Annotated in this window: 42 protein-coding genes and 1 riboswitch (2 of these 43 only partly in view); of the genes, 25 read left to right on the top strand and 17 right to left on the bottom strand. The window is 62.2% G+C overall.

What is annotated here, in order from left to right:
• Together M5C56_RS09455 and putA are read right to left on the bottom strand one after the other, a co-directional pair.
• A protein-coding gene (locus M5C56_RS09455; protein ID WP_103498019.1) for an acyl-CoA dehydrogenase crosses the window boundary here: on the bottom strand, positions 1 to 179 show its start. The gene continues 1,624 nt to the left of window position 1, outside the view; the window shows 179 of its 1,803 coding nt (coding positions 1-179); it begins with the start codon at positions 177 to 179; the stop codon falls past the left edge of the window.
• A gap of 276 nt (positions 180 to 455) precedes the next feature.
• Positions 456 to 4,409 carry a trifunctional transcriptional regulator/proline dehydrogenase/L-glutamate gamma-semialdehyde dehydrogenase gene (gene putA / locus M5C56_RS09450; protein ID WP_103498020.1) on the bottom strand — a complete coding sequence of 1,318 codons (3,954 nt, stop codon included), beginning with the start codon at positions 4,407 to 4,409 and terminating at the stop codon, positions 456 to 458.
• Between the two features lie 455 nt (positions 4,410 to 4,864).
• On the opposite strand from putA, the gene putP reads away from it, so the two are divergent.
• A complete protein-coding gene (gene putP, locus M5C56_RS09445; protein ID WP_103498021.1) occupies positions 4,865 to 6,349 on the top strand; it encodes a sodium/proline symporter PutP in 1,485 nt (494 codons plus the stop codon).
• Between the two features lie 64 nt (positions 6,350 to 6,413).
• On the opposite strand, the gene M5C56_RS09440 is transcribed toward putP, so the two are convergent.
• Positions 6,414 to 7,682 (bottom strand): O-acetylhomoserine aminocarboxypropyltransferase/cysteine synthase family protein, encoded by a 1,269-nt coding sequence (locus tag M5C56_RS09440; RefSeq protein WP_103498022.1) that lies wholly within the window; start codon positions 7,680 to 7,682, stop codon positions 6,414 to 6,416.
• A gap of 169 nt (positions 7,683 to 7,851) precedes the next feature.
• Positions 7,852 to 8,346 carry a DUF2165 domain-containing protein gene (locus M5C56_RS09435; protein ID WP_103498023.1) on the bottom strand — a complete coding sequence of 165 codons (495 nt, stop codon included), beginning with the start codon at positions 8,344 to 8,346 and terminating at the stop codon, positions 7,852 to 7,854.
• Between the two features lie 151 nt (positions 8,347 to 8,497).
• Between M5C56_RS09435 and rlmJ the strand changes: the two genes are divergently transcribed.
• Positions 8,498 to 9,334: a 23S rRNA (adenine(2030)-N(6))-methyltransferase RlmJ gene (gene rlmJ / locus M5C56_RS09430; RefSeq protein WP_103498024.1), complete on the top strand. Its 837-nt coding sequence runs from the start codon at positions 8,498 to 8,500 to the stop codon at positions 9,332 to 9,334.
• A gap of 165 nt (positions 9,335 to 9,499) precedes the next feature.
• On the opposite strand, the gene msrA is transcribed toward rlmJ, so the two are convergent.
• The 4 genes from msrA to aceE form a co-directional block, all read right to left on the bottom strand.
• Entirely contained in the window at positions 9,500 to 10,147 is a 648-nt protein-coding gene (msrA, locus tag M5C56_RS09425; protein WP_103498025.1) for a peptide-methionine (S)-S-oxide reductase MsrA, read from the bottom strand.
• A 78-nt stretch (positions 10,148 to 10,225) separates the two neighbouring features.
• Entirely contained in the window at positions 10,226 to 12,919 is a 2,694-nt protein-coding gene (locus M5C56_RS09420) for a GGDEF and EAL domain-containing protein (protein ID WP_103498026.1), read from the bottom strand.
• Between the two features lie 329 nt (positions 12,920 to 13,248).
• Positions 13,249 to 15,204, bottom strand: coding sequence for a dihydrolipoyllysine-residue acetyltransferase (aceF, locus tag M5C56_RS09415; protein WP_103498027.1), 1,956 nt, complete (start codon positions 15,202 to 15,204; stop codon positions 13,249 to 13,251).
• Positions 15,205 to 15,215: 11 nt separating this feature from the next.
• Positions 15,216 to 17,861: a pyruvate dehydrogenase (acetyl-transferring), homodimeric type gene (gene aceE, locus M5C56_RS09410; RefSeq protein ID WP_103498028.1), complete on the bottom strand. Its 2,646-nt coding sequence runs from the start codon at positions 17,859 to 17,861 to the stop codon at positions 15,216 to 15,218.
• 382 nt (positions 17,862 to 18,243) lie between these two features.
• On the opposite strand from aceE, the gene glnE reads away from it, so the two are divergent.
• The 10 genes from glnE (at position 18,244) to M5C56_RS09360 (ending at position 31,859) form a co-directional block, all read left to right on the top strand.
• Positions 18,244 to 21,183 (top strand): bifunctional [glutamate--ammonia ligase]-adenylyl-L-tyrosine phosphorylase/[glutamate--ammonia-ligase] adenylyltransferase, encoded by a 2,940-nt coding sequence (gene glnE, locus M5C56_RS09405; protein ID WP_103498029.1) that lies wholly within the window; start codon positions 18,244 to 18,246, stop codon positions 21,181 to 21,183.
• A gap of 55 nt (positions 21,184 to 21,238) precedes the next feature.
• Complete coding sequence (gene waaF, locus M5C56_RS09400; protein ID WP_103498030.1) at positions 21,239 to 22,273, top strand: lipopolysaccharide heptosyltransferase II; 1,035 nt, start codon at positions 21,239 to 21,241, stop codon at positions 22,271 to 22,273.
• Positions 22,274 to 23,332 carry a lipopolysaccharide heptosyltransferase I gene (gene waaC, locus M5C56_RS09395; protein WP_103498031.1) on the top strand — a complete coding sequence of 353 codons (1,059 nt, stop codon included), beginning with the start codon at positions 22,274 to 22,276 and terminating at the stop codon, positions 23,330 to 23,332.
• Positions 23,332 to 24,456: a glycosyltransferase family 4 protein gene (locus M5C56_RS09390; RefSeq protein ID WP_103498032.1), complete on the top strand. Its 1,125-nt coding sequence runs from the start codon at positions 23,332 to 23,334 to the stop codon at positions 24,454 to 24,456. The genes waaC and M5C56_RS09390 overlap by 1 nt, the downstream gene beginning before the upstream one ends.
• Complete coding sequence (rfaP, locus tag M5C56_RS09385) at positions 24,453 to 25,259, top strand: lipopolysaccharide core heptose(I) kinase RfaP (protein WP_103498033.1); 807 nt, start codon at positions 24,453 to 24,455, stop codon at positions 25,257 to 25,259. The genes M5C56_RS09390 and rfaP overlap by 4 nt, the downstream gene beginning before the upstream one ends.
• Positions 25,260 to 25,298: 39 nt before the next feature.
• Positions 25,299 to 26,741 carry a lipopolysaccharide kinase InaA family protein gene (locus M5C56_RS09380; RefSeq protein ID WP_103498034.1) on the top strand — a complete coding sequence of 481 codons (1,443 nt, stop codon included), beginning with the start codon at positions 25,299 to 25,301 and terminating at the stop codon, positions 26,739 to 26,741.
• 180 nt (positions 26,742 to 26,921) lie between these two features.
• Positions 26,922 to 28,679: a carbamoyltransferase gene (locus M5C56_RS09375; RefSeq protein WP_103498035.1), complete on the top strand. Its 1,758-nt coding sequence runs from the start codon at positions 26,922 to 26,924 to the stop codon at positions 28,677 to 28,679.
• Positions 28,663 to 29,793, top strand: a complete 1,131-nt coding sequence (locus M5C56_RS09370) for a glycosyltransferase (protein WP_103498036.1) — start codon at positions 28,663 to 28,665, stop codon at positions 29,791 to 29,793. The genes M5C56_RS09375 and M5C56_RS09370 overlap by 17 nt, the downstream gene beginning before the upstream one ends.
• Positions 29,794 to 29,820: 27 nt before the next feature.
• A complete protein-coding gene (locus M5C56_RS09365) occupies positions 29,821 to 30,978 on the top strand; it encodes a glycosyltransferase (protein ID WP_103498037.1) in 1,158 nt (385 codons plus the stop codon).
• The gene (locus M5C56_RS09360; protein WP_103498038.1) at positions 30,975 to 31,859 is read left to right on the top strand and encodes a glycosyltransferase; all 885 of its coding nucleotides are present in this window, start codon (positions 30,975 to 30,977) and stop codon (positions 31,857 to 31,859) included. The genes M5C56_RS09365 and M5C56_RS09360 overlap by 4 nt, the downstream gene beginning before the upstream one ends.
• Before the next feature lie 96 nt (positions 31,860 to 31,955).
• Here M5C56_RS09360 and M5C56_RS09355 read toward each other — a convergent pair whose 3' ends face one another.
• Complete coding sequence (locus M5C56_RS09355; RefSeq protein WP_103498039.1) at positions 31,956 to 33,158, bottom strand: O-antigen ligase family protein; 1,203 nt, start codon at positions 33,156 to 33,158, stop codon at positions 31,956 to 31,958.
• 158 nt (positions 33,159 to 33,316) lie between these two features.
• On the opposite strand from M5C56_RS09355, the gene msbA reads away from it, so the two are divergent.
• Together msbA and hldE are read left to right on the top strand one after the other, a co-directional pair.
• Positions 33,317 to 35,122: a lipid A export permease/ATP-binding protein MsbA gene (gene msbA / locus M5C56_RS09350; RefSeq protein ID WP_103498040.1), complete on the top strand. Its 1,806-nt coding sequence runs from the start codon at positions 33,317 to 33,319 to the stop codon at positions 35,120 to 35,122.
• A 113-nt stretch (positions 35,123 to 35,235) separates the two neighbouring features.
• Positions 35,236 to 36,657, top strand: coding sequence for a bifunctional D-glycero-beta-D-manno-heptose-7-phosphate kinase/D-glycero-beta-D-manno-heptose 1-phosphate adenylyltransferase HldE (hldE, locus tag M5C56_RS09345; RefSeq protein ID WP_103498041.1), 1,422 nt, complete (start codon positions 35,236 to 35,238; stop codon positions 36,655 to 36,657).
• A gap of 123 nt (positions 36,658 to 36,780) precedes the next feature.
• On the opposite strand, the gene M5C56_RS09340 is transcribed toward hldE, so the two are convergent.
• The 4 genes from M5C56_RS09340 to M5C56_RS09325 are packed head-to-tail and all read right to left on the bottom strand — an operon-like array spanning position 36,781 to position 40,158.
• Positions 36,781 to 37,746 carry a metal ABC transporter ATPase gene (locus M5C56_RS09340; protein ID WP_103498042.1) on the bottom strand — a complete coding sequence of 322 codons (966 nt, stop codon included), beginning with the start codon at positions 37,744 to 37,746 and terminating at the stop codon, positions 36,781 to 36,783.
• A gap of 41 nt (positions 37,747 to 37,787) precedes the next feature.
• Positions 37,788 to 38,600, bottom strand: a complete 813-nt coding sequence (locus M5C56_RS09335) for an aldo/keto reductase (RefSeq protein WP_103498043.1) — start codon at positions 38,598 to 38,600, stop codon at positions 37,788 to 37,790.
• The gene (locus M5C56_RS09330) at positions 38,597 to 39,772 is read right to left on the bottom strand and encodes an FAD-dependent oxidoreductase (RefSeq protein WP_103498044.1); all 1,176 of its coding nucleotides are present in this window, start codon (positions 39,770 to 39,772) and stop codon (positions 38,597 to 38,599) included. The genes M5C56_RS09335 and M5C56_RS09330 overlap by 4 nt, the downstream gene beginning before the upstream one ends.
• A 53-nt stretch (positions 39,773 to 39,825) precedes the next feature.
• Positions 39,826 to 40,158, bottom strand: a complete 333-nt coding sequence (locus tag M5C56_RS09325; protein ID WP_103498045.1) for a multidrug efflux SMR transporter — start codon at positions 40,156 to 40,158, stop codon at positions 39,826 to 39,828.
• Between the two features lie 108 nt (positions 40,159 to 40,266).
• Between M5C56_RS09325 and M5C56_RS09320 the strand changes: the two genes are divergently transcribed.
• The gene (locus M5C56_RS09320; RefSeq protein WP_177101507.1) at positions 40,267 to 41,151 is read left to right on the top strand and encodes a LysR family transcriptional regulator; all 885 of its coding nucleotides are present in this window, start codon (positions 40,267 to 40,269) and stop codon (positions 41,149 to 41,151) included.
• A gap of 23 nt (positions 41,152 to 41,174) precedes the next feature.
• Positions 41,175 to 42,452 carry a lipid IV(A) 3-deoxy-D-manno-octulosonic acid transferase gene (gene waaA, locus M5C56_RS09315; RefSeq protein WP_103498047.1) on the top strand — a complete coding sequence of 426 codons (1,278 nt, stop codon included), beginning with the start codon at positions 41,175 to 41,177 and terminating at the stop codon, positions 42,450 to 42,452.
• A 146-nt stretch (positions 42,453 to 42,598) separates the two neighbouring features.
• Here waaA and M5C56_RS09310 read toward each other — a convergent pair whose 3' ends face one another.
• Positions 42,599 to 44,038: a TolC family outer membrane protein gene (locus tag M5C56_RS09310; protein ID WP_103498048.1), complete on the bottom strand. Its 1,440-nt coding sequence runs from the start codon at positions 44,036 to 44,038 to the stop codon at positions 42,599 to 42,601.
• Positions 44,039 to 44,225: 187 nt separating this feature from the next.
• A riboswitch (TPP riboswitch) is annotated at positions 44,226 to 44,331 on the top strand.
• A 146-nt stretch (positions 44,332 to 44,477) separates the two neighbouring features.
• Here M5C56_RS09310 and thiC point away from each other — a divergent pair.
• Both thiC and cytX read left to right on the top strand, forming a co-directional pair.
• Positions 44,478 to 46,367 carry a phosphomethylpyrimidine synthase ThiC gene (thiC, locus tag M5C56_RS09305; protein WP_103498049.1) on the top strand — a complete coding sequence of 630 codons (1,890 nt, stop codon included), beginning with the start codon at positions 44,478 to 44,480 and terminating at the stop codon, positions 46,365 to 46,367.
• 184 nt (positions 46,368 to 46,551) lie between these two features.
• Positions 46,552 to 47,844, top strand: a complete 1,293-nt coding sequence (cytX, locus tag M5C56_RS09300; protein ID WP_103496878.1) for a putative hydroxymethylpyrimidine transporter CytX — start codon at positions 46,552 to 46,554, stop codon at positions 47,842 to 47,844.
• On the opposite strand, the gene M5C56_RS09295 is transcribed toward cytX, so the two are convergent.
• Positions 47,813 to 48,553, bottom strand: coding sequence for an RsiV family protein (locus M5C56_RS09295; RefSeq protein ID WP_103496877.1), 741 nt, complete (start codon positions 48,551 to 48,553; stop codon positions 47,813 to 47,815). The genes cytX and M5C56_RS09295 overlap by 32 nt on opposite strands.
• A 207-nt stretch (positions 48,554 to 48,760) precedes the next feature.
• Here M5C56_RS09295 and M5C56_RS09290 point away from each other — a divergent pair, with 207 nt between their 5' ends.
• The 7 genes from M5C56_RS09290 (at position 48,761) to M5C56_RS09260 (ending at position 56,742) form a co-directional block, all read left to right on the top strand.
• Positions 48,761 to 49,378: an NUDIX domain-containing protein gene (locus tag M5C56_RS09290; protein ID WP_103496879.1), complete on the top strand. Its 618-nt coding sequence runs from the start codon at positions 48,761 to 48,763 to the stop codon at positions 49,376 to 49,378.
• A complete protein-coding gene (locus M5C56_RS09285; protein ID WP_103496876.1) occupies positions 49,369 to 49,821 on the top strand; it encodes a DUF1249 domain-containing protein in 453 nt (150 codons plus the stop codon). The genes M5C56_RS09290 and M5C56_RS09285 overlap by 10 nt, the downstream gene beginning before the upstream one ends.
• A 136-nt stretch (positions 49,822 to 49,957) precedes the next feature.
• Positions 49,958 to 50,776 carry a 3',5'-cyclic-AMP phosphodiesterase gene (cpdA, locus tag M5C56_RS09280; protein WP_103496875.1) on the top strand — a complete coding sequence of 273 codons (819 nt, stop codon included), beginning with the start codon at positions 49,958 to 49,960 and terminating at the stop codon, positions 50,774 to 50,776.
• A gap of 130 nt (positions 50,777 to 50,906) precedes the next feature.
• Positions 50,907 to 51,515 carry a YqiA/YcfP family alpha/beta fold hydrolase gene (locus tag M5C56_RS09275; RefSeq protein ID WP_103496874.1) on the top strand — a complete coding sequence of 203 codons (609 nt, stop codon included), beginning with the start codon at positions 50,907 to 50,909 and terminating at the stop codon, positions 51,513 to 51,515.
• A gap of 61 nt (positions 51,516 to 51,576) precedes the next feature.
• On the top strand, positions 51,577 to 53,481 hold the full coding sequence (gene parE / locus M5C56_RS09270) for a DNA topoisomerase IV subunit B (RefSeq protein WP_103496873.1): 1,905 nt from the start codon (positions 51,577 to 51,579) through the stop codon (positions 53,479 to 53,481).
• A 117-nt stretch (positions 53,482 to 53,598) separates the two neighbouring features.
• Positions 53,599 to 55,857, top strand: a complete 2,259-nt coding sequence (parC, locus tag M5C56_RS09265) for a DNA topoisomerase IV subunit A (protein WP_103496872.1) — start codon at positions 53,599 to 53,601, stop codon at positions 55,855 to 55,857.
• A gap of 177 nt (positions 55,858 to 56,034) precedes the next feature.
• Complete coding sequence (locus M5C56_RS09260; RefSeq protein WP_177101388.1) at positions 56,035 to 56,742, top strand: PqiC family protein; 708 nt, start codon at positions 56,035 to 56,037, stop codon at positions 56,740 to 56,742.
• Positions 56,743 to 56,795: 53 nt separating this feature from the next.
• Here the strand turns inward: M5C56_RS09260 and M5C56_RS09255 are convergent, their stop codons facing one another.
• Both M5C56_RS09255 and M5C56_RS09250 read right to left on the bottom strand, forming a co-directional pair.
• The gene (locus M5C56_RS09255) at positions 56,796 to 57,482 is read right to left on the bottom strand and encodes an NYN domain-containing protein (RefSeq protein ID WP_103496870.1); all 687 of its coding nucleotides are present in this window, start codon (positions 57,480 to 57,482) and stop codon (positions 56,796 to 56,798) included.
• Between the two features lie 166 nt (positions 57,483 to 57,648).
• Positions 57,649 to 57,671: the 3' end of an AhpA/YtjB family protein gene (locus M5C56_RS09250; protein ID WP_103496869.1), read on the bottom strand. It continues 1,531 nt past the right edge of the window; only the last 23 of its 1,554 coding nucleotides appear in the window; the start codon falls outside the window, past its right edge; it ends in the stop codon at positions 57,649 to 57,651.

The following is a 57,671-nucleotide window of genomic DNA, read 5'->3' as shown; positions in this document are numbered from 1 at the left end:
TTCTTGCGGTTGTGCGGAGCGAAGAATTTCTCGGCGATGGTGCGGGCGGTGCCGATGGCGGCGTCGAAGGTTTCCCGGGAGTGTTCGGCGAATCGCTCGCGCTGGGTCAGGCCCTCGGCATCGAGGACTTCGTACAGCTCGAAAGCCAGATTGCGGGAACTGAGCAGCATCTCGGACATGGCGGCCTACCTGTGGGGGAGTGCGCCGAGTCTAGGCGGCTGAATAAGCGGTGCCTAGCAAGATTGATGTGGGTGATGGAGGGGCAGAATTCAGGGAGGTGTGTTGTCTGGGCCGGCCTATTCGCGGGCAAGCCCTGCTCCTACAGTCCTGTGTCGTACACAAAATCAGGGAATGACAAAAAACTGTAGGAGCAGGGCTTGCCCGCGAAGGCGATTTTCCGCTGGGTGAAGTCGTCAGGCCTGGCACCCATTGCGCAGCCAGACCTTCCGCCCGCCTTAACCGATGGTCATCAAGCTGGCGTTACCGCCCGCCGCCGCGGTGTTGACGCTCAACGCCCGCTCGATCACCAGGCGCTCCAGCGCAATGCCGGTCTCGCCCTGAGACAGGCCGTGAACGCCGACAATCGCGCCGCTACGTTGGGCAATCTGCTGGCAGACCCCGCGCAACTGGTCGGAATGGCCGTGATGCAGCACCGCGTCGAACAGCACCTCGTCCTTGGTCCAGTCGGCCACGCGCTGGATGCGCGCCTGCACTTCTTTCGGCAAGCGCCCGTAGAGCGCCTTGGCCGATTCGCCTTCCGGCCAGACCGCCGAGCCGCCCACGGCCAATACCGCCGCCAGTTGCGTCAGCAGGTCGCCTTCGATGTCCGCCAGGCACAGCACATGCTCGCGGGGCAGGATGGCGTAGCTGTTGCGCTCGCCGGTCGGGCCGTTGAGCACTCGGGTAATCCCGCTTTGCGACTGCGCCGCAAAGGCCGCGCACAGCGCATCGAGGTCCGCCAGCTTCTGGCTCTCGGCCCAGGCCTTCAGGGCGTGAAGCGGCTTGAGCAAAGCTTCGCGCAGACGCAGGTCCGGTGCGGCCAGGGCATCGCCCCGAGCAAAGGACTGTTCGATGGCATCCGTCGGCCGAGTCGACAGCAGGCGATACAGGTACAGCGGCCCACCGGCTTTCGGTCCGGTGCCCGACAAGCCTTCGCCACCGAATGGTTGCACACCGACCACGGCGCCGACGATATTGCGGTTCACATAGACGTTACCGGCGTGGACATTGTCGATCACCTTGGCAATGGTCTCGTCGATGCGGGTATGCACGCCGAGGGTCAGGCCGTAGCCGGAGGCATTGATCTGGGCGATCAACTGGTCGATGTCCTTGCGCTTGTAGCGCACCACGTGCAGCACCGGGCCGAAGATCTCCCGCTGCAGTTCGTCGAGGCTTTCCAGTTCGATCAGGGTCGGCATCACGAAGGTACCGCGCTTGCATTCCTCGCCTTCGGCGATGGCCACCTGGTAGACGGTGCGGCCTTTGTCGCGCATGGCCTGGATATGTTTCTCGATACCGGCCTTGGCTTCGGCATCGATCACCGGGCCGATATCCACCGACAGGCGTTCCGGGTTGCCCAGGCGGCATTCCGCCATGGCGCCCTTGAGCATTTCGATCACGCGGTCGGCGGAATCTTCCTGTAGGCACAGTACACGCAGGGCCGAGCAACGTTGGCCGGCGCTGTCGAAGGCCGAGGACACGACGTCGATCACCACCTGTTCGGTCAGCGCCGAGGAGTCGACGATCATCGCGTTCTGCCCGCCGGTTTCGGCGATCAGCGGAATCGGTCGGCCCTGGGTATCCAGGCGACCGGCGACATTGCGTTGCAGCAGGCGCGCCACTTCGGTGGAACCGGTGAACATCACCCCCTTGACCCGCTCATCGCCCACCAGCCGTGCGCCGACGGTTTCACCGCGGCCAGGCAGCAGTTGCACCACGCCTTCGGGAATCCCGGCTTCGAGCAGCAGGCGCACGGCCTGGGCGGCGATCAGCGGGGTCTGTTCGGCGGGCTTGGCGAGTACCGGGTTACCGGCCGCCAATGCTGCAGCCACCTGGCCGCTGAAGATCGCCAGCGGGAAGTTCCACGGGCTGATGCAGACCACCGGGCCCAGCGGGCGGTGGGCGTCGTTGCTGAAATCGTTGCGCGCCTGCACCGCGTAGTAACGCAGGAAGTCCACGGCTTCACGGACTTCGGCGATGGCGTTGGCGAAGGTCTTGCCGGCTTCGCGGACCAGCAGGCCCATCAGCGGCTGGATCTCGCCTTCCATCAGGTCGGCGGCGCGTTCCAGGATGGCCGCCCGTTCGGTGGGCGGGGTGGCCTGCCAGATCGGCGCGGCGTTCAGGGCGCACTGCACTGCGTTGTCGGCGTCTTCGGCGGTGGCTTCCTGGACATAACCGACCAGGTCGCGATGGTCCGACGGGTTGAGCACTGGCACCGGGGTTTCGCTGCTGGCGACACAGCCCAGCAGCGGCACGGCTTTCCAGTCATTGTGGGCGCTGGCCAGCAGGGCACAGGAAAGCGATGCCAGGCGATGCTCGTTGGCCATGTCGATGCCGGCGGAGTTGGCCCGGTCACGACCGTAAAGGTCACGCGGCAGCGGAATACGCGGGTGTGGCAGGCCGAAGCCGCCTTCCAGGGTCGCCATCTGCTCGATGCTGGCCACCGGATCGGCCACCAGTTCCTGGATCGAGATGGACTGGTCGGCGATACGGTTGACGAAGGAGGTGTTGGCGCCGTTTTCCAGCAGGCGACGGACCAGGTAGGCCAGCAGGGTTTCATGGGTGCCGACCGGCGCATACACCCGGCACGGACGGTTCAGCTTGCCTTCGGAAACCTTGCCTACTACCTGTTCGTACAGTGGTTCGCCCATGCCGTGGAGGCACTGGAATTCGTACTGGCCCGGGTAATAGTTCTGCCCGGCGATATGGTAGATGGCCGACAGGGTGTGGGCGTTGTGGGTGGCGAACTGCGGGTAGATGACTTCCGGTACCGACAGCAGCTTGCGTGCGCAGGCGATGTAGGAAACGTCGGTGTAGACCTTGCGGGTGTAGACCGGATAGCCCTCCAGGCCTTCGACCTGGGCGCGCTTGATCTCGCTGTCCCAGTACGCGCCCTTGACCAGGCGGATCATCAGGCGATGGCGGCTGCGACGGGCCAGGTCGATGACGTAGTCGATCACATAGGGGCAGCGTTTCTGGTAGGCCTGGATCACGAAGCCGATGCCGTTCCAGCCGCCCAGCTGCGGTTCGAAGCACAGGCGTTCGAGCAGGTCGAGGGACAGTTCGAGGCGGTCGGCCTCTTCGGCGTCGATATTCAGGCCGATATCGTATTGCTTGGCCAGCAGGGTCAGTGCCAGCAGGCGCGGGTACAGCTCGTCCATCACCCGTTCGTACTGGGCGCGGCTGTAGCGCGGGTGCAGGGCCGACAGCTTGATCGAGATGCCCGGGCCCTCGTAGATGCCGCGACCGTGGGAAGCCTTGCCGATGGAGTGGATGGCCTGCTCGTAGGACGCCAGGTATTTCTGCGCGTCGTGCTCGGTCAGGGCCGCTTCGCCGAGCATGTCGTAGGAATAGCGGAAGCCCTTGGCTTCGAAGCGGCTGGCGTTGGCCAGGGCTTCGGCGATGGTTTCGCCGGTGACGAACTGTTCGCCCATCAGGCGCATGGCCATGTCGACGCCCTTGCGGATCATCGGTTCGCCGCTCTTGCCGATGATGCGGCTCAGGGACGAGGTCAGGCCGGTTTCGTTATGGGTGGCGACCAGCTTGCCGGTCAGCAGCAGGCCCCAGGTGGCGGCATTGACGAACAGCGACGGGCTGTTGCCCAGGTGCGGTTGCCAGTTGCCGGTGCTGATCTTGTCGCGGATCAGCGCGTCGCGGGTACCTTTGTCCGGGATACGCAGCAGGGCTTCGGCCAGGCACATCAGCGCCACGCCTTCCTGGGACGACAGGGAGAACTCCTGCAACAGGCCCTGAACAATCCCGGCACGGCCGCCGGCGCTCTTCTGGTTGCGCAGTTTTTCGGCAATCGAGGCGGCGAGCTTGTGGGTGGCCTCGGCCATGGCTGCCGGCAGGCGTGCCTGCTCCAGCAGCATCGGCACCACTTCCGGTTCCGGGCGACGGTAGGCGGCGGTGATGGCGGCGCGCAGTACCGATTGCGGGAGGATGCTTTCGGCGAATTCGAGGAAGCACTGATGGGCGTGGTCGCTCGGAACGTCACCGCTGTCATCGGCGTCGCCACGGGACGAACCGTTGATTTCACCCGGGGTTGCACCGCTCTCGAGCTTTTCCAGGTAATTGAAAATGGCTTGCTTGATCAGCCAATGGGGGGTGCGGTCAATCGAGTGGGCCGCGGCCTTCAGGCGCTCACGGGTCGGGTCGTCGAGTTTGACCCCAAGGGTGGTCGTAGCCATTTTCTTATCCTCATGGTTACCACGATGGCGTGGCATCAGCTGGCAGAAAGAGTAGCGCTGGCTCGATCGAGGTGCAACCGGGTGCAACCCTTTTTTTGCAGGAAAAAACGGCGGCAGATCAGGAATTATTTTCCCACTTGTACTTGGCGCCTTCAGTCCGGGGTTTTCCGGGCGACAGGGGCATTTCTCGCACTGAAAAAGGGCGGGAAATCGTCGGAAAATACGCAAAATTCAATAGGTGCAACTTATTCGGGCGAAATGGGTTGCACCTTATTCGGTTTGTTGAATAGCATTCGCCGCCGCAGTGCAACCTCCTACGTGCGGTAGGTCGTGGCTGGCGATTTTCCTGAGGAAATATCGGTCATAAATGCCTGCTGCGTTTAATCGTCTGACAAACATCATGCTTTGCGTCGGTCGGACCGTCGCTCAATAAAAACAATGCCAGGGATTTTTCAATGAGTGTAAGCAACCCCACCCTGATCACGTTCGTGATCTATATCGCCGCCATGGTGCTGATCGGCCTGATGGCTTATCGCTCGACCAATAACCTCTCCGATTACATTCTCGGCGGCCGCAGCCTTGGCAGCGTTGTCACCGCGCTATCGGCCGGCGCTTCCGATATGAGCGGCTGGTTGCTGATGGGTTTGCCCGGTGCGATCTACCTGTCGGGGCTGTCGGAAAGCTGGATCGCCATCGGCCTGATCGTCGGGGCCTACCTGAACTGGCTGTTCGTCGCCGGGCGCCTGCGGGTACAGACCGAGCACAATGGCGATGCGCTGACCCTGCCGGACTATTTCTCCAGTCGTTTCGAGGATCACAGCGGCCTGCTGCGGATCATTGCCGCGCTGGTGATCCTGGTGTTCTTCACCATCTACTGTGCGTCGGGCATCGTTGCCGGGGCGCGGTTGTTCGAAAGTACTTTCGGCATGTCCTATGAGACGGCCTTGTGGGCCGGCGCGGCGGCGACCATTGCCTACACCTTTATCGGTGGTTTCCTGGCGGTCAGCTGGACCGATACCGTGCAAGCCACGCTGATGATCTTCGCGCTGATCCTGACGCCGATCATCGTGCTGCTGGCCACCGGTGGCGTCGACACCACCTTCCTGGCCATTGAAGCCAAGGATCCGGCCAACTTCGACATGCTCAAGGGCACCACCTTCGTCGGCATTCTCTCGCTGATGGGCTGGGGCCTGGGCTACTTCGGCCAGCCGCATATCCTGGCGCGCTTCATGGCGGCGGATTCGGTCAAGTCGATTGCCAAGGCCCGGCGCATTTCCATGACCTGGATGATCCTCTGCCTGGGCGGCACCGTGGCGGTGGGCTTCTTCGGCATCGCCTACTTCTCGGCGCATCCCGAGGTGGCCGGCCCCGTGGGTGAGAACCATGAGCGGGTGTTTATCGAGCTGGCGAAGATTCTGTTCAATCCGTGGGTTGCGGGTGTGCTGCTGTCGGCGATCCTGGCGGCGGTGATGAGCACTTTGAGCTGCCAGTTACTGGTGTGCTCCAGCGCCCTGACCGAGGATTTCTACAAGACCTTCCTGCGTAAGTCGGCTTCCCAGCGCGAGCTGGTCTGGGTCGGTCGCGCCATGGTGTTGTTGGTGGCGCTGGTGGCCATCGCCCTCGCGGCCAATCCGGAAAACCGCGTGCTGGGCCTGGTGAGCTACGCCTGGGCCGGTTTTGGTGCGGCGTTCGGTCCGGTGGTGCTGATCTCGGTGATCTGGAAGGACATGACCCGCAATGGCGCATTGGCCGGGATTCTGGTGGGGGCAATCACGGTGATCGTCTGGAAGCACTTCAACCTGCTGGGGCTGTACGAAATTATTCCAGGCTTTATCTTCGCCAGTCTGGCGATCTATATCGTCAGCCGAATGGGTGCGCCCTCGGCGCTGATGCTACGGCGCTTCGACGCGGCAGAGAGGCAATTCCGCCTGGAGCACTGATCGAAGGGGGGCTGAAGCCCTGAACGCTTGGCGGCCCGCCTCCCTGGAGGCGGGCCGTTTTGCTTTAAGCGCGTAGCGCTTGTTGCAGGTCTTCGAGGATATCCTCGATCGCCTCGATGCCAACGGACAGGCGGATCATTTCCGGTTTCACGCCGGCCTTGGCCTGCTCTTGCTCGTTCATTTGCCGGTGGGTGGTGGAGGCCGGGTGGCAGGCCAGGGACTTGGCGTCGCCGATATTCACCAGGCGCTTGAAGATCTGCAGTGCATCGTAGAAACGCACACCGGCTGCATAGCCTCCCTTGAGGCCGAACGAGAGGATCGCCGAAGGCTTGCCCTTCATGTATTTGAGCGCCAGTTCATGGTGCGGGTGGTCCGGCAGGCCGGCGTAACTGACCCAGGCCACTTGCTCGTGGGCCTTGAGGAACTGCGCCACCTTGAGCGCGTTCTCGGTATGCCGCTCCATGCGCAAGGCCAGGGTTTCCAGGCCTTGCAGTAGCAGGAAGGCGTTCATCGGCGCCAGGGCCGCGCCGGTATTGCGCAATGGTACGGTGCGGGCTCGGGCGATAAACGCCGCAGGACCGAATTTTTCCGTGTAGACCACGCCGTGATAGGCGGCCTCCGGGGTGTTCAGGCCGGGGAATTTTTCCGGGTAGTCGGCCCAGGGGAAGGTGCCGGCATCGACAATCACCCCGCCCAGGGAGTTGCCGTGGCCACCGACGTACTTGGTCACCGAGTGCACGACGATATCGGCACCAAACTCGATCGGCTTGCACAGGATCGGCGTCGCCACGGTGTTGTCGACCATCAGTGGTACGCCGCGGGCATGGGCAACCTCGGCGAAGCGCTGGAGATCGACGATATTGCCCGCCGGATTACCGATACTTTCGCAATAGACCAGCTTGGTGTTCTCGTCGATCAGTTCGGCGATGGCTTCGGGTGAGTCGTCGCGGGCGAAGCGCACATCGACACCGAAACTCGGCAGCAGATGGGCGAAGAGGGTGTAGGTGCCGCCGTAGAGCTGCGGCGTGGAGACGATATTGTCGCCGGCACGGGTCAGGGTCTGGATCGCGTAGTGGATCGCGGCGCTGCCGGCGGACACCGCCAACCCGGCGATCCCGCCTTCGAGGGCGGCGAGGCGCTGTTCCAGCACATCGTTGGTGGGGTTCATGATCCGGGTGTAGATATTGCCCGGGACATCCAGGTTGAACAGGTCGGCGCCGTGCTGGGCGTTATCGAATTCGAAGGCGACGTTCTGGTAGATGGGCACGGCCACGGCCTTGGTGGTCGGGTCCGACTTGAAACCGTGATGGAGCGCAATCGTTGCGTCTTTCATAAAGTCTCGACTCAGTGGAATTCCATTAATGAGCACTGCCAGGCAGGTGCGGTCGCTTAATGGTCTCGTGTGTCTGAGTCGCCAATGACCTTGGGTGCTGCGCCCGTGGTCGGACCGCAAACCGGCGCGCCAGTGTCCGATACTGGCGCGCAATCGGCAAGTGGCCGGATTAAGCCAACTCGTTGTCCGCCTGATTGACGAAGATCAGCACCCCGAGGATAGCCATGTAGAACTTGAAGGCCGGCTCCTGGCCATTCCAGGTCTGCGATTGCCACATCAGGAACCATTCGCCGCCGACTACCATGAAACCGAAGAACCAGACCAGGAAGCCGACGGTTGCGCCGCCGATGACCCACTGCTTCGCCTGGGCGAAGCTGGCGGCGTCGCGTTTGCGCGCTTGCCAGAGTGACCACGCGCCACGGGCCAGCAGCGCCGCGGTCAGGCCTTCGCCGAAGATGATCAGCCAATAGGCGGCGTGCCAGAGCGCGGGGGTGGTGATCGCGCGGTACATCGCGGCATTGTCCGGGAAGGTGGTGTCCATGCTCAGTACATGGCGGACAAAGGCGAAGTTGGAACCGTAGTCGGTGACATTGTTGAACGTGACCATGAAGGCGAAGGCCGCGAGGGCCAGGGTGAGGACAATCTTGGCGTAGCGGCTGGTCATTGCTCGGATCCTTCTTTCCGATAGGCGGGAAAACGACCTTATCACTGCCCGACCCCGGGAATATGTCAGACACTTCCGATGCCGCCGGTACGCTGCGACCTGACGTACGCCCGGGCACAAGGTAAACTTCGCCTCCTTCGCAGGAGTCGCCATGAACTACCGTCACGCCTTCCACGCCGGCAATCACGCCGACGTCTTGAAACACCTGATCCTGACTCGTCTGATCGCCCTGATGGCGCGCAAGGAGCAGCCGTTCGCCTATATCGACAGTCACGCCGGCATTGGCCTGTACGACCTCAAGGGCGACCAGGCCAGCCGCACCGGCGAATACCTGGAGGGGATCGCCCGCTTGTGGGGCGAGCAGGCGTTGCCCGCGGTGACCGCCGACTACATGCGTGTGCTGCACGAGATGAACCCGGATGGCGAATTGCGCTACTACCCGGGCTCGCCGGAGCTGGCGCGACGCCTGACCCGTGAGCGCGAGCGGATCCTGCTCAACGAGAAGCACCCGGAAGACGGCAAGCTGCTCAAGGACAATATGAAGGGCGACCGGCGCGTGGCGGTGCACCTGGGCGAAGGCTGGCATGTGGCGCGGGCCTTGCTGCCGGTAGCAGAGAAGCGTGCGGTGCTGCTGATCGATCCGCCGTTCGAACAGCTGGATGAGATGCAGCGCTGTGCGGCATCGCTCAAGGAAGCCATCGGGCGTATGCGCCAGACGGTGGCGGCGATCTGGTATCCGATCAAGGATCAGCGCGCCCTGAAGCGCTTCTATCAGGATCTGGCCGGTAGCGGTGCGCCGAAATTGCTGCGGGTGGAATTGCTGGTGCATCCGCTGGATACGCCGGCGAGCCTGAACGGTTCGGGCCTGGCGATTGCCAATCCGCCGTGGGGGCTGGAAGAGGAGCTGCGGGAGTTGTTGCCGTGGCTGGCGCAGAAGCTGGGGCAGACCCAGGGTGATTGGCGGATGGATTGGCTGATTGCCGAGTAAGTCGGCGGCTTTGGGTTTTCCCCGATGTTCTGAGCACATCGGAACCTGTGGGAGCGGAGCTTGCCCGCGAAGCTTTTGGCGCTCTTGAGGGCCTCTTCGCTGGCAAGCCAGGCTCCTACAGGTCTGTGGTGTCCGCAAAACCTGTGTCCGACGCCGGGTGCTGAATCAGATCGGGCAGGTCACGCCCGTGCCGCGAATCCCGCAATAGCCTTCGGGGTTCTTCGCCAGGTACTGCTGGTGATAGGCCTCGGCATAGAAGAAGGTCGGCGCTTCGTCGATTTCCGTGGTGATAGTGCCATGGCCGGCCTTGCTCAGTTCGGCCTGGTACAGCTGCTTGCTCTTCAGTGCCGCTTCCAACTGATTCGGCTTGGTGGCGTAGATCACCGAGCGGTACTGGCTGCCGATGTCGTTGCCCTGGCGCATGCCCTGGGTCGGATCGTGCAGTTCCCAGAACAGCGCGAGCAGTTGCTCGTAGCTGACGATTTCCGGTTCATACACCACCAGTACCACTTCGCTATGGCCGGTCAGGCCCGAGCAGACTTCTTCGTAGGTCGGGTTCGGCGTGAAGCCGCCGGCATAACCCACCGAGGTGCTGTACACCCCTTCACGTTGCCAGAAGCGTCGTTCCGCGCCCCAGAAGCAACCCAGGCCGAAAATCGCGAATTCCACGTTGCCGGGGAAGGGCCCCAGCAGCGGGTTGCCGTTGACGAAATGGTTTTCCGGCACGCTCATCGGGGTTTCGCGGCCAGGCAGAGCTTGTTCTTTGGTTGGGAGCACGTTTTTGTTCACCAGTATTTCCGAGCGCAAGACCATGTCACAGTCCTCTCAGTCAGGTTGGGATAAGCGATACAGTAGGATAGACCGACAGTGTGCCCGAGTGTTACAGCGCTGTCAGGCCAAAGGGCCGCGCGGGTAACGTTTGAGCTGCTGGATCAGGTCGAGACCGGGGATCGGCCGGTCGAACAGGTAGCCCTGGCCGACATCGCAACGGTGGCGCCGCAGGAAGGTCAGTTGCTCGTAGGTCTCGATCCCTTCGGCCACCACCTTGATCTTCAGGTTGTGGGCCATGGCGATCACCGCGGAGGTGATTTCCATATCGTCCTGGTTGTCCGGGATTTCATGGATGAAGCTGCGATCGATCTTGATGATGTCGATCGGGAATTTCTTCAGGTAGCTCAGGGACGAATAGCCGGTGCCGAAGTCGTCCATGGCCAGGGTCAGGCCAAGCCTTTTCAACTGGTCGAGTTGCTGGTGGGTGTCTTCGGTGGCTTCCAGCAGCAGGCCTTCTGTCAGCTCAAGCTCCAGCAGGGCCGGCGCCAGCTGTTCTTCCTTGAGGATACTGGCGATGGAGGCCACCAGGTCCGGGTCGGAGAACTGCTTGGGCGACAGGTTGATCGCCACCTGCAGCTTGCCCAGCCCGGAGGCGGTCAGTTGCTTGCTCATGCGGCAGGCCTGGCGCGCGACCCATTTGCCGATCGGGATGATCAGGCCGGTTTCTTCGGCGACGCTGATGAACTGGTCCGGGCGGATCATGCCGCGTTCCGGGTGGTTCCAGCGCAACAGCGCCTCCATGCCCAGCAGGCGGCCGCTGCGCAGGCAGAGCTTGGGCTGGTAGAACACGTCCAGCTCGTTCTGGGTCAGGGCCCGGCGCAGGTTGTTCTCGACGAACAGCTTGTAGCTGGCCTCGGCGTTCAGCGCCTCGGTAAAGACCTGGACCTGGTGCTTGCCGTTGGCCTTGGCCTTGTGCAGGGCCAGGCCGGCGTTGCGCATCAGGGTCTGCGGGTCGCGGCCGTGCAGCGGCGCGCTGGCCAGGCCCACGGAGCCGGTGACGCTGATCAGCTGGTTGTCGACGAACATCGGCTTGTCGAGGGTGGTCAGCAGCTGGCTGGCGATCTGTTGCCCGGTTTCCAGGTCGGTATCGTCCAGCAGCACCGCGAATTCGTTGCTGGCAAAGCGCGCCAGGCTGCCGCTCGGGCTCAGGCTGTTGCGCAGGCGTCGGGCCAGGCTGATCAGCAGTTTGTCGCCGGTCTGGTGGCCGAGGCTGTCGTTGATCCGCTTGAAGTTGTCGATGTCCACCAGCAGCAGGCTGATGGGCGAGTCGCTGTCGCGGGCGAAACGCTCGTCGAGGTTGCGGATGAACGCCGGGCGGTTGCCCAGGTTGGTCAGGTTGTCGGTGTAGGCCAGGCGCTCGATGCGCTGTTGCGCCAGCTTGCTCTGGGTGATGTCTTCGTAGATGCCGATGTAGTGGGTCAGTTCGCGGTTGTCACCGTAGACCTTGGAAATCGACAGCTGGCCCCAGTAGGGCTCCAGGTTCTTGCGTCGGCTCTTGAACTCGCCTTGCCAGCTATTGCTCTTGGCCAGGCTCGAGGGCGCGTCGAACAGCAGCTCGCTGAGGTTCTCCAGGGCCGGCAGCTCGGAGAGCTTCTGGCCGTGGACTTCCTCGGTGCTGTACTGGGTGATGGCGGTGAAGCTGGGGTTGACGTATTCCACCACGCCTTCGCTGCTGACCAGCAGGAAGGCGTTGGCGCTCTGTTCCACGGCGCGCTGGAACAGGTGCAGGGCGCTGGTGGCGGCCCGTCGGTTGTGGTTGTTGATGACCTGGGCGAACTGGTCTGCCAGCTCACCGGCAAAGGCGATCTCATCGGACTGCCAGGCGCGGCTCTTGCCGGTCTGTTCCAGGCACAGCACGCCGACCACCTGGCCGTCGATGCGGATGCTGGCGTCGAGCATGGCATTGGTATCCCGCGGGCGCAGGCTTTCGGCCATTTCCCGGGTGCGCGGGTCGCGGTTGGCATTGTGGGCGTCGATGGCGCGGCTGGTGTGCAGGGCTTCCAGGTAGTCGGGGAAACCACTGACATCGATGATGTCCGGCAATACGTATTGCTGGCGATCGCGGTGATAGGAGCAGATCGGTACCAGGCGACTGCCTTCGAGGTTCCAGATGCTCGCACAGTCGATTTCGTAGATGTCGCAGGCGCAGCGGGTGATCAGTTCGGCGGCTTCGAGCAGGGACTTGCCGGCGCTGTAGCGCTGGCGCGCCAGGCGCAGGATCAGGTCCTGCTGGGCGCGTACCCGGTCGAGGTGGAGCAATTGTTCCTGCTGGGCGCGCTGGTTCAGTTCCAGGGCAATCTGCAGGCGGCTGTTCTGGGTTTCCAGGTCGGCGGCCGGCAAGCTCGGCTCCTGGCCGAGCAGGCCCTCGACCACCAGCAGGTAGCCGCGCAGCAGGTGACGGTTGTGTTGTTTGTAGGCTTCACCGACTTCCAGCAGGCTCAGTGGCCCCTGGGTGGTGTGCAGGGTGTAGCGAATCAGGTAATGCGGGCTGTCGACCAGTTGCTGCTGGATGGTGTCGTGCAGCCGGTAACGGGCTTCCGGTTCCATCAGGCTGGCATAGGGCGAGCCGACCAGGGCGCAGAGTTCAATGGCCGGTTGGCCGAACTGGCGCTCGCAATTGGGATCGAGAAACAGCAGTGCCCAGCTTGCTTCATTCAGCCGTTCGAAACGCAGCATGCCGAGCCGCGAGGGCACCGGCAATTGCGTTACTACCTCGGCCGCCAATCTATTGGCGACATCCGGTTGGCTTTTCATTGAGAGCTCGCTTCAAGAGTACGGGTCACGCTGGGTACAAACCGTTTTTCTGGCGTGTTGGGCAAGGTTGCATTAAGCAGGTCAGGCTGACAAGCACAACAGTGGCTCCGTGCCTTCAATGTATCGGCCGAGGAGGGGATTTCTTCAATTAACGGGCGTCGCCACCCGTCTATTTCAAGGGGCGCACGGTGTTTGCTGAATCGTTTATGGCATTGCCCGGAAAACAGGCAAAAAAAGCCCCGCCAATTGGCGGGGTTGAGGTACGAGCGTGGCGCTCGGAAATCGGTACGCGGGCCCGGTCTCCTCAAGGGAAGAGACCGGGGTCGCGGTTACAGCAGGATAGTGCGGATATCCGCCAGCAGGTCGCTCAGGCGCTTGGTGAAGCGCGCGGCGGCTGCACCGTTGATCACCCGGTGATCGTAGGACAGCGACAGTGGCAGCATCAGCTTGGGCTGGAAGGCCTTGCCGTCCCAGACCGGCTGGATGGTGGCCTTGGAGACACCGAGGATCGCCACTTCCGGCGCGTTGACGATCGGCGTGAAGCCGGTGCCGCCAATGTGCCCGAGGCTGGAAATGGTGAAGCAGGCGCCCTGCATGTCGTCGGCGGAGAGCTTCTTGGTCCGGGCTTTTTCAGCCAGGGAAGCCGCTTCGGCGGCGAGTTGCAGCAGGTTCTTCTGGTCGACGTTCTTGATCACCGGAACCAGCAGGCCATCCGGCGTGTCGACGGCGAAGCCGATGTTGACGTACTTCTTGCGGATGATCGCCTTGCCGCTTGGGGCCAGCGAACTGTTGAAGTCCGGCAGTTCCTTGAGCAGGTGAGCGCAGGTCTTGAGCAGCAGCGGCAGGATGGTCAGCTTGACGCCAGCCTTCTCGGCCACGGCTTTCTGGGCCACGCGGAACGCTTCCAGCTCGGTGATATCCGCCGAGTCGAATTGGGTCACGTGCGGCACGTTCAGCCAGCTGCGGTGCAGGTTGGCGGCGCCAGCCTGCATCAGGCGGGTCATCGGCACTTCTTCGATTTCGCCGAAGCGGCTGAAGTCCACGACCGGGATCGGCGGGATGCCGGCACCGCCGGTGGCGCCAGCAGGTGCGGCGGCCGGTGCTTCCTTGGCTTTCTGCATCATCGCCTTGACGTAGGCCTGCACGTCTTCCTTGAGGATGCGACCGTGGGGGCCGCTGGCGCTGACCGCGTTCAGCTCGACGCCGAATTCACGGGCCAGTTGGCGTACCGCCGGGCCGGCGTGAACCTTGGCACCCGGGTTGGCCGGAGCGGCTACCGGGGCAGCGGCTGGAGCCGGCGCAGCAGCAGGTGCGGCTTCAGCCTTGGCCGGTGCGGCAGGTGCAGCCGCTGGAGCAGGAGCGGTTGGCGCGGCAACGCCCTTGACCTTCAGCTTGAGGATCAGGTCGCCGGTACCGACTTCGTCGTCGAGCTTGATGGAAATGCTTTCCACCACGCCGGCGGCCGGCGATGGGATTTCCATGCTGGCTTTGTCGGATTCGAGGGTGATCAGCGATTGATCGACCTCGACGGTGTCGCCGGCCTTGACCGAGACTTCGATGATCTTGGCCTTGCCCGCCGAGCCGATATCCGGCACGTGGATGTCCTGGACGCTGTCGGCAACCGGAGCGGCCGGTGCAGCCACTGGCGCCGGAGCGGCAGCAGGTGCGGCGGCGGCTTGGGCCGGTGCTGGAGCAGCGGCCGACGCCGCGCCCGCGACTTTCAGGACCAGGATCAGGTCGCCGGTACCGACTTCGTCGTTGAGCTTGACGCTGATGCTTTCCACGACACCGGCGACCGGCGATGGGATTTCCATGCTGGCCTTGTCGGATTCGAGGGTGATCAGCGATTGATCAGCTTCGATGCTGTCGCCGACCTTGACCGAGATCTCGATGATCTGGGCCTTGCCCGACGAACCGATGTCCGGCACGTGCACTGGCTGGGCCGAGGCGGCGGCAGGTGCGGCGCTCGGAGCGGCAACTGGTGCGGCGGCCGCAACCGGTGCCGCCTGGGCGGCAGGGGCTGGTGCAGCCGCAGGCGCCGCAGCAGCGGCACCTTCGACTTCCAGTTCCAGCAACTCGTCGCCTTCTTTCAGGCGGTCGCCCAGCTTCACTTTCAGGCTCTTGATGATGCCGGCTTTCGGCGCGGGCACTTCCATGCTCGCCTTGTCCGATTCCAGCGTCAGGATGCTCTGGTCGGCTTCGATGCGGTCGCCGACCTTCACAAACAGTTCGATTACTTCACCTTCACCGCTGCCGATGTCAGGTACGCGAATGAGTTCGCTCACAGGGTGTCTCCTCAGCAGTCCAGTGGGTTGCGTTTTTCCGGGTTGATCCCGAACTTGACGATGGCGTCCGCCACCACCTTGGGTTCGATCTCACCACGGTCAGCCAAGGCTTCCAGGGCTGCCAACACCACGAAATGACGGTCGACTTCGAAGAAGTGACGCAGCTTCTTGCGGCTGTCACTGCGGCCGAAACCGTCGGTACCCAGGACTTTGAATTCCTTGGATGGGACCCACTGACGAATCTGTTCGGCAAACAACTTCATGTAGTCGGTAGAGGCGATCACCGGACCTTTGCGGCCGTTGAGGCATTCTTCGACGTAGCTCAGCTTTGGCTTCTGGCCCGGGTGCAGGCGGTTGCTGCGCTCCACGGCGAGGCCGTCGCGACGCAGTTCGTTGAAGCTGGTGACGCTCCACACGTCGGCGCCGATGTTGAATTGCTCACGCAGGATCTTCGCCGCTTCACGCACTTCGCGCAGGATGGTGCCGGAGCCCATCAGTTGCACGTGGTGGGCCGCTTCCTTGGTGTCTTCCTCGAGCAGGTACATGCCCTTGATGATGCCCTCTTCAACACCGGCCGGCATGGCAGGTTGCTGGTAGGACTCGTTCATCACGGTGATGTAGTAGAAAACGTCCTGCTGCTCTTCGGTCATCTTCTTCATGCCGTCCTGGATGATCACCGCCAGCTCGTAGCCGTAGGTTGGATCAAAGGTACGGCAGTTCGGGATGGTGCCCGCGAGGATGTGGCTGTGACCGTCTTCGTGCTGCAGGCCTTCGCCGTTCAGCGTGGTTCTGCCTGCGGTACCGCCGATCAGGAAGCCACGGGTGCGGCTGTCGCCGGCGGCCCAGGCCAGGTCGCCGATGCGCTGGAAGCCGAACATCGAGTAGAAGATGTAGAACGGCAGCATCGGCTGGTTGTGGCTGGAGTACGAAGTGCCGGCGGCGATGAAGGAGCTCATGGCGCCCGCTTCGTTGATGCCTTCTTCGAGAATCTGGCCCTTCTTGTCTTCCTTGTAGAACATCACCTGGTCTTTATCGACTGGCTCGTAGAGCTGGCCGACGGAGGAGTAGATGCCCAACTGACGGAACATGCCTTCCATGCCGAAGGTACGGGCTTCGTCCGGGATGATCGGGACGATGCGCGAACCGATTTCCTTGTCCTTGACCAGCTGCGCGAGGATCCGCACGAAGGCCATGGTGGTGGAGATTTCACGGTCGCCCGAGCCGTCCAGGATAGCCTTGAGGGTGTCGAGTGGCGGCGTCGGGATGTTGAAGCTTTGCGCGCGGCGCTGTGGCACGAAACCGCCCAATGCGGTACGGCGCTCGCTGAGGTAGCGGGCTTCGGCGCTGTTGGGTTCCGGCTTGAAGAACGGCAGGTTTTCCAGTTGGTCGTCTTTGACCGGAATGTCGAAACGATCGCGGAACAGCTTCAGGCTTTCGACATCGACCTTCTTGGTGTTGTGCGCGGTGTTCTTCGCTTCGCCGGCACCGGTGCCATAACCCTTGATGGTCTTGGCCAGGATGACGGTCGGTTGTTCCTTGTGGTTGACCGCTTCGTGGTACGCCGCGTAGACCTTGTACGGGTCGTGGCCGCCACGGTTGAGTTTCCAGATCTCGTCGTCGGACAGGTCGGCAACCATCGCCTTGAGTTCCGGCGAGTTGAAGAAGTGTTCGCGCACGAACGCGCCGTCTTTGGCCTTGTAGTTCTGGTACTCGCCGTCGATGACTTCGTCCATCCGGCGTTGCAGGATGCCGTCGACGTCCTTGGCCAGCAGTGGGTCCCAGAAACGGCCCCAGATGACTTTGGTGACGTTCCACTGGGCGCCACGGAACACGCCTTCGAGTTCCTGGATGATCTTGCCGTTGCCGCGAACCGGGCCGTCGAGGCGCTGCAGGTTGCAGTTGATGACGAAGATCAGGTTGTCCAGCTTCTCGCGGCCGGCCAGGGAGATGGCACCCAGGGATTCCGGCTCGTCGCACTCGCCGTCGCCCAGGAAGCACCAGACCTTCTGCTTGCCTTCAGGGATGAAACCGCGAGCTTCCAGGTACTTCATGAAGCGTGCCTGGTAGATCGCCTGGATCGGACCCAGACCCATGGATACGGTCGGGAACTGCCAGAAGTCCGGCATCAGCCAAGGGTGCGGGTAGGACGAGAGGCCCTGACCGTCGACTTCCTGGCGGAAGTTGTTCATCTGTTCTTCGGTGATGCGGCCTTCCATGAACGCACGGGCGTAGACGCCTGGCGAGGTGTGGCCCTGGAAGTAGATCAGGTCGCCGCCGTGTTCGTCAGTCGGGGCCTGGAAGAAGTAGTTGAAACCGATGTCATACAGGGTGGCGCTGGAGGCGAAGCTGGAGATGTGACCGCCCAGGTCAGAATCTTTCAAGTTCGTGCGCATTACCATGGCCATCGCGTTCCAGCGCACCAGCGAGCGAATGCGGCGTTCCATGAACAGGTCGCCAGGCATGCGTGCTTCGTGGGTGACGGGAATCGTGTTGCGGTAAGGCGTGGTGATGGCGTAGGGCAGTTGCGAGCCGCTGCGGGTCGCGAGTTCGCCCATACGGGTCATCAGGTAGTGAGCACGGTCTTCGCCTTCTTTGTCGAGAACCGATTCCAGGGCGTCCAGCCATTCCTGGGTTTCGACGGGATCGAGGTCTTGCATGGCTTGCTCCAGGGCGGAAAGGCTTCCAGAATCGGTTGCCTGAGTTTGCGACTGGCCTTGTGGGCAGACGACATAAATTCTTGGATGTCCGGAGGTTGTACCGGAGTCCTGTAGTTTTACTACAAATCGTCGACCATTTCAGCCTTTCGAATGTATAGACGAGTAGTAAAACTACAGATCGACGAGTAAAAACTTCCTGCTATGTTGTGAGCGTAATCGATATTGTTGGTTGGAAAATAATCAAGGTGACCACCTTTTTGAGGCTGGCTGCCAAAAAATAACCATTATCAGCTATTTCTAACTTTTGTTCGACAGTCCTTTCCAGAGCGTGTTTCTCGCTATCACAGACTGCGGCTGATTGTTCGATCACCAAGGATAGACCATGAGCCTTCCAATGTTGGCCGACCTGCCGGCCATTCTCCTGCCTGCCGCCAGTCGTGCCGAGCAGTCGTTTCGTGCCGCCGTCGCCGCCCTGGAGGATGATCACGGGCTGGCTGAATGGACCGCGCCACGCTGGGCGCAGTTCTCCCGGGTCAGCGCGGCCAGCGACTTCTTTATTGAACAATCGCTGCGTGACCCTTTGATGTTGCTGGAGCTGGCGCAGTTCGGCGACCTGGATCGCGGCTTCGCGCCGGGGGAGATGTGCGGGCAGATCGCCGCGGCGTTGCAGCAGGTCGAAACCGAGGACGAACTGGGCCGCGCCCTGCGCCGGCAGCGCACGCGCCAGCAGGTGCGGATCATCTGGCGCGACCTGACTCGCCAGGCGGACCTGGTGCAGACCTGTCGTGACCTTTCCGACCTGGCCGACGCCTGCATCGACCAGGGGTATCACTGGCTGTATCCACGGCATTGCCAGCAGTTCGGCACACCCACCGGGCGGCGCAGTGGCGAGCCGCAGCAGATGGTCATCCTCGGCATGGGCAAGCTCGGTGCCGTGGAGTTGAACCTGTCTTCCGACATCGACCTGATCTTTGCCTACCCGGAAGGTGGCGAGACAGTCGGGACCAAGCGCCCGCTGGACAACCAGGAGTTTTTCATCCGCCTGGGCCAGCGACTGATCAAGGCACTCGACCCTATCACCGTCGACGGCTTCGTGTTCCGCGTCGACATGCGCCTGCGCCCCTATGGCTCGGCCGGCGCGCTGGTGTTGAGCTTCAACGCGCTGGAACAGTATTACCAGGACCAGGGGCGCGACTGGGAGCGCTACGCGATGATCAAGGCGCGGGTGGTGGCCGGCGACCAGGTGGCCGGCGCGCAGTTGCTGGATATGCTGCGGCCCTTCGTCTATCGGCGCTATCTGGACTTCTCGGCCATCGAAGCGTTGCGCACCATGAAGCAGTTGATCCAGCAGGAAGTCCGGCGCAAGGGTATGGCCGAGAATATCAAGCTGGGTTCCGGCGGCATTCGCGAGGTCGAGTTCATTGCCCAGGCCTTCCAGCTGATTCATGGCGGGCGTGACCTGAGTCTGCAGCAGCGCCCGTTGTTGAAGGTACTGGGGACCCTGGAAGGCCAGGGTTACCTGCCGCCGGCGGTGATCGGCGAGTTGCGCAGCGGCTATGAATTCCTGCGCTACACCGAACATGCGATCCAGGCGATTGCCGACCGCCAGACCCAGATGCTGCCCGATGGCGAGAAGGATCGCGCGCGTATTGCTTTCATGATGGGCTTCGACAGTTGGGAGGCGTTTCATGAGCGGTTGATGTACTGGCGCGGGCGGGTCGACTGGCATTTCCGCCAGGTGATCGCCGATCCGGACGAAGAAGATGGCGCCGACTGTGAAGTGATGGTCGGCGGCGAATGGCTGCCGCTGTGGGAAGAGTCCCAGGATGAAGAGGCGGCCTGCCGGCAGTTGCAGGAAGGCGGTTTCAAGGATGCCGCCAAGGCCCTGAAGCAACTGACGGCGCTGCGCACCAGCCCGCAGTTGCGCGCCATGCAGCGGCTCGGTCGGGAGCGGCTCGATGCCTTTATCCCGCGCTTGCTGGCCCAGGCGGTGGAGCATGCCGATCCGGACCTGGTGCTGGAGCGGGTGCTGCCCCTGGTGGAAGCCGTGGCCCGGCGTTCGGCTTACCTGGTGCTGCTCACGGAAAACCCCGGTGCCTTGCGTCGCTTGCTGACCTTGTGTGCCGCGAGCCCCTGGATTGCCGAACAGATCACCCGCTTCCCGATGCTGCTCGACGAGTTGCTCAACGAAGGCCGGCTATTCAAGCCGCCCCTGGCGCCGGAGCTGGCCGCGGAGCTGCGTGAGCGCCTGACGCGGATTCCGGAAGACGACCTCGAGCAGCAGATGGAAGCCTTGCGCCACTTCAAGCTGGCGCATCGTCTGCGGGTCGCGGCCTCGGAAATCTCCGGCAGCCTGCCGTTGATGAAGGTCAGCGACTACCTCACCTGGCTCGCCGAAGCGATCCTCGAACAGGTGCTGGCCCTGGCCTGGCGCCAGACCGTCGGCCGCCATGGTTCGCCACGACGTGTCGATGGCAGCTTGTGCGACCCGGGCTTTATTATTGTCGGCTACGGCAAGGTCGGTGGTATCGAACTGGGCCATGGTTCGGACCTGGACCTGGTGTTTATCCACGACGGCGACCCGAATGCCGAGACCGATGGCGCCAAGCCTATCGATACCGCGCAGTTTTTCACCCGCCTGGGTCAGCGGATCATTCACCTGCTGACCACCCAGACCAACTCCGGCCAGCTCTATGAAGTGGACATGCGCCTGCGTCCGTCCGGGGCTTCGGGGCTGCTGGTCAGTTCCCTGGGCGCTTTCGAGCGTTACCAGCAGAACGAAGCCTGGACCTGGGAGCACCAGGCGCTGATCCGCGCCCGGGTGCTGGTAGGTTGCAACGAGGTCGGCACGGCGTTCGAGAAGGTACGCGCGGCGGTGCTGGGGCGTGAGCGGGATTTGCCGACCTTGCGTCAGGAAGTCAGCGAGATGCGCGCCAAGATGCGCGACAACCTGGGGAGCAAGGCCACCGCGGCGGGCACGGCGGCCAATGCCTTCGAGGCCACGGCGCCCTTCGATATCAAGCAGGATGCCGGTGGTATCGTCGATATTGAATTTATGGTGCAATACGCGACATTGGCTTGGTCGAAAGCGCACCCGGCGTTACTCCGCTATACCGACAATATCCGCATTCTCGAAGGGTTGGAGCAGGCGGGCCTGATCCCCGCCACGGACGCCCACCTGCTGCGCGAGGCCTACAAGGCCTATCGCTCCGCCGCCCACCGCCAGGCGTTGCAGAAGGAGGCGGGGGTGATCACCGGCGATCAGTTCGCGGTCGAACGCCGCGATGTCATGCGGATATGGACCGAGCTGGGGCTAAGCTGATTGATATTTTAGAGGCGGGGAGGCATAAGCCTCCCCGCATCGTTTGTGGAAGCCTATGAATATTCTGATCGTTGGGCCCAGCTGGGTCGGTGACATGGTGATGGCTCAGACACTGTTCCAGTGCCTGAAGCAGCGTCATCCGCAGTGCGAGATCGATGTGCTGGCCCCGGAATGGAGCCGCCCGATCCTCGAGCGCATGCCCGAGGTGCGGGCCGCCTTGAGCTTTCCGCTCGGCCACGGCGCGCTGGAACTGGCCACGCGGCGGCGCATCGGCAAGTCCCTGGCCGGCCGGTACGACCAGGCGATCCTGTTGCCCAACTCGCTGAAGTCGGCGCTGGTGCCGTTTTTTGCCGGCGTGCCGAAGCGCACCGGCTGGCGTGGCGAGTTTCGCTATGGCCTGCTCAACGATGTGCGCAAACTGGATAAGGAACGTTATCCGCTGATGATCGAGCGATTCATGGCCCTGGCCTATGAGCCGGGTGAAAGCCTGCCGACGCCGTATCCGCGGCCGAGCCTGCGGATCGACCCGGCCAGCCGCGAGGCCGCGCTGGCCAAGTTCGAGCTGAGCCTGGATCGCCCGGTACTGGCTCTGTGCCCGGGGGCCGAGTTCGGCGAATCCAAGCGCTGGCCGTCGGAGCATTACGCAAAAGTCGCCGAGGTGCGGATTCGTGAAGGTTGGCAGGTCTGGCTGTTCGGTTCGAAGAACGATCATGGGGTCGGTGAAGACATTCGTCAGCGCCTGATTCCCGGGCTGCGCGAAGAGGCGGTCAACCTCAGTGGCGCCACATCCCTGGCCGAGGCCATCGACCTGATGTCTTGCGCCGATGCGGTGGTTTCCAACGATTCGGGGTTGATGCACGTCGCTGCCGCGTTGAACCGCCCGCTGGTGGCGATCTACGGCTCGACTTCGCCGGGTTTCACCCCGCCGTTGGCGGACCAGGTGGAGATTGTCCGCCTGGGCCTGGAGTGTAGTCCCTGCTTCGACCGGACCTGCCGCTTCGGCCATTACAACTGCCTGCGTCAGCTTGAGCCGACCCCGGTGAACGAAGCCTTGCAGCGTTTGCACGGCACTGCGGTCGAGGTCCACTAATTGCGCGTATTGCTGGTCAAGACCTCTTCCCTGGGCGATATCATTCATGCCTTGCCGGCCCTTACCGATGCCGCGCGGGCGATTCCCGGCATCCGTTTCGACTGGGTGGTCGAGGAAGGCTTCGCCGAACTACCGAGCTGGCACCCGGCGGTGGACAAGGTGATTCCGGTGGCGATCCGCCGCTGGCGCAAGAATATCTGGCAGACCCTCAAGAGTGGCGAGTGGCGGCGGTTCAAGGAGAGCCTGCGGGCCAAGCCGTACGATCTGGTGATCGATGCCCAGGGCCTGGTGAAAAGCGCGTTGCTGACCCGTTATACCAAGGCCCCGGTGGCCGGTCCGGACAAACAGTCGGCCCGCGAACCCCTGGCCAGTCGTTTTTATTCGCGGCGCCTGGCGGTGTCGCGCAATCAGCATGCGGTTGATCGCATGCGCCAGTTGTTTGCCTTGGCGCTGGGTTATGACCTGCCCAGGGGTATGGGCGACTACGGCCTGGATGCCGACAAGCTGGTCGAGTTGCCGCGCAAGCCTTTCGTGGTGTTCCTGCATGGCACCACCTGGGACACCAAGCACTGGCCGGAAGCCTATTGGCGCGAACTGGCCGTGCGCCTCGGTCAGTTGGGTGTACCGGTGAAACTGCCCTGGGGCAATGCCGAGGAAAAGGCCCGGGCCGAGCGGATTGCGCGCAACCTGAAGCATGTCGTGGTGCTGCCCAGGCTGAACCTGGCCGGGGTTGCGAAGGTACTGGCCGCCGCCACTGCCTGCGTGGCGGTGGATACCGGCCTCGGTCACCTGGCCGCCGCGCTGGATGTGCCGACGCTGTCGCTGTTCGGTCCGACCAGCTCGATCCTGACCGGTGCCTACGGCCGGTCGCAGATTCATCTGGCGAGCAACTTCCCCTGCGCGCCTTGTCTTCAAAAGAAATGCACCTACGTTCCGACAGCGGAGGACCAGCAGCGCTTCGATCTGAAGCGCGAGTTGCCTCTGTGCTTCACCCGTTTGAATCCCGAACGGGTGGCAAGCCGATTGAGCGCGCTGTTAATGGCTGAGGAGCGGCACTGATGCAATTGGCTTTTGTCCTGTACAAGTACTTTCCGTTTGGCGGATTACAGCGTGACTTCATGCGCATTGCCCTGGAATGCCAGCAGCGCGGGCACCAGATCCGCGTCTACAGCCTGTTCTGGGAGGGCGATATCCCGCCCGGCTTCGAAGTGGTGATGGTGCCGGTCAAGGCGTTGTTCAATCATCGGCGTTACGCCAGGTTCAGTGCCTGGGTAAAGGCCGACCTGGCCAAGCGGCCAGTGGCACGGCTGATCGGCTTCAACAAGATGCCTGATCTGGACGTCTATTATGCTGCCGACGGTTGCTTCGAAGACAAGGCGCAGAACCAGCGTCATTCGCTCTATCGCCTCTGGGGCCGCTATCAGCATTTCGCCGAGTATGAGCGGGCGGTGTTCGCCAGGGAGGCGAAGACTGAAATCCTGATGATCTCCGAAGTCCAGCAGCCGTTGTTCGTCAAACACTACGACACCCCGCCGGAGCGTTTCCACCTGCTGTCGCCGGGCATTTCCCTGGACCGTCGGGCGCCGGCGAATGCCGCCGAAATCCGCGCCGAGTTCCGCCGCGAGTTCAAGCTGGCGGACGATGAGCTGCTGCTGGTGCAGATCGGTTCCGGGTTCAAGACCAAGGGGCTCGATCGCAGCCTCAAGGCCCTGGCCGCGTTGCCGCCGGCCCTGAAAGAACGCACCCGGCTGTTTGTCATTGGCCAGGACGACCCCAAGACCTTCCAGGCGCAGAGTGCTGCGCTGGGATTGGGCGAGCGTGTGCAATTCCTCATGGGGCGCAGCGATATCCCGCGCTTCCTGTTGGGAGCCGATCTGCTGATCCATCCGGCCTACAACGAAAATACCGGTACGGTGCTGCTTGAGGCCCTGGTGGCCGGGTTGCCGGTGCTGGTGACCGCGGTCTGCGGTTATGCCCGCTACATCGCCGAGGCCGACTGCGGCCTGGTGCTGGACGAACCGTTCGAGCAGTCCCAGCTCAATCAGTCTCTGGAACGTATGTTGTCCGATCAGGCCGCGCGCCAGGTGTGGAGCCAGCATGGCCTGAGCTACGCCGAGACCGCCGACCTCTACAGCATGCCGCAGCGCGCGGCGGACGTGATCCTGGGGGAACTACCGCAATGAAGCTGATCCTGGCCGAACCGTTCAAGCGCTTGTGGGCTGGACGCGATGCGTTCGCCGAGGTCGAGCGCCTGGAGGGTGTGGTTTACCGTGAGCTGGAAGCGCGACGGACCTTGCGTACGGAAGTCGACGGCCGTGGTTATTTCGTCAAGATCCACCGTGGCATCGGCTGGCGCGAGATTTTCAAGAACCTGTTGACCGCCAAGTTGCCGGTCCTCGGCGCGGGGCAGGAGTGGCGGGCGATCCAGCGCTTGCAGGAAGTCGCGGTGCCGACCATGACCGCCGTGGCTTATGGCGAGCGTGGCAGCAATCCGGCGGACCAGCATTCGTTTATCGTCACGGAGGAACTGGCGCCGACCATCAGTCTCGAAGACTTCAGCATGGACTGGCCCAAGCAGCCGCCGGAGCCACGGCTCAAGCGCGCGCTGATCGCCGAAGTGGCGCGCATGACCGGCATGATGCATCGCGCCGGGGTCAATCATCGCGACTGCTATATCTGCCATTTCCTGCTGCATACCGACAAACCGGTGACGGCCGAGGACCTCAAGCTTTCGGTCATCGACCTGCACCGTGCCCAGACCCGCGCGGCGATTCCCGCGCGCTGGCGCAACAAGGACCTGGCGGCGCTGTATTTCTCGGTGCTGGATATCGGTCTGAGCCGGCGCGACCTGCTGCGTTTCCTGAAAGGCTATTTCCGCCAGCCGCTGCGTCAGATCCTGCGCGATGAAGCCGCGCTGCTGGCCTTGCTCGAGCGCAAGGCGGAAAAACTTTACCAGCGCAAACTGCGCTACGGCGGCGTGCTCTGATGTCGCTGCGCTTGCGTCGTTTGGCGAAGGATGGGGTTGATGCGTTTATCTGAATTGAAAGCGGCCGGACGGGCTCCGGCTTTGCCCCTGGACCTGGAGTTGGCGGATGCCGCCGGCCGTGCGCAGTTGCAGTTGCTGAGTCTGTTGCGTGTGTTGCCCGGTCAGCGTTATGTCGGCGCCGGGGTTTGGCGTGGACGTCCGGTGCTGGCCAAATTACTGGTGGGCAACAAGGCGCCACGGCACTTCCAGCGTGAATTGCAGGGTGTTCGGCTGTTGGCCGAGCAGGGCCTGACCACGCCGCTGTTGTTGGTCGACGGTTTGAAAGAGGGCGAGGGCGGTTGGTTGCTGTTCGAGTTTCTCGAAGGTGCCGAGAGCCTGGGCGAGGCCTGGAGCAAGGTTGAATCGCTGCCGTTGTTGGCCGACGAACAGCAACAGGTACTGGCCGAGGCGCTGGGCGTCATTGCGCAGATGCACGGCAAGGGCCTGTGGCAGGAAGATCTGCACCTGGACAATCTGCTGCGCCATGACGGCAAGCTGTATTTGATCGACGGTGCCGGAATACGTGCCGAACAGCCGGGCCAGCCGTTGTCACGGCAGAAGGTTCTGGAGAACCTCGGGGTGTTTTTCGCCCAGTTGCCCAAGGCGTTCGAGCCGTTTATCGAAGAGCTGCTGGTGCATTACCTGCTGAGTAACGGCGAGCATGCGTTGCCGCTGGAGGCTTTGCTCAAGCAGGTGGACAAGGTTCGTGGTTGGCGCTTGAAGGACTTTCTCGGCAAGGTCGCCCGCGACTGTTCGCTGTTCAGTGTTCGGAGCGGGGCCTTTGGCCTGCGGGCCATTCGTCGCGAAGAAGAAGCAGCGCTGGCGCCGGTGCTGGAGCAAGCCGATGCACTGCTCGCCCAAGGGCCCTTGTACAAGAACGGCGGAACGGCCACGGTCGGGCGAGTCGATGTCGGTGGCCGCCCGTTGGTCCTCAAGCGCTACAACATCAAGGGGGTCGGTCATTGGCTCAAGCGTTTCTGGCGGCCGAGCCGGGCCTGGCACTCCTGGCGCGAGGGCAATCGCCTGGCGTTCCTCGGGATCGCCACGCCCAAGCCGCTCGCGGTGCTGGAGCGGCGGTTCTTCTGGCTGCGCAGCCGCGCCTATCTGCTCACGGAACACCTTTCCGGGCCTGATGTGATCGAGCGTTTTGCGCCGTACGTGGAGTCGGGCGCAGTGCCGCCGGCCGAGCTCACGGCGCTGGAGCAACTGTTTGCCGAGTTGATCCGCGAGCGCATCAGCCACGGTGATTTCAAGGGGCATAACCTGTTCTGGCAGGATGACCGTTGGACCCTGATCGACCTGGACTCGATGCGCCAACATACCTCGGCCCAGAGCTTCGCCAAGGCTTATGCCCGTGATCGGGCGCGCTTTATGCGCAACTGGCCGCCGAGCAGCACTTTGTATCAATTGATTGATCAGCGTTTGCCCCGCCTCCAGGGCTGATACCTCTGCGGCGGGCGAAGCGGGCAGATGAAACCAGAGTGATCGTCTGCCCGCTGTCAGCTCCCGCATTGATAATCCTTGCTATAATCCCGCCCTTTAGTTGCTTGCCACTCCTTTGGCGGCACACATTTTTTCGGGCGCCTTGTCGCCTGCATATGGACTTTGAGAGGCTAGACCCCTGTGGCATTGACGATTCTCGGCCTGTCCGGCGCCCTTAGTCATGATCCCTCCGCAGCGCTGTACATCGACGGCAAGCTGATTGCAGCGGCCGAAGAAGAACGCTTCGTACGCGACAAGCATGCAAAGAACCGCATGCCCTACGAATCGGCGAAGTTCTGCCTGGAGCAGGCGGGTATCAAACCGTCCGACGTTGATGTGGTGGCGATTCCGTTCGCCCCCATCAGCCTGTTTGGCAAGGCTCGCTGGCACTATGCCAAACGTTACTGGTACGCCCCGGATCGCGCCCTTGACGCGCTCCTGATGGGCAACCGCCGCTACAAGCGCTATCGCAACAAGATCGTCTGGTGCCTGGAGCAACTGGGCTTCGATCCGAAGAAAGTCAAGATCGAGCCGGTCGAGCACCATCTGGCCCACGCCTCCAGCGCCTACCACTGTTCCGGTTTCAAAGAGAAAACCGCGATCCTCGGTATCGACGGCAAGGGCGAGTACGCCACGACCTTCTTCGGCTACGGCGAAAACGGCAAGATCCACAAGATCAAGGAGTTCTTCGATCCGGACTCCCTGGGTGGCCTGTACGGCGCGATCACCGAGTTCCTCGGCTTTGAAATGCTCGACGGCGAATTCAAGGTGATGGGCATGGCCCCTTACGGCGATGCCAGCCAGTATGATTTCTCGCGCCTGGCCTCCTTCGAAAACGGCGAGCTGGTGATCAACACCGACTACGCCAACGTTGTCGGCCTGCGTCGCTACAAGGAAAAGGGCAAGGGCTTCTACTTCTCGCCGAAACTGATCGAATGGTTGGGCCCCAAGCGCGAAGGCGATATTGCCGACGAGCCCTACATTCACTACGCGGCCAGCATGCAAGCGCTGTTCGAGAAGATCTCGCTGCAGATGATCGACTACTACCTGGGTGATGTTCTCAAGGAAACCGGCAAGCTGGCCTTTGCCGGCGGTTGCGCGCTGAACGTCAAGCTGAACCAGAAGATCATCGCCCGTGACGACGTCAAGGAGCTGTTCGTGCAACCGGCTTCCGGCGACGCCGGTACGGCGGTGGGCGCTGCGGCCTATGTGTCCCATGCCCGCGGTGTGCCGGTGGAGAAGATGGAGCACGTCTATCTCGGCCCGTCCTACAGCAACGAAGATGTGATCGCCGCCTGCGCGCGTCACGAGAACGCGCCGAAGTGGCGCAAACTCGAGAACATGCCGGAGCAGATCGCCAAGATCATGGTCGACGGCAATCCGGTGGCCTGGTTCCAGGGCCGCATGGAGTTCGGTCCGCGGGCCCTGGGGGGGCGTTCGATCATCGGTTGTCCGAGCATCGCCGGCGTGGCCGATCGGATCAACCACCAGATCAAGTTCCGCGAGCGCTGGAGGCCTTTCTGCCCGTCGATGCTCGACACTGTGGCCCCACAGATGATCAAGATCGATCATCCTGCGCCGTTCATGACCTTCACTTTCGAAGTGGCTGAAGAGTGGAAGACCCGTGTGCCGGAAGTCGTCCATGAAGACGGTACTTCGCGGGCCCAGGTGCTCAAGCGCGAATACAACCCGCGCTACTACGACATGATGAAGGCGCTGGAGGTACTCACCGGTAATGGTGTCTCCCTGAACACCTCGCTGAACCGTCGTGGCGAACCGATGATCTGCTCGCCGACCGATGCCCTGAACATGTTCTTCGGCTCGGACCTGCAGTACTTGATCATGGAAGACATCCTGGTGATCAAGGAAGGAGCGGAGGCTTATGACTTGCTTGGTTGAGCGCCGTGTCCTGCAGTTCTGCCATAGTTATAGTAGTCCGTTTCTTGACTGTGCCCGTCAGTACGCCAGTCTGTTCAGTGGTACCGGCTACCGGGTAACCACGGTGTTCCTGACGGGGGCCGCTGACGCTGATGTCGCGGCCAGTTGTGCGTCGGATGAAGTGCTGTTCATGGAGTACAGCTCCAAGTCTGTTGGCGGTCTGAAGCTGGGCGCCATTCGTGATTTGCGCAAGATCATCGCGGCGCGGAATTTCAGCTTCTGTATAGCTCATCGCTCCAAACCCATCTTTATCAGCATCTTGGGCTCCTCGTTGCCGATTATTGGTGTGCACCATGCCTTCGGTGACTACCAGCGTGGTAGTCGCCGGCTGTTCGCCAATTTGTTCCGTAAACGCCTGAGTCTGCTTGCTGTTTCCGATGCAGTGCGTGATGAGATTCGTCAGAGTTTGCCGGGTTGGCCTGAAGAGCGTATCAACACGCTCTATAACCGCGTTGATATCGATGCCCTTCAAGCCAGCCAACTGCCATCGGCTCAGGCGCGTGACGCGCTGGGATTGTCACGCGAGGCTTGGATCGTTGGGAATGTCGGGCGACTTCATCCCGATAAGGATCAGGCTACATTGATCCGCGGATTTGCGATTGCCCTGCCGGGGCTGCCTCGGAATAGCCAATTAGCCATTCTCGGCAACGGTCGGTTGGAGCCGGAGCTCAAGGCGCTCGCACAGGAACTAGGGATTGCCGAGCAAGTTTTGTTCCTGGGAAACGTCCCTGAGGCCCGGCGCTACTTCAAGGCCTTCGATGTATTTGCGTTGAGTTCCAATTACGAGCCCTTTGGGATGGTCTTGCTCGAGGCCATGGCGGCGGGAGTGCCGCTTCTTGCTGCTGATTGTGGCGGCGCCAAGGAAGTCGTCGAGAATGTCGGTATTTTATTTCCGCTGGCGGATGCCGAGCATCTGGCGCAGGGGCTCAAGCGCCTCGCTGCACTCGATGATGAACAACGTCTGGCCTTTGCCGGACTCATGCTGGCGCGTTTGCGTGAGCGTTTTTCGGATCAAGCGGTACGTGAGGCCTTCTGGCGCTTGCCGCAGGTTGCCGATCTGACTGTTGAGGCCTGATTTGACAGGCTTCCAGTGGAGAGATGTATGAGTAAGCGCTTCAAGATTCTGCAATTGCAGCCAGACTACAATGTCAAAAGAAATGATTTCTCCGATTTGGCCGAACAGATTGTCCTGGCCCTGCCCAAAGAGCGCTATGAAGTAACATCGGCTTTTTTACGCGGGCGCCCCGGGCCTGGGGAGCCCGTCAGCCGCGCCGAGCATTCGGTTTATTTCGAGTTTTCCGACAATGCCCTCAAGGGCATCATGCGCTTGTTGGTGATGTGGCGCTTGTATCAGTTCTGTCGTAAGGGGCAATTCGATGCAGTTATCTGCAATCGTTTCAAACCGGTGAACATGCTGTTGCAGCTCAATCGCTGGTTGAAAATCCCCTTGTGTATTGGCATCTCTCATGGCTTCGGTGAGTATGATCGACATTACCGGCGCCGCCAGGTCCAGGTCCTGGCTGACAAGCATTGGCGCTTCGTCGGGGTTTCACCCGCGGTGAAAGCGTACCTGTTGGGTTGCCAATCCGGCTTCACCGATAAAAATACCTATGCGATCAGTAATGCGATTGATATCGAACAGGCGGAACGCTTGCAGCACTCACGTGAGCATTCACGCGAGCTGTTGGGGTTGTCACCTTCGGTCCGCTTGATCGGCGCGCTGGGTCGCCTGGTGCCGGTCAAGGGGCACACGTATCTGCTGCAGGCCTTTGCCAGGCTCAAGGACAAGTATCCTGATACTCAACTGGCAATCATCGGGGCCGGACGGGAGGATGCCAACCTGAAGGCCGAAATCGAGCGTTTGGGGTTGGAAGGGCGGGCGCATCTGCTGGGCTTTCGTGAAAACGCGCTGCAGTACGTCCGGGCATTCGATATCTGGGCCATGCCTTCTCTGAGCGAAGGTATGAGCCTTGCCTTGATGGAGGGCATCAGTGGGCATTTGCCGGTTATTGCCTCCGATATTCCGGCTATGTCGTCTGTGATTCAAGGGGCGGGTGGTTTGCTGGTGAAACCGGCTGATGTGCCATCGTTGACCAGTGCGCTGGATAACTACCTGGGACTCTCGGATGAGACGCTAAGAGCCAAGGGCGAGCAGGCCTACCAGTACTTGCAGGCGCAGCATGACATCGAGGTATACCGCCAGGAATATCTAAACCTGGTTGAGACAGGTCTGGCTCAAGCGGGTAAGGCTCATCCATGAAAGACGCATTGCCATTGGTATCGGTCATTATCGCCTCTTACAATCATGGCCCTTATATTGAACAAAGCATTCTCAGTGTCCTGAACCAGACGTATCCGAATATCGAATTACTGGTGGTCGACGATGGCTCCAGTGATGACAGCGTCGAGCGCATCCGACGCCTGCAAACCGAGCATGGTTTCGACTTCCTCGTTCAAGAGAACCAAGGCTTGCCTCGCACGCTCAATGGTGCTGTTGCCCGGTCCAGGGGGAGTTTGATTGCTCCGTTCGGGTCTGACGATATTATGTTGCCCGAGCGCATAGCAATCCAGGTCGCCCATATGGACGGTAAACCCGAGGTAGGGATCTGTGCTGGCAATATGGAACTGATCGATAGCGATGGCAATCCTTTCCCCGAGAAGCGCCCGTGCCGGGATGTGCCATTCCGTCGCTTGGATTTCGATGACATGTTTCTTGATCGCAAGCCCTATCCGCCTGCGCCTACCTTGCTGATTCGACGTGAGGCTCTGGAGAAGGTGGGTGGCTTCGACCCGACGATCCGTCTGGAGGACCTGCTGATCGAGTTGAAGATCACGCACGCCGGTTACTTTATCGATGCGCTCGGGGTGTCGATGGCCCTCTATCGTAAACACGCCAGCAATTCATCCAAGAATCATCGGTTTATGATCGAGGCTATTCTCAAGACCTATGCCCTGTTCAGTGATCACGCTGCCTACGACGAAGTACGTTACAAGTTCCTGAATTCGATGTTCGTCAAAACAGCCAATCGGGACCGAATACTGGCCCGGGAGTTGCTCAAGCAGTTGCCCTTCAAATACTTTGACCGCAAGACCTTACGTGGTTTGGGGCGCTTGTTTTTCTCGCCACTGAAGAAAGGGTGAGTGAGGTTGCTCTGTATTCTGCATGGTGACGGGACACCATTGCCCCGAGGGCGACCAGGCGTCCCGTGTGCTTGTATTGATTTGGGTTGTCGGTTGTCAAAGTCGCTTTGAAGCAATCGCTTGGTTGCCGCGATTGTTTGCGATATTCAGGGCGGCGATCAGGGCCAAAGGAATCCAGAGTAGAAACCAGTGTTCACGAGGTCGGGTGAGAATATTGCCGCCTTCGGTCAGGCCTGCACCTATGCCATAGACCAGTAAGGTCGATGCGAGGACGTACAGTGGTTGAATACGCTGTTTGTAACCACTGAGCAGGCCTCGGACCAGTATGAAGGTCCAGGGAATCAAACCGATGATGCCCGCGTAGTAGAGGACCCCGAGGGAGAAATTATGGGGCTCATAGAGCAGGTATCCTATGCCGACGTCGATGCGCAGTTCCGAATCGTATCCATGGCCGATCCACGGATGATTGGCGATCATCTCCAGGGCTGCCATCCAGATTTGAGGCCTATAGGAGCCGCCGCGCTCACCCAGCAGGTCGGGAAACACCAACAGTATTGCCGCCGTGCCCAGCAGCATGCTGGCGATCAATGTCAGTACGCGTCGGTTGCGGGTGATAATGGACAGCCAGCAGATGGACATGGCCAGGGCAAGCAGGGGGGTTCGTGAGCCCGTCGCCAGGACTGCGCCAAGCATGATGACCATGGCCGGTACGCTGAGCCAGAGGGTTGAGAGGCGCTCGGTGGTAATACACATGCACAGCCAGTAGATGCAGAAAAAACCGAACAGGTGGGAGCTTAATAGCGGGTTGGTGAAGGCTCCTCCTCCGATCATGCGTTCACCAGGCATATAGTTTTTTATAAACGGCGCGAGGTCGCCAATCGTCGCGACCAGCGCGATGAGCGCTGCGCAAAATATCAGGGGCTTGAGAACTGCGCGGTGGTGCAGCAGTAGCATGGCGCAGCCGGCGAAGAGCATGAGTGGCTGTAATGGGATTTTCATCATCCCGAAGTCTGTCGTCTCCGAAGGCCCCCACAGCAGACTTAGGGATACCCAGATACAGAACGCGAGAAACCCGATAATAATCGGCTCACCCAGCAGTGTCTTGATTTCCCGTGGGCGCAGGCAGAGCATCAGCAGCGAAGGTATACCGAACAGCCCGAGGTAAAACGAGGTCAGCGCATTGCGGCTCTCGAGAAAGAACATTCCTGAAAGCAAGATCAGCAACCCCAACGGCAGAATCCATTTGCACAGGAAGTCGAAAATACGGTTTGAAGCAGAGGCAAGGCGATTGGGTTGCATTCAGGCAAGTCATTCCGCAATAGAGATCACTGCCCATCATAAGTGGACAGCATTTCAATGTCATTGGTCGAGGCCCGGGATTGTTGGTCAAACCGTGTGCAGGTACAGCCTGGAAGCTGTGCTAAAGTCAGCCTCCTTTTTTGTGATCGCCGCGTGATATGACCGAATCCAGTCTCAGCGCAAGCCCCTCGAGCTTGAAAGTATACTTCCGCCTACTCGGCTACGTACGGCCTTATATCGGTCTGTTCGCTCTGAGTATCGTGGGTTTCCTGATATTCGCTTCGACCCAGCCGATGCTCGGCTATATTCTGAAATATTTCGTCGACGGTCTGTCGGATCCGCAAGCTGCGCTGTTTCCAACGGTGCCTTACCTGCGCGACCTGCAATTGTTGCAAGCCGTGCCGATACTGCTGGTGCTGATCGCCGCCTGGCAAGGGTTGGGCTCGTACCTGGGTAACTTCTTCCTGGCCAGGGTATCCCTGGGCCTGGTCCACGATCTGCGGGTGGAGCTGTTCAACAACCTGCTGACGCTGCCCAATCGTTATTTCGACACCCACAACTCCGGGCACCTGATTTCGCGCATTACCTTCAACGTGACCATGGTCACCGGGGCGGTGACCGACGCGATCAAGGTGGTGATCCGCGAAGGCATGACCGTGGTCTTCCTGTTCCTCTCGCTGCTGTGGATGAACTGGCGCCTGACCCTGGTGATGGTTGCCATCCTGCCGTTGATCGCGGTGATGGTCAGCACCTCCAGCAAGAAGTTCCGCAAGCAGAGCAAGAAGATCCAGGTCGCCATGGGGGATGTGACCCATGTTGCCTCGGAAACCATCCAGGGCTATCGCGTGGTCCGCAGCTTTGGCGGTGAAACCTATGAGCAGAAGCGCTTCCTCAAGGCCAGCCTGAGCAACACCGACCGGCAGTTGCGCATGACCCGCACCGGTGCGATCTATACGCCGATGTTGCAAATGGTGATCTACAGCGCCATGGCGGTGCTGTTGTTCCTGGTGCTTTACCTGCGCGGCGATGCCTCGGCCGGCGACATGATCGCCTACATCACCCTGGCCGGTTTGCTGCCCAAGCCGATTCGCCAGTTGTCCGAAGTCAGTTCCACGGTCCAGAAGGGTGTGGCCGGTGCTGAAAGTATCTTCGAACAGCTTGATGTGATCCCGGAAGTGGACACCGGTACCGTGGAGCGCGAGTCGGTCAGCGGCCATCTGGAAGTGCGTAACCTGAGCTTTACCTACCCGGGAACCGAGCGTCAGGTCCTGGACAATGTCAGCTTCAGTGTCGCGCCCGGGCAGATGGTGGCCCTGGTCGGGCGCTCCGGCAGCGGCAAGTCGACCCTGGCGGCCTTGATCCCGCGCTTCTATCACCATGACAGCGGGGAGATTCTTCTCGATGGCGTGGAGATCGAGGACTATCGACTGCTGAACCTGCGTCGACACATTGCCCAGGTGACCCAGCATGTCACGCTGTTCAGCGACACCGTGGCGAACAATATCGCCTACGGCGATCTGGCCGGCGCGCCCCGGGCCGATATCGAGGCCGCGGCGGCGGACGCCTATGCCAAGGACTTTGTCGAGCAACTGCCGCAGGGCTTTGACACCCTCGTGGGTGAGAATGGTGTGCTGCTTTCCGGTGGTCAGCGCCAGCGTCTGGCGATCGCCCGGGCGCTGCTCAAGAACGCCCCGCTATTGATCCTCGATGAAGCGACCTCGGCCCTCGACACCGAGTCGGAGCGGCATATCCAGGCAGCGCTGGATCATGCCATGCAAGGGCGCACCACCCTGGTGATCGCCCACCGCCTGTCGACGATCGAGAAGGCCGATCTGATCCTGGTCATGGATCAGGGCCGTATCGTCGAGCGTGGTACCCATGCCGAGCTGCTCGCCCAAAAGGGTTACTACTCCCGTCTCAATGCCATGGGCCTGGACGAACCGGCGCACGTCGGGCTCGTCTGATCCGTTGGCAGGGCGCGCGATGCAGATCGTTGCGCCCTGTTTTTGTCTAGGCAAGCCTTCGCCAACCCTGTGTTAATATCGCGCCCCTGTTCATTTTTTATGTGGGTTGCTCCATGAAGTTGTCCATGCCGCGATTCGATCAAGCCCCTGTCTTGGTGGTCGGCGATGTCATGCTCGACCGTTACTGGCATGGTGGTACCTCACGGATTTCTCCTGAGGCGCCGGTGCCGGTGGTCAAGGTCGAGCACATCGAGGATCGCCCCGGTGGTGCCGCCAACGTTGCCCTGAACATCGCCGCTCTGGGGGCCCCGGCGTCGCTGGTGGGTGTCACCGGTGACGACGAGGCCGCCGACAGCCTGACCAACAGTCTCAAGGGCGCCGGGGTCCGGGCTCTGTTCCAGCGCATTGCGCACCAGCCGACCATCGTCAAGCTGCGGGTCATGAGTCGTCACCAGCAGTTGCTGCGCATCGACTTTGAAGAACCCTTCGCCACCGATGCACTGGCCCTGGGGGCTGAAGTCGATGGCTTGCTCGAAGGCGTCAAGGTGTTGGTGCTGTCCGACTACGGCAAAGGCGCCTTGAAGAATCATCAGGTCCTGATCCAGGCCGCCCGGGCGCGGGGTATTCCCGTGCTGGCCGACCCCAAGGGCAAGGACTTTTCGATCTACCGTGGCGCTAGCCTGATCACACCGAACCTCAGCGAGTTCGAAACCATCGTCGGCGGTTGTGCCGATGAGCATGAACTGGTGGCCAAGGGTGCCCAGTTGATGCAGGACCTGGACCTCGGTGCCTTGCTGGTGACCCGTGGCGAGCATGGCATGACCCTGCTGCGCCCCGATCATCCGGCGCTGCACCTGCCGGCCCGGGCCCGTGAAGTGTTCGATGTGACCGGTGCCGGCGATACAGTGATCTCGACCCTGGCCGCGGCCATTGCCGCGGGCGAAGAACTGCCCCACGCAGTGGCCTTGGCCAACCTCGCCGCCGGCATCGTGGTCGGCAAGCTGGGTACGGCGGCCATCAGTGCACCTGAGCTGCGCCGGGCGATCCAGCGCGAGGAAGGTTCCGAGCGCGGTGTGCTGGGCCTGGAGCAATTGCTGCTGGCGGTCGACGATGCGCGGGCGCACAACGAGACGATCGTGTTCACCAACGGCTGCTTCGATATCCTCCATGCCGGTCACGTGACCTACCTGGAGCAGGCGCGGGCCCAGGGCAATCGCCTGATCGTCGCGGTCAATGACGATGCCTCGGTCAGCCGCCTCAAGGGCCCAGGCCGTCCGATCAACAGCGTTGATCGGCGCATGGCCGTACTGGCCGGCCTGGGTGCCGTGGACTGGGTTATCAGTTTCCCCGAGGGCACTCCGGAGAACCTGCTGGCCCAGGTCAAGCCGGATGTGCTGGTCAAGGGTGGCGACTACGGGATCGACCAGGTGGTCGGTGCTTCCATCGTGACGGCCTATGGCGGTACGGTGAAAGTGCTTGGGCTGGTGGAAAACAGCTCGACCACGGCGATTGTCGAGAAGATCCGCAGCAACTGACTAAGCGCCGGGCCCATGTGTGGAGCCGGCTTGCCGGCGATGAGGTCCTTGACCTTGTGGTGACTATACGGTCGCCATCGCCGGCAAGCCGGCTCCCACAGGGATGGCGTACATTCCTCCCTGTCAGCGTCCGGTTTTCACCGGCACGATCTTGCGCAGGATCTGCCGGGCCTTGCCGGTCAGGCGCCTGATCTTCGAGTCCTTTTCAGGCTCCGCCATCCCCTGCTGCCGGACCCAGTCCTTCCAGCGAATCCGCTCCTCGCGCACCACCCAGCCTTCCTGTCGGGCAAAGCTTTCCGCCAGGTACAGGCCACGGGTGCTGGCCGGGTGCAATTGATCCTTTTTCAGGGTGTACAGCTCGGCACACGGCCGTCCGTCCTTGAGCGGCATCAGGTACAGATCGGGACGACTGCGGTCCAGGCGCGCCACCAACTGATCGTTCTCCAATCGTTCGTCGACATGGAACAGGCTCAGGGATTTGGCGTCGCGGGGGACCTCGAGCCGCAGGTCATAGATCAACTGCAGTGAAGCGGTGGGCAGGTGCACGTAGGTCTGCGGTCGTTCCATCAACTGCAGCGCGCCGCAGCGTACCGGCCTTGCCGCGCCGGACAAGGGCGTCAGGCGAAAGGGCAGGGCTTCGCGATAATGCAGCGCCGCGGAGTAGGGCGCCGGCAGCCAGGTGTCGTTGAAGCGCCCGGTCAGCCAGCCTTCCGGGGTTTCCAGCAGGCACTCTTCGGCGATTTCGGCAATCGCGGTGAGCAGCGGAATGGCCAGTTCATGGGCCGGCACATAACCTGAAATCAGCTTGAGCACCACGTCGCCGCGATCCTGGCGGCGCTGGCGGACCAACACCCAGTAGTCGCGGTTGTGCCAGTGCAGGGTCAGTCGCACCGAGACGCCGAGGTTGGCCAGTTCCAGGGTGAAACGCTCGGGGTCGTCCACCGCGACCGGTTTGCGTTTGTGCAGGGTTTGCGCAAAGTTCAACGGCATCCCGACGCTCTGGTAGCTCAAGCCTTCGGGGGTCGCCTCGACGAGTAATGGCAGGGTCTTGAAGTCGCTGGGGTTCTTGCGTATCAGCGTCCGCGGCATCTCGGCTCCTTCTTGCGTCGGGGTCGGCCGCTTGGGCGGCATCAGTTTTGGCGAATGACCCGGGCCACCGTCGCCACATTGTGGGCCAGGTGCAGCGGGTTGATGGTGCCGACAATAGCACTGGCAACACCGGGCTGTGCAAATAGCAGTTCAAAGCTGGCCCGCACCGGGTCGATACCGGGGTCCAGGCAGACGTGGCCGCTGGCCAGGGCCTTTTTCACCAGGATCGCCTTGCCGTGGGCAGCAGCATAGTCAATGACCGGCTTCTCGCCCTGTTCGTTCAGATTGTAGGTGATCATAGCGCAATCACCTTGTTCCAGAGCTTTCAGGCCGCCTTCGACGGTTTTGCCGGAAAAACCGAAAGCACGGATCTTGCCTTCGCCCTTCAAGGCCGCGAGGGTCTGGTAGACCTCGCTGTGTTCGAGGATCGCCAGGTCGTTGCCGTCGGAGTGCACCAGCACCAGGTCGATAAAATCGGTTTCCAGGCGTTGCAGGCTGCGCTCCACGGAGAATCGTGTATGGACGGCACTGAAGTCATGGCTCGACTGGCCGGCTTCGAACTCTTCGCCGACCTTGCTGACGATCACCCACTCCTGGCGCTGTCCGCGCAGCAGCGGGCCCAGGCGTTCCTCGCTGCGACCGTAGGCCGGTGCGGTGTCGATCAGGTTGATGCCCAGATCGCGGGTCAGATGCAGCAGTTGGCGGGCTTGCTGGTCGTCGGGAATCTGGAAACCGTTGGGGTATTTGACTCCCTGGTCGCGGCCGAGCTTGACGGTGCCCAGGCCCAGGGGGGACACCTGCAGGCCGGTACTACCGAGGGCTCGATGCAGGTCGTGCAGGGTCGGCAGGCTCATGGCAGCAGTTGCTCCCAAGGGGTTTGCGCCATCGTCGGCTTCGGCAGGTCGGGCAAGCTGGCTGCCGGGCCCGGACGGATACCGTCGCGTTCCAGGCTCTTGAGCACGCGGTCGGCGAAGTCCGGCGCCAGGGCCAGCTTGGTCGGCCAGCCCACCAGCAGGCGATCCTGTTCGGCGAGGAAGGCGTTGTCCGGACGAGTCAGGCCCGATTGCAGCGGTTCGGCGCGCTCGACCCGCAAGGTGGCCCATTGCGCCTGGCTCAGGTCGACCCAGGGCAGCAGGTTGCCGAGTTCCTTCTGGGCGCTGGCGATCTGCGCGGCGGGCTCGCGGGCGACACCTTCGGCCTCGGCGATATCGCCGCCGAGGTACCAGACCCACTGGCCATCGGCCGCAGGATGGGTGGTCACGGTAATCCGTGGCTTGGGTCCGCCGCCCAGGCAATGGGCGTACAACGGCTTCAGGCTCGGGCCTTTGACCAGCACCATGTGCAAGGGGCGTGTCTGCATGGCCGGCTGGCTCAGGCCGAGGGTCTTGAGCAACGCGGCGTTGCCCGCCCCGGCGCTGAGCACAATGCGTTGGGCATGGATATCGCGGCCATCGACCCGCAGGCCCACCAGTTGCTCGTTGTCCAGCAGGGGTTCGATATCGTGGCCGGCCAGCAGGCCGTCACCGGCCAGTTCGGCCAGGCGGGTGATCAGGCTCGGCACATCGATCACCAGTTCGGCCAGGCGATAGACCTTGCCCTTGAAGCGCGGGTTTTGCAGGGCGGGCGGCAGTTGCTCGCCCTTGACCTGGTCGACCCGACCGCGCACGGCCTTGCTGGCGAAGAAGCTGGTGAGGTTGCCGGCCAGGGTGCCGGGAGACCACAGATAGTGGGCTTCGGAGAGCAGGCGCACGTCCGACAGGTCGAGCTCGCCGTTGCCGGCCAGGGCCTCGCGCCAGCGCCGCGGCATGTCGGCGATGGCTTCCGAGGCGCCGCTCAGGGCACCGTGCAGGGCGTATTTGGCACCGCCGTGGATGATGCCCTGGGATTTGAGGCTCTGCCCGCCGCCGAGGCTGGCGCGTTCCACCAGTACCGTCGAAAACCCCTGGCGGCGCAGGCGCGCGTTGAGCCAGAGACCGGCAACGCCGGCGCCGACAATCAGGACATCGGTGGAGAGAGCGGATGGCATGCGGCGACCTCGGTGTTCAAGACAAGGCTCGCAGTATACAGGTGGCGAGCGGGCTAGTGCCCGGCGGTCTTCGAGAACAGCTGGATCACCACCACGCCGAGCACGATCAGGCCCATGCCGAGCATCGCCGGGATATCCAGCTTCTGCCCGTAGAGAAACAGCGCCGCGACGCTGACCATGACAATGCCCATCCCGGCCCAGACCGCGTAGGCCACGCCCACCGGCACCGTGCGCACCACCAGGGTCAGCATCCAGAAGGCGATGGCGTAACCGACGATGATCAGCAACAAGGGGATCGGCGTGCTCAGGCCCTTGACCGCCTTCATGGAGACGGTGGCGATGACTTCGGCGCAGATGGCGATGGCCAGGTAGTAGTAAGCGTGCATGGGACAATCTCTCGTATTTGGGCCTGCTGATAAGGTTGGCATTCTAGAGACTCACCAGATGGGGTAAAGTCATTACCTATCTGAAAAAAAGATGGATTGCCCATGAGTATTCAGTGGAACCTGGAGCAGATGCGCCTGTTCGTCGGCGTTGCCGAGCAGCGTTCGTTTTCCGCCGTGGCCCGCCAGCAACACAAGGCGCAGTCGGCGGTCAGCAATGCGATCGCCCTGTTGGAGACCGATCTGGGGGTGACGCTGTTCGAGCGTAGCAGCGGCCGCCAGCCGAAGTTGACCGAGGCCGGGGCCGCGTTGCTGGAGGAGGCGCGGGAAGTGCTGCGCCAGTGCGATCGTCTCAATGGTAGGGCGCTGGCCTTGATGCGTGGCGAGGAAGCCTGTTTGCGCCTGGCCCAGGACGAGGCCATGCCCTATCAGCCGGTGCTCGACAGTCTGGAAGCGCTGTCGGAGCATTACCCCAGCGTCGAGGTGCAACTGGCCAGCGGTGCCCAGGGTGATGTCGCGCGCAAACTGGTGGAGCGGCGGGCGGACCTGGGCCTGCTGTTCCACCACGACCAGATGCCGCAGACCCTGGAGCGGCGGGCGTTGGGCAGTGTCGAAATGGTCACGGTGTGCGCGGTCAATCATCCGCTGGCGGCTTCGCTGCGGGTCAACCGCCAGCAACTGGCCCGGCATCGGCAATTGCTTATTTCCCCGCAACAGAGCGGTTACCCCGGCGACGAACAGCTCAGTCCGCAGGTCTGGCGGGCGGACTCCTTCTACGTGATGGCCGAGCTGTTGATGCGCGGCCTGGGCTGGGCCTGGCTGCCACGGCACGTGGTGCAATACCCGGCGTACCAGAACCAGATGGTCGAGCTGAGCAGCGAATGGACGCCGCCGGCGCTGGTGGTTGAACTGGTCTGGCGTCGCGACGAGCCCCTGGGGCCGGCGGCGCGCTGGCTGGCCGAACGGTTTGCCGAGCACTTGCAGGCGATCGGCTGAAAAAGTCGATAAACTCCGTCGCCATGAATAGAACTCTCTACAGTTTTTTGTTTCATCTGGGGCTGCCGCTGGTGGCGTTGCGTCTATGGCTGCGGGCGCGCAAGGCGCCGGCTTATGCCCGGCGGGTCGGCGAGCGCTTTGCCCGTGGCCTGCCGACATTGCGCCCGGACGGGATCTGGGTGCACGCCGTGTCGGTTGGCGAGAGTATTGCCGCCGCGCCGATGATTCGCGCCTTGCTGGCGAAGTATCCGCAGCTGCCGATCACGGTCACCTGCATGACGCCCACCGGTTCCGAGCGGATCAAGGCGCTGTTCGCCGACGAGCCGCGCATTCAGCATTGCTACCTGCCCTATGACTTGCCGTGGGCGGCGGCGCGTTTTCTTGAGGCGGCGCGGCCAAAGCTGGCGGTAATCATGGAGACCGAGCTGTGGCCCAACCATATCCATCAGTGCGCCAGGCGCGGGATTCCGGTGGCGCTGGCCAATGCGCGACTGTCGGCGCGTTCGGCCAAGGGTTATGGCCGATTCGCCCGCCTGACCCGACCGATGCTGGAGGAAATGAGCCTGATTGCCGTGCAGACCGAGGCCGAAGCCGAGCGTTTCCGGCAGCTGGGGGCACGGCCTGAATGCGTCGAGGTGACCGGCTCGATCAAGTTCGATTTGAGCATCGACCCGCAACTGCTGGTGCGCGCCGCTGAACTGCGTGGGCAATGGCAGGCACAGGAACGGCCGGTGTGGATCGCCGCGAGCACCCATGAAGGTGAGGACGCGGTGGTGCTGGCGGCCCATCGGCAATTGTTGGGCAACTATCCGAACGCCTTGCTGATCCTGGTGCCGCGTCACCCGGAGCGCTTCGACAGCGTGTTCGCCTTGTGCCAGGAGCAGGGTTTTACGACGGTACGGCGTTCCAGCGGCGAGCCAGTCAGTGCGCAAACCTCGGTGTTGCTCGGTGACACCATGGGCGAGCTGCTGTTTCTCTACGCCTTGGCTGACAGCGCGTTCGTCGGCGGCAGCCTGGTGCCCAACGGCGGGCATAACCTGCTGGAGCCGGCGGCGCTGTGCAAGCCGGTGTTGAGCGGGCCGCACCTGTTCAACTTCCTCGAGATCGCTGCGTTGATGCGTGAAGCGGGGGCGTTGCAGGAAGTGGAGGATGCCGAAGGCCTGGCGGTGGCGGTGCAGCGCCTGTTCGAGTTGCCTCGGGATGCGCAGAAGATGGGTGAGGCGGGGCTGAAGGTGATGCGGGCCAACCAGGGCGCGTTGCAGCGTTTGTTGGATGGGTTGGGGCGTTTGTTGTCGCGCTAGAACCTCAATCAAGGATGAACACGATTTTGTGGCCGCAATACGTCCTGTAGGAGCAGGGCTTGCCCGCGAAGAGGGCCTCACTGGCGCCAAAAGCTTCGCGGGCAAGCCCTGCTCCTACAGGTTTCGTGGCGTTCTCAAGGTCCCGATCAATACTTTGGATTGCCCTTGAGATTGGCCGCGGCCGCCTTCGCCAGATCCGGTGGCAGGAAGTCCTTGTCCGGGTTGTAGTCGGCCTTCAGGTAGCGCTGCAGGTCGCTCAGGTCGCCCGGGTTCAAGGTGCCCGCCGCCTGCTTCAGGCGCAGGTTGTCGAGAATGTAGTCATAGCGGGTGTTGTTGTAGTCGCGCACCGAGGTGTACAGCTGACGCTGGGCATCCAGCACATCGACGATATTGCGCGTCCCCACCTGATAACCGATTTCGGTCGCTTCCAGCGCACTCTGGTTGGAGATGATCGACTGCTTGCGCGCCTGCACCTGTTCCACATCGGTGTTCACCGCACGATGCAGGTTGCGGGTGTTTTCCACCACCTGGCGACGCAGGGCTTCACGCTGCTGCTCGGTCTGGCTCAGGCGCGAAGTGGATTCACGCACTTGCGAGCTGGTCAGGCCGCCACTGTAGAGCGGCACACTCAATTGCAGGCCGATCGTGGTCTGCTTCACTGGGCCGGCATAACTCTGACCCAACGCATTGGGGTTGCCCAGGCCGAAACCGTCGTTGTCGCCGGCCTCGTACTTGGCCACCGCGTCGAGGGTCGGGGCATGACCGGCCTTACGCTGCTTGAGGGTTTCCTCGGCGGCGCTGACGGCGTAGTTGCTCGCCAACAGGTTGAGGTTCTGCCGGGCCGCGGTGTCGACCCAGGCCTTGGCGTCATTCGGGGTCGGTGCCAGCACCGGCAAGGTGTGGACGATGCCCTGGATCGAGTTGTATTGACGGTTGGTCAGGGTGATCAGGGCTTCGAAGGCATCCTCCACCGAGCGCTGGGCAGCGATCCGGTTGGCCCGCGAGGTGTCGTAGCTGGCCTGGGATTGCAGCACGTCGGTCTTGTCCGACAGGCCGACGTCGAAGCGCTCGTTGGACTGGTCGAGCTGGCGCTTGAACGCCGCTTCCTCGGCCTTGGTCGAGGCCAGGGTGTCCTGGGCGCGCAGTACCGCGAAATAGCTTTCGGCGCTTTGCAGGATCAGGTTCTGCTCGGTCGCCGAGAGTTGCAGGGCGGCCTGTTCGTTGACGTCCTTGGCGGCCTGGTACTGGAACCAGCGGTCGGCCCGGAACAGCGGCTGGGACAGGGTCGCCTGGTAGGTCGTGGCGCTGCGGTTGAGGTTCATCGACGGCTGGTCGATGGAGGTCTGGACATTATTCGTACTGGCGCCGGCCGACAGGTTCGGCAGCAGGCCGGCCCGGGCCTGGGGCACGACTTCCTTTTGCGCGTCATAGTTGGCGCGGGCGGCGGCCAGGTCGGCGTTGTTGCCCACGGCTTCCTGGTACACGCTGACCAGATCGGTCTTGGCCGTCAGGGGCGTTTCAGCTGCCCAGACCAGTCCGTTGGTCGCACAAGACACGGCCAGGGCCAGTGAAAGTTTGCGCAGCATGAGGCAGTTCCTAGAGTAAATATTACGGTGGTAATGCGATGGCCGAGGCTACTGCCCGGCCTGCCCAGCGTCAAGAAGTAGCGAGTGTAGTGCCGGGGGCGGGTCGGCAACAATCCTGTATATCTGCCATTTATCCAGACGAATAAGGGGGCGATGGCATTATGTCGCAGTCTTCTCTACACTCGGCTTGTTCTTGTCGGGGTGCCTTGCTATGAGGCTGAGATCGGATAATTCCGGATCCCGTTGAACCTGATCAGGTTAGCGCCTGCGTAGGGAACAAGATTTCTCGTCCCCCGGCGAGTCCTCTTGTGCTCCGTCCGGGATGTTGTTCGACAATCGAACGGCCTTCACGAGCACCGAGCACAGCACCAGCCCTGGTGTGTCCGTGCCTTTCAGGTTCGTCCCGACAATCCCCCTGGATACCGTCTGGAGAGCCGTGATGAGTACAAAATTAAAAGATGCCGCCAACCTCAGCGATTCAGCCAAGGTCGACGAGCAGTCGGTACAGCCTTTTACCCGTTCGCAGAAAATCTACGTGCAGGGCTCGCGCCCGGATATCCGTGTGCCGATGCGCGAAATCAGCCTGGATATCACGCCGACCGACTTCGGCGGCGAGGTCAACGCCCCGGTGCTGGTCTACGACACCTCCGGTCCCTACACCGATCCGAACGTGATCATCGACGTGCGCAAGGGCCTGGGCGATGTACGCTCGGCCTGGATCGACAGCCGTGGCGACACCGAACGCCTGACCGGGCTGAGTTCGAACTTCGGTCAGCAGCGCCTCGCTGACCCAGAGCTGACCAAGCTGCGTTTCGCCCATGTGCACAATCCGCGTCGGGCCAAGGCCGGCGCCAACGTCAGCCAGATGCACTACGCGCGCCAGGGCATCATCACCGCCGAGATGGAATACGTCGCCATCCGCGAGAACCTCAAGCTGGAGGAAGCCCGCGCCGCCGGCCTGCTCAAGCAACAGCACCCTGGCCACAGTTTCGGCGCGAGCATCCCGAAACAGATCACCGCCGAATTCGTCCGCGAGGAAATCGCCCGCGGTCGCGCGATCATCCCGGCCAACATCAACCACGTGGAGCTGGAGCCGATGATCATCGGCCGCAACTTCCTGGTGAAGATCAACGGCAATATCGGCAACAGCGCCCTGGGTTCTTCCATCGAGGAAGAAGTGGCCAAGCTGACCTGGGGCATCCGCTGGGGCTCGGACACGGTCATGGACCTGTCCACCGGCAAGCACATCCATGAAACCCGCGAGTGGATCATCCGCAACTCGCCGGTGCCGATCGGTACAGTGCCGATCTACCAGGCCCTGGAGAAGGTCAATGGCGTGGCCGAGGACCTGACCTGGGAGCTGTTCCGCGACACCCTGATCGAACAGGCCGAGCAGGGCGTCGACTACTTCACCATTCACGCCGGCGTACTGCTGCGCTACGTGCCGATGACCGCCAAGCGCGTCACCGGGATCGTTTCCCGCGGCGGTTCGATCATGGCCAAGTGGTGCCTGGCGCACCATAAAGAGAACTTCCTCTACACCCATTTCGACGAAATCTGCGAAATCATGAAGGCCTACGACGTCAGCTTCTCGCTGGGCGACGGCCTGCGTCCGGGCTCGATTGCCGATGCCAACGACGAAGCGCAGTTCGGTGAACTGGAGACCTTGGGCGAGTTGACCAAGATCGCCTGGAAGCACGACGTACAGTGCATGATCGAAGGCCCGGGGCATGTGCCGATGCAGTTGATCAAGGAGAACATGGACAAGCAGCTGGAGTGCTGCGACGAGGCGCCGTTCTACACCCTTGGCCCGCTGACCACTGACATTGCGCCGGGCTACGACCACATCACCTCCGGTATCGGTGCGGCGATGATCGGCTGGTTCGGTTGCGCCATGCTCTGCTACGTCACGCCCAAGGAGCACCTGGGCCTGCCGAACAAGGATGACGTGAAGACCGGGATCATCACCTACAAGATCGCCGCCCATGCCGCCGACCTTGCCAAGGGTCACCCGGGCGCGCAGATCCGCGACAACGCCTTGAGCAAGGCGCGCTTCGAGTTCCGTTGGGAAGACCAGTTCAACCTGGGCCTGGACCCGGATACCGCACGGGCCTACCACGACGAGACCCTGCCGAAGGATTCGGCCAAGGTCGCGCATTTCTGCTCGATGTGCGGGCCGAAGTTCTGCTCGATGAAGATTACCCAGGAAGTCCGTGAATACGCGGCCAACCAGCGGATCGAAGCGGTTGATGTGGAGGCGGCGCAGGGCATGGCGGAGCAGGCGGAGCGCTTCAAGCGTGAAGGTAGCCAGTTGTACCAGAAAGTCTGATCTGATTCGGGATGAGTGGCGCCCGTGCGGGCCTCTTCGCGGGCAAGCCCTGCTCCTACAGTTCGGTGTCGTGCGCCAAATCTGTGTTCGACGCAAAACTGTAGGAGCAGGGCTTGCCCGCGAAGGCGTCCGCACGGGCGCCGCTGCATTCACAATAAAAACACCTATCTCCGAGATACCACCCTTGAGCACACCCAGCAGTACCTACTCCCCAGATCTCGCGGTCCCCGCCGACAAGCGTGTGTTCGGCGCGCGCGATCTGTTCTCCCTGTGGTTTTCCCTCGGCATCGGCCTGATGGTCCTGCAAACCGGTGCCTTGCTGGCACCGGGCCTGGGCCTGTCCGATTCGTTGCTGGCGATCCTACTCGGCACCGTGGTCGGCGTCCTGCTGCTGGCCGCCGTCGGCGTGATCGGCAGTGACACCGGCCTTGCCTCCATGGCCGCGCTGAAGCTCAGCCTCGGCCAGTACGGCGCCAGCCTGCCGGCGCTGCTCAACCTGCTGCAACTGGTGGGTTGGGGCGCGTTCGAAATCATCGTCATGCGCGATGCGGCGAGCCTGTTGGGCGCCCGGGCGTTCAGCGAGGGCAGCCTGTTGGCCAACCCGCTGCTCTGGACCCTGGTGTTCGGCGCGCTGGCGACCCTGCTGGCGGTCAGCGGTCCACTGACCTTCGTGCGCAAGATCCTGCGCAAGTGGGGCATCTGGCTGCTGCTGGCGGCCTGCCTGTGGCTGACCTGGAACCTCTTCGCCAAGGCCGACCTGGCGGCGCTTTGGGCGCAGGGCGGTGATGGCTCGATGCCGTTTGCCGTGGGCTTCGATATCGCCATTGCCATGCCGCTGTCCTGGTTGCCGCTGATCGCCGACTACTCGCGTTTCGGCAAGCGCGCGAAAAGCGTGTTCGGCGGCACGGCGCTGGGCTTTCTGATCGGCAACTTCTGGCTGATGAGCCTGGGCGTGGCCTACACCCTGGCATTCGCTCCCAGCGGTGAAACCAATGCCTTGCTGCTGGCCCTGGCCGGTGCCGGGTTGGGGATCCCGCTGTTGCTGATCCTGCTCGACGAGTCGGAAAACGCCTTTGCAGATATCCACTCGGCGGCGGTCTCCAGCGGCATCCTGCTGCGCTGGAAGGTTGAGCACCTGGCCCTGGCCATCGGTGTGCTTTGCACCCTCATCGCCTGCTTCGCACCCTTGGCGCAATACCAGAACTTCCTGTTGCTGATCGGCTCGGTGTTCGCGCCGCTGTTCGGCGTGGTGCTGGTGGATCACTTCATCCTGCGCGGTCGTAGCGCCGAGGGGGCTTCGTCGCTGTTGCGCTGGCCGGCACTGCTGGCCTGGTTGGGCGGTGTGTCGACCTACCACCTGCTGGCCAATTTCCATCCGGAGCTGGGCGCAACCCTGCCGTCACTGGTGGTGGCAGGGCTGCTGCAAGGCTTGCTCGGTCGTGCATTCAACGTCGGGCGGGGAACAGCTCGGGCTTGAGCACGCCGTTGAGGCGCTGGTAGGGAATGCTCATTTCGATCAGGCCCATGGCGTAGGGGGCGATGGTCGTCACGTTGTACTTGAGGATCACGCCGTCGCTGGCCAGGGTGACGTTCGGGGTTTGCCGGAAGGGCCAGGACGCAATGAAGTCCTGGTCCAGCCGGTTGTTGATCTGCCAGTTGTTATGGGCGACCTTGGCCAGCTTCCAGAATGTCTCTTCCTGGCCGGGCAGCAGCATGTCCTGCAAGCTCAGGGCCTTGTGATCCTGGCGCGACCAGGTGAGGAAGCCGCGCCCCGGCATGCCGTGCTCGGCACCATCGTCCAGGTAGCTGGCGAGTTCGACGATCACCAAGCCGTCATGCTGCTCACGTACCTTGGCCTCCAAGTAGCTGCTGTGGCCGCTTTCGGCGGTGGCGAGGAATTGTTCCCGATAGAGCTTGAGCGAAGTCGGCAGCGGCGCCTCGGGCGAGGTCCGGCCCATCTGCAGCAACGCCCGCTCCACCGCTGCGTCCAGTTGCGGCTCATCGGGGAAATGCACGGTATTGATATTCACCAGCGGGCAGTCCGGATTGCTGCAGCCCGGCTTGACCTGTTCGGAAGCGTCGCTCTTGACGCTCAGCGGGGTCTTCAGGCTTGGCTGGAACAGGCTCTGGCAGGCGCCCAGGGTCAGGGCGATGAGCGTCAGCGCGGCGATTTTAAAAAACGACATGGGTGTCCTTCGTCAGCGAAAGAAAGGTCAAGTGATCGTGCTTCGACTGTCAGCGGCGTACTCGGTTCGCCACTACGCTAATTAGAGTAGGTTTCAGGGGCGCCCGTCTATCCCGGCGAGGGGAAAGGGCTGCATCATGGCACTTCGGCGCGTTAGGATGGCGCGAAGTCGAGGGAAAGCCTCGCCGCTATCACAATGGGGAACATGATGACGGACAGCACCAGGACCAGCCCGACCACGGTCGAGGTCATCCTCCGGGAGAACTGCTTCAAGGGCTTCTATCGGCTCGATCGCCTGCACCTGCGCCATGAACTGTTTGACGGCGGCATGGGCAATACGATCAATCGCGAAGTCTTTGTCCGGCACGATGCCGTGTGTGTCTTGCCCTACGATGCCCGGCGCGATGAAGTGCTGCTGCTGGAGCAGTTCCGGGTCGGCGCCATGGGCAAGGCCGAGAATCCCTGGATGATCGAGCTGGTCGCCGGTCTGATCGACAAGGACGAACAACCGGAAGAGGTTGCCCACCGCGAGGCACAGGAGGAAGCTGACCTGAACCTGACGGCCCTGTGGCCGATCTCCCGGTACTTTCCGTCGCCGGGGGGCAGCAACGAATTGGTGCATCTGTACCTGGGGCGTTGCGACACCCAAGGGGCTGGCGGCCTGTACGGGTTGCCGGAAGAAAATGAAGATATCCGTGCCACGGTCTGGGCGTTCGAAGACGCCCTGCAAGCCGTGCGCGATGGGCGAATTGCCAACGCGGCGTCGATCATTGCCTTGCAATGGCTGGCGTTGAACCGCGCTGAAGTGAGGGGGCTATGGTCGTAAGTCTGTTGCGCGAACGTTATCGGGTTGACCTGGTGGGGCTGCAAGCGGCCTGCGAGGCCAACTATGCGCGCCTCATGCGGTTGCTGCCGCAGATGCGCGAGCAGCAGCGCGCGCGGCGCATTGCCATGACCCAGGGCGAGCAGATGCTCGGCGTGCTGGCGCTGGAGGTGTTGCAGGACAATCCCTACACCACCACCTTGCTGGTGCGCCAGGAACACAGCCTGCCGTGGTTGCCGGTGCCGCAGTTGCAGGTACAGGTCTACCACGACGCGCGCATGGCCGAGGTGATCAGTGCCGAACATGCCCGGCGTTTTCGCAGTATCTATCCGTATCCGAACTCGGCCATGCACCAGCCGGACGAAAAAGCCCAGCTCAATGTGTTTCTCGGGGAGTGGCTGAGTCATTGCCTGGCCTGCGGCCATGAGTTCGAGGCGATTCGCTAGGTTGTATCCGGTTAAATGTGAAGTGTGTCCGTTTCACCCATTTCCTCTTTGCCGATTCCCCGACCATAATTGCCTGCGGCGCGCTTTCCGAGCGAAGCGTGCAGAACGACCCCTCAGCATTTTGCAGGAGAGCCTCTTGCCGAGCGAATCCATTCAGTCGACCCCCGCGGACGCCGTGTTGCTCGTGCAACTGTCCGACAGCCATCTGTTTGCCGAGGCGGACGGCACGTTGCTGGGCATGAATACCCGGGACAGCCTGCAACGGGTGATCGATTGCGTGCTGGCGGAGCAGCCCGCTGTCGACCTGCTGCTGGCCACGGGTGACCTGTCCCAGGACGGTACAGTGGCGTCCTATCGGCAGTTCCGTGAGTTGAGCGAGGCGATCGACGCGCCGGCGCGCTGGCTGCCCGGCAATCACGACGAGTTGCGGGAAATGGCCGAGGCCGCTCACCACAGCGATCTGCTCGAGCCGGTGGTGGATATCGGCAACTGGCGGATTACCCTGCTGGATTCCGCCGTACCGGGCTCGGTCCCCGGCTATCTGCAGGACGAACAGCTGCAGTTGCTCGCGCAAGCCCTGAGCGAAGCGCCGCAGCGCCATCACCTGGTGTGTTTCCACCATCATCCGATTTCCATCGATTGTGCCTGGATGGAGCCCATTGGCTTGCGCAATCCGGAGGCACTGTTCGCCGTGCTCGACCGCTTTCCCCAGGTTCGCGCGCTGCTCTGGGGGCATATCCACCAGGAACTGGACCGCGAGCGCAACGGCGTACGCCTGCTGGCGTCGCCTTCTACCTGCGTGCAGTTCGCGCCGGGTAGCGAGGATTTCAAGGTCGACGACAAGTCACCGGGCTATCGCTGGCTGCGCCTGCATTCGGACGGACGGCTGGAGACGGCGATTTCCCGGGTCCGCGGCTTCGATTTCGAGGTCGACTACGGCGGCACCGGCTACTGATCACTTCTTCTTAATGGGTAGGAAACGTCTCAGGGCGAGTCAGCGCGCCGGAGTCAGGCTAAACTGCGCGTCTTTGCCTGTGCGGTGCCCGGCTCCTGTGTGCGGGAGCCTGCCAATGGAGAACGCTCACATGTCCGGTTCGATCCTGTATATCCACGGTTTCAACAGCTCTCCGCTGTCGAAGAAGGCCACTCAGTTGATCCAACTGATGGAGCGCCTGGGCCTGGAAGCGCAGCTGCGGGTACCGGCCCTGCATCATCATCCGCGCCAGGCGATACCGCAGCTGGAAGCGGCGATTGCCGAACTCGGTCGTCCACTGCTGGTCGGCAGCTCGCTCGGCGGCTACTATGCGACGTGCCTGGCCGAGCGCCATGGGCTGAAGGCGTTGCTGGTCAACCCGGCGGTGGCGCCGCACCGGATGTTCGACGGTTTCCTCGGTCCCCAGCAGAACCTCTACAGTGGCGAAACCTGGGACCTGACCCTCGATCACGTGACGGCCCTGGCCGAGCTGGAAGTCCCGGCGCCCCGGGACCCGCAACGTTTCCAGGTCTGGCTGCAGACCGCCGACGAAACCCTGGACTATCGCGCCGCCCAGCAGTATTACCGGGCCTGTGCCTTGCGTATCCAGGCCGGCGGCGATCATAGTTTCCAGGGCTTTGCCGAACAATTGCCGGCCTTGCTCAGCTTTGCCGGCATCGGTGCCGATACATACCAGGCGATCGATTTCTCGCAGCTCTGATGCCCTGAGGCGCGGAGCCCGAGAATGACCCCTATTCATAGACGACTGACGACGAGACCCCATGGCCACTCCCAGCGCTAGCTCTTATAACGCAGACGCCATCGAAGTCCTCTCGGGCCTCGACCCGGTGCGCAAACGCCCGGGCATGTACACCGACACCAGTCGGCCGAACCACCTTGCCCAGGAAGTCATCGACAACAGTGTCGACGAAGCCTTGGCCGGGCATGCGAAATCGGTACAGGTGATCCTGCACGCCGACCACTCCCTGGAAGTCTCCGACGACGGTCGCGGCATGCCGGTGGACATTCATCCGGAAGAGGGGGTGTCGGGCGTCGAGCTGATCCTCACCAAGCTCCACGCCGGCGGCAAGTTCTCCAACAAGAACTACCAGTTCTCCGGCGGCCTGCACGGCGTGGGGATTTCCGTGGTCAACGCTTTGTCGACCCAGGTGCGGGTCCGGGTCAAGCGCGACGGCAACGAATACCAGATGACCTTCGCCGATGGCTACAAGGCCACCGAGCTGGAAGTGGTCGGCACCGTCGGCAAGCGCAACACCGGCACCAGCGTGTACTTTGCGCCGGACCCGAAGTATTTCGATTCGCCGAAATTTTCCGTCAGCCGCCTCAAGCACGTGCTCAAGGCCAAGGCGGTACTGTGCCCGGGGCTGCTGGTCAGCTTCGAGGACAAGGCCACCGGCGAGAAGGTCGAATGGCATTACGAAGATGGCCTGCGTTCCTATCTGGTGGATGCGGTCAGTGAATTCGAGCGCCTGCCGGACGAACCTTTCTGCGGCAGCCTCGCCGGTAACAAGGAAGCGGTGGACTGGGCCTTGCTGTGGTTGCCGGAAGGCGGCGACAGCGTCCAGGAAAGCTACGTCAACCTGATCCCCACCGCCCAGGGCGGCACCCACGTCAACGGTTTGCGCCAGGGCCTGCTCGATGCCATGCGCGAGTTCTGCGAATTCCGCAGCCTGCTGCCGCGCGGCGTGAAGTTGGCGCCGGAAGACGTCTGGGAACGGATTGCCTTTGTCCTGTCGATGAAGATGCAGGAGCCGCAGTTCTCCGGCCAGACCAAGGAGCGCCTGTCGTCCCGCGAAGCCGCCGCCTTCGTTTCCGGGGTGGTCAAGGACGCCTTCAGCCTGTGGCTCAACGCCAACCCCGAGCTGGGCATGCAACTGGCGGAACTGGCGATCAACAACGCCGGCCGGCGCCTGAAGGCGAGCAAGAAGGTCGAGCGCAAACGCGTTACCCAAGGGCCGGCGCTGCCGGGCAAGCTGGCCGACTGTGCCGGGCAGGACCCGATGCGTGCCGAGCTGTTCCTGGTGGAAGGTGATTCCGCCGGCGGTTCGGCCAAGCAGGCGCGGGACAAGGAGTTCCAGGCGATCCTGCCGTTGCGCGGGAAGATCCTCAATACCTGGGAAGTCGACGGCAGCGAAGTGCTCGCCAGCCAGGAAGTGCACAACATCGCCGTGGCCATCGGTGTCGATCCGGGCGCGGCGGACATCAGCCAGCTGCGCTACGGCAAGATCTGCATCCTCGCCGACGCCGACTCCGACGGCCTGCACATCGCGACCCTGCTCTGCGCCCTGTTCGTCCAGCATTTCCGCCCGTTGGTGGATGCCGGACACGTCTATGTGGCGATGCCGCCGCTGTACCGTATCGACCTGGGCAAGGAAATCTACTACGCCCTCGACGAAGGCGAGCGCGATGGCATTCTCGATCGCCTGGTGGCGGAGAAGAAGCGCGGCAAACCCCAGGTCACCCGATTCAAGGGCCTGGGTGAGATGAACCCGCCGCAACTGCGGGAAACCACCATGGATCCGAATACCCGGCGCCTGGTGCAGTTGACCCTGGACGATTTCGAAGCCACTTCGGAAATGATGGACATGCTGCTGGCGAAGAAACGTGCCGGCGACCGCAAGACCTGGCTGGAATCCAAGGGCGACCTGGCCGAGGTCCTGACCTGATGCGCGGCTGTCCCGGCGGCGAACCACGGCTGCCGGGCCCGCGCCTGTTGAACACCCCCGAATTCACCAGCGCGGCGCTATCGCCGCCGCGCCAGACAACGAACTGATGAGGCCCGCATGAGCGACTCCCTTGATCTCAGCCTGGATGGCGTAGAACGCCGGTCATTGGCTGACTTCACCGAACAGGCCTACCTCAACTACTCCATGTACGTGATCATGGACCGTGCGCTGCCCCATATCGGCGACGGTCTGAAGCCGGTACAGCGGCGTATCGTCTACGCCATGAGTGAGCTGGGGCTGGATGCCGACGCCAAGCACAAGAAGTCCGCGCGTACCGTCGGTGACGTGCTCGGCAAGTTCCACCCCCACGGCGACTCGGCCTGCTACGAAGCCATGGTGCTGATGGCCCAGCCGTTCAGCTACCGCTATACCCTGGTGGACGGCCAGGGTAACTGGGGGGCGCCGGACGATCCGAAGTCCTTCGCGGCCATGCGCTACACCGAATCGCGCTTGTCGCGTTACTCCGAAGTGCTGCTCAGCGAACTGGGCCAGGGCACCGCGGACTGGGTGCCGAACTTCGACGGTACCCTCGACGAACCGGCGGTGTTGCCGGCGCGTTTGCCGAATATCCTGCTCAACGGCACCACTGGTATCGCCGTGGGCATGGCCACCGACGTGCCGCCGCACAACCTGCGGGAAGTCGCCAATGCCTGTGTGCATCTGCTCGATGAGCCCAGCGCCAGCGTCGAGGACCTGTGCAAGTTCATCCCTGGCCCGGATTACCCGACCGAAGCGGAAATCATCACCCCGCAAGCCGACCTGCTGAAAATCTACGAAACCGGGCGTGGCTCGGTGCGCATGCGCGCGGTCTATCGCATCGAAGACGGCGATATCGTCGTGCATGCCCTGCCGCACCAGGTCTCCGGGGCCAAGGTGCTGGAGCAGATCGCCGCGCAGATGCAGGCCAAGAAGCTGCCGATGGTCGCCGACCTGCGGGATGAATCCGACCACGAGCACCCGTGCCGGATCGTGATCATCCCGCGCTCGAACCGCATCGACCTCGACGAACTGATGCAGCATCTGTTCGCCACCACTGATCTTGAGTCCAGCTACCGGGTCAACATCAACATCATCGGCCTCGACGGCAAGCCGCAGTTGAAGAACCTGCGCGCCTTGCTGGTGGAGTGGTTGTCGTTCCGCGTCAACACCGTGCGCCGGCGCCTGAAGTTCCGCCTGGACAAGGTCGAGAAGCGCCTGCACCTGTTGGACGGCTTGCTGATCGCCTACCTCAACCTGGATGAAGTGATTCATATCATCCGCACCGCGGAACACCCGCGGGCCGAGTTGATCGCGCGTTTCGACCTCAGCGAGATCCAGGCCGACTACATCCTCGACACCCGCTTGCGTCAGCTGGCGCGCCTGGAAGAGATGAAGTTGCGCAACGAGCAGGATGAGCTGCTCAAGGAACAGGCCAAGCTGCAAGCGCTGCTGGCCAGCGAAGCCAAGTTGAAGAAGCTGGTCCGCACTGAACTGGTGGCCGATGCGCAAACCTACGGCGACGACCGTCGTTCGCCGATTGTTGCCCGTAGCGAAGCCAAGGCCCTGTCGGAAAACGAGCTGATGCCGACTGAGCCGGTAACGGTCGTTTTGTCGGAAAAAGGTTGGGTTCGCTGTGCAAAAGGCCATGATATTGATGCCACGGGCCTTTCCTACAAGGCCGGTGATGGCTTCAAGACCTCGGCGGCGGGGCGCTCCAACCAGTTCGCGGTGTTTATCGACTCCACCGGGCGCAGCTACTCGGTGGCGGCCCATACCTTGCCTTCGGCCCGTGGCCAGGGCGAGCCGCTGACTGGTCGTCTGACGCCGCCGCCGGGCGCCAGCTTCGAGTGCGTGCTGCTGCCTGAAGACGAGGCCTTGTATGTCATCGCTTCCGACGCCGGGTATGGTTTCGTGGTCAAGGGTGAAGACCTGCAGGCCAAGAACAAGGCGGGCAAGACCCTACTGAGTCTGCCCAACGGCTCCAAGGTGATGCCACCCAAGTCGGTGGCCGACCGTGAGCAGAACTGGCTGGCGGCGGTGACCACCGAGGGCCGGCTGTTGATCTTCAAGGTCAGCGACCTGCCGCAACTGGGCAAGGGCAAGGGCAACAAGATCATCGGCATTCCCGGTGAGCGCGTGGCCAGCCGCGAGGAATACGTCACTGACCTGGCGGTGATCCCGGACGGTGCGACCCTGGTGTTGCAGGCGGGCAAGCGTACCTTGTCGCTCAAGGCCGATGACCTGGAGCACTACAAGGGCGAGCGTGGCCGGCGTGGCAACAAGCTGCCACGGGGCTTCCAGCGGGTTGACGCCTTATTGGTTGAAGGTATCAGTTAAAGCGGTTTAGAGCGTTCGTTCAGCGTTTTAGCAGGAAGATCGCTACCGCGGCACTGGAGTCACGGCGCATATTCACGGATGATATGCGCCTCTTGCGGCACCCGCGTGGCGGCGTGCCCGAACGATTTTTTGGATCAGACTGTGGCAGGGCCTTATGGCGGCCACCTGGATGGGATGATGACTGTTCTGCGCCTTCCTTTTATTCTGCTGCTGACGGGCCTGCTCGGCCTGGCCGGTTGCAGTGTGCACCAGCCGGTGTCCTTGTATCAGCTGGACAGCGGCACGCCGGGCCAGCCTCAGCAGAGCTCGGGGATGTCGGTGGTGCTCGGGCCGATTTCCCTGGCCGATTACCTGCAACGCGAAACCCTGCTGCAGCGCCAACCTGATGGCAGCCTGACCGCGGCGACCGACGGTCGCTGGGCCGGCAGCCTGTCGTCCGATATCAATCAGTTGCTGGTTCGTCAGTTGGCCTGGCGCCTGGACAGCCAGCGTGTGGTCCTGGCCCCGGCGATTGCCGGGAGCACCCCGGATGTGCAGGTGTTGTTGTCGATTACCCGACTGGATTCCGGCACCCATCAACCGGCGATTCTCGACGCGCAGTGGCGTTTGCTCGACCGTCGTGGGCAGGTACGGGATAACCGCATCGTCCACTTGGAACAGCAGCACACCGGCACCTCGGCGGCACAGGTCCAGGCCCAGGGCGAGCTGTTGCAGCGTCTGGCCGAGCAACTGAGCGTGGCGCTCAAGCCATTGGCCAATCAAGCGCCGCTGGTTGAAAACCGCAAGGCTGCGGCCCCGGCACCGGCCAAACAGGCCGGCCCCGAGAAGCCGAAGATCCCGATGGCTTCGCCGATTCGTACGGATATGGAAGTGTTTCGCTTCTGATTCGACACTTGGTCAGAGCCTCCGCGCCTGGCTGTCAGTGCCAGCCGCCCTCGCTACCAGTAGTCCGGTTTGATGATGGCGGGTTTCTTTGGTAGCGGGACTTTTGGCGGTAGCTGACAAGCCGCTAATTCAGTATCGCTTATAGATCGGCGTATCCAGTGCGAATGGAGTTTGAGTGATCCGGGGGCTTCCCGGGCCAACTCACCATTCTCGCTCCTGTGGGGCACGATCACTCCCAGCGCGAGCTGTGCAAAATCTGTTCTGATGGCGGCTAACGCTGGCGCGAGATCGGTATCTCCTGACACTAGAACGATTTGTCCGATTTGTAGCGGCTCTGCTTGGCAGGCCGCTCGATACATGCCCAGTGCCAGGTTCACATCCGTCTCTTTTTCCTCAAGCTGCCAGATAGCCACTTGGTCGGAGCGTGACGCTTTTTGTCCTTTGACGAATCTGGGGGCGAACCCTCTGGCAAGGCGATGATTACCGAGTACGACCGTGACCCCTTTTGTTTGCAGTGCTCGGATATAGCGGCTTTGAGCGTCATTGGATGCCTGGCCACGGGTTGCCAGTCGAGCAATGACAGGAGAGGTATAGTAATGAACCGACGCCGTTTCACAGGCCGGGTTCTGAGCCTGCAGAATGTGGGAGAGGATGGCCGGCAGGTCCAGCCACTTATAGGGCGAGCCGTGAAGAGCTCCGTAGTAGAGGTTGTACCCGTCTACGAAAAAAGCGGTACGCACAAATTCAGATCCTTGAAAACGAAAAAACCGGCTATTGGGCCGGTTTTTTCACCTGAGGCTGAGGCTGAACTTAATCGGCCCGCCAGAGGTTGAGTCGTGCGCTCAGACTACTCATTTTTGAGCAGTGGAGCAACAGCGCTTGAATCCAGGAGTGATTCAAGTTTTTTCACTGCGTCTTGGCCCGCGTCT

It is taken from the genome of Pseudomonas sp. MWU13-2862, from assembly GCF_023242495.1.
Lineage (GTDB): Bacteria > Pseudomonadota > Gammaproteobacteria > Pseudomonadales > Pseudomonadaceae > Aquipseudomonas > Aquipseudomonas gingeri_D.
Note: the sequence above shows the minus strand (reverse complement) of the source record. Positions and strands in the feature narration are given on the sequence as shown.

Bases quoted from the DNA above. Each gene is read 5' to 3' on its own strand.
- msrA (WP_103498025.1), bottom strand. From the start codon at position 10,147: ATGGTCTTGCGCTCGGAAATACTGGTGAACAAAAACGTGCTCCCAACC.
- waaF (WP_103498030.1), top strand. From the start codon at position 21,239: ATGAATATTCTGATCGTTGGGCCCAGCTGGGTCGGTGACATGGTGATG.
- M5C56_RS09370 (WP_103498036.1), top strand. From the start codon at position 28,663: ATGACTTGCTTGGTTGAGCGCCGTGTCCTGCAGTTCTGCCATAGTTAT.
- hldE (WP_103498041.1), top strand. From the start codon at position 35,236: ATGAAGTTGTCCATGCCGCGATTCGATCAAGCCCCTGTCTTGGTGGTC.
- M5C56_RS09435 (WP_103498023.1), bottom strand. From the start codon at position 8,346: ATGACCAGCCGCTACGCCAAGATTGTCCTCACCCTGGCCCTCGCGGCC.
- M5C56_RS09380 (WP_103498034.1), top strand. From the start codon at position 25,299: ATGCGTTTATCTGAATTGAAAGCGGCCGGACGGGCTCCGGCTTTGCCC.
- glnE (WP_103498029.1), top strand. From the start codon at position 18,244: ATGAGCCTTCCAATGTTGGCCGACCTGCCGGCCATTCTCCTGCCTGCC.
- putP (WP_103498021.1), top strand. From the start codon at position 4,865: ATGAGTGTAAGCAACCCCACCCTGATCACGTTCGTGATCTATATCGCC.
- waaA (WP_103498047.1), top strand. From the start codon at position 41,175: ATGAATAGAACTCTCTACAGTTTTTTGTTTCATCTGGGGCTGCCGCTG.
- M5C56_RS09325 (WP_103498045.1), bottom strand. From the start codon at position 40,158: ATGCACGCTTACTACTACCTGGCCATCGCCATCTGCGCCGAAGTCATC.
- M5C56_RS09365 (WP_103498037.1), top strand. From the start codon at position 29,821: ATGAGTAAGCGCTTCAAGATTCTGCAATTGCAGCCAGACTACAATGTC.
- M5C56_RS09440 (WP_103498022.1), bottom strand. From the start codon at position 7,682: ATGAAAGACGCAACGATTGCGCTCCATCACGGTTTCAAGTCGGACCCG.
- M5C56_RS09335 (WP_103498043.1), bottom strand. From the start codon at position 38,600: ATGAGCCTGCCGACCCTGCACGACCTGCATCGAGCCCTCGGTAGTACC.
- msbA (WP_103498040.1), top strand. From the start codon at position 33,317: ATGACCGAATCCAGTCTCAGCGCAAGCCCCTCGAGCTTGAAAGTATAC.
- M5C56_RS09310 (WP_103498048.1), bottom strand. From the start codon at position 44,038: ATGCTGCGCAAACTTTCACTGGCCCTGGCCGTGTCTTGTGCGACCAAC.
- rlmJ (WP_103498024.1), top strand. From the start codon at position 8,498: ATGAACTACCGTCACGCCTTCCACGCCGGCAATCACGCCGACGTCTTG.
- M5C56_RS09290 (WP_103496879.1), top strand. From the start codon at position 48,761: ATGACGGACAGCACCAGGACCAGCCCGACCACGGTCGAGGTCATCCTC.
- aceE (WP_103498028.1), bottom strand. From the start codon at position 17,861: ATGCAAGACCTCGATCCCGTCGAAACCCAGGAATGGCTGGACGCCCTG.
- M5C56_RS09340 (WP_103498042.1), bottom strand. From the start codon at position 37,746: ATGCCGCGGACGCTGATACGCAAGAACCCCAGCGACTTCAAGACCCTG.
- M5C56_RS09330 (WP_103498044.1), bottom strand. From the start codon at position 39,772: ATGCCATCCGCTCTCTCCACCGATGTCCTGATTGTCGGCGCCGGCGTT.
- M5C56_RS09295 (WP_103496877.1), bottom strand. From the start codon at position 48,553: ATGTCGTTTTTTAAAATCGCCGCGCTGACGCTCATCGCCCTGACCCTG.
- M5C56_RS09420 (WP_103498026.1), bottom strand. From the start codon at position 12,919: ATGAAAAGCCAACCGGATGTCGCCAATAGATTGGCGGCCGAGGTAGTA.
- M5C56_RS09260 (WP_177101388.1), top strand. From the start codon at position 56,035: ATGACTGTTCTGCGCCTTCCTTTTATTCTGCTGCTGACGGGCCTGCTC.
- parE (WP_103496873.1), top strand. From the start codon at position 51,577: ATGGCCACTCCCAGCGCTAGCTCTTATAACGCAGACGCCATCGAAGTC.
- M5C56_RS09390 (WP_103498032.1), top strand. From the start codon at position 23,332: ATGCAATTGGCTTTTGTCCTGTACAAGTACTTTCCGTTTGGCGGATTA.
- M5C56_RS09360 (WP_103498038.1), top strand. From the start codon at position 30,975: ATGAAAGACGCATTGCCATTGGTATCGGTCATTATCGCCTCTTACAAT.
- M5C56_RS09275 (WP_103496874.1), top strand. From the start codon at position 50,907: ATGTCCGGTTCGATCCTGTATATCCACGGTTTCAACAGCTCTCCGCTG.
- M5C56_RS09285 (WP_103496876.1), top strand. From the start codon at position 49,369: ATGGTCGTAAGTCTGTTGCGCGAACGTTATCGGGTTGACCTGGTGGGG.
- parC (WP_103496872.1), top strand. From the start codon at position 53,599: ATGAGCGACTCCCTTGATCTCAGCCTGGATGGCGTAGAACGCCGGTCA.
- putA (WP_103498020.1), bottom strand. From the start codon at position 4,409: ATGGCTACGACCACCCTTGGGGTCAAACTCGACGACCCGACCCGTGAG.
- rfaP (WP_103498033.1), top strand. From the start codon at position 24,453: ATGAAGCTGATCCTGGCCGAACCGTTCAAGCGCTTGTGGGCTGGACGC.
- thiC (WP_103498049.1), top strand. From the start codon at position 44,478: ATGAGTACAAAATTAAAAGATGCCGCCAACCTCAGCGATTCAGCCAAG.
- M5C56_RS09355 (WP_103498039.1), bottom strand. From the start codon at position 33,158: ATGCAACCCAATCGCCTTGCCTCTGCTTCAAACCGTATTTTCGACTTC.